The sequence below is a fragment of the Pseudarthrobacter cremeus genome (genome assembly GCF_051857465.1).
In the GTDB taxonomy this organism is placed as follows: Bacteria; Actinomycetota; Actinomycetes; order Actinomycetales; family Micrococcaceae; genus Arthrobacter.
Genome location: NZ_JBPZHC010000010.1, coordinates 1 through 56,095, shown reverse-complemented (window position 1 = coordinate 56,095; position 56,095 = coordinate 1). Strand labels below are relative to the sequence as shown.

52 protein-coding genes and 1 pseudogene (1 of these 53 cut by a window edge) are annotated in these 56,095 nt (G+C 66.9%); 36 read left to right on the top strand and 17 right to left on the bottom strand.

All coding sequences use genetic code 11. The features are described from left to right. The 4 genes from ACS5PJ_RS17365 to ACS5PJ_RS17350 form a co-directional block, all read left to right on the top strand. Positions 1-1,169: the 3' portion of a sensor histidine kinase gene (locus ACS5PJ_RS17365; protein WP_500690907.1), read on the top strand. 319 nt of this gene lie to the left of the window's left edge; 1,169 of the gene's 1,488 nt are visible here — the last part of the coding sequence; its start codon lies off the left edge, out of view; its stop codon occupies positions 1,167-1,169. Next, a complete protein-coding gene (locus tag ACS5PJ_RS17360) occupies positions 1,154-1,825 on the top strand; it encodes a response regulator (protein ID WP_439436109.1) in 672 nt (223 codons plus the stop codon). The genes ACS5PJ_RS17365 and ACS5PJ_RS17360 overlap by 16 nt, the downstream gene beginning before the upstream one ends. A gap of 197 nt (positions 1,826-2,022) precedes the next feature. Next, complete coding sequence (locus tag ACS5PJ_RS17355) at positions 2,023-4,005, top strand: APC family permease (protein ID WP_439436108.1); 1,983 nt, start codon at positions 2,023-2,025, stop codon at positions 4,003-4,005. Between the two features lie 10 nt (positions 4,006-4,015). After that, positions 4,016-5,386: a TrkH family potassium uptake protein gene (locus ACS5PJ_RS17350; protein WP_439436107.1), complete on the top strand. Its 1,371-nt coding sequence runs from the start codon at positions 4,016-4,018 to the stop codon at positions 5,384-5,386. Here ACS5PJ_RS17350 and ACS5PJ_RS17345 read toward each other — a convergent pair. Then, on the bottom strand, positions 5,376-5,711 hold the full coding sequence (locus tag ACS5PJ_RS17345; RefSeq protein ID WP_439436106.1) for a thioredoxin domain-containing protein: 336 nt from the start codon (positions 5,709-5,711) through the stop codon (positions 5,376-5,378). The genes ACS5PJ_RS17350 and ACS5PJ_RS17345 overlap by 11 nt on opposite strands. A 125-nt stretch (positions 5,712-5,836) precedes the next feature. On the opposite strand from ACS5PJ_RS17345, the gene ACS5PJ_RS17340 reads away from it, so the two are divergent. Further along, on the top strand, positions 5,837-7,054 hold the full coding sequence (locus ACS5PJ_RS17340; protein ID WP_439436105.1) for an MFS transporter: 1,218 nt from the start codon (positions 5,837-5,839) through the stop codon (positions 7,052-7,054). Between the two features lie 94 nt (positions 7,055-7,148). Continuing rightward, positions 7,149-7,382: a zinc-ribbon domain-containing protein gene (locus ACS5PJ_RS17335; RefSeq protein ID WP_439436104.1), complete on the top strand. Its 234-nt coding sequence runs from the start codon at positions 7,149-7,151 to the stop codon at positions 7,380-7,382. 13 nt (positions 7,383-7,395) lie between these two features. Here the strand turns inward: ACS5PJ_RS17335 and ACS5PJ_RS17330 are convergent, their stop codons facing one another. Further along, positions 7,396-8,583: a flavin-containing monooxygenase gene (locus ACS5PJ_RS17330; RefSeq protein WP_439436103.1), complete on the bottom strand. Its 1,188-nt coding sequence runs from the start codon at positions 8,581-8,583 to the stop codon at positions 7,396-7,398. Positions 8,584-8,680: 97 nt separating this feature from the next. Between ACS5PJ_RS17330 and ACS5PJ_RS17325 the strand changes: the two genes are divergently transcribed. After that, a complete protein-coding gene (locus ACS5PJ_RS17325) occupies positions 8,681-9,334 on the top strand; it encodes a TetR/AcrR family transcriptional regulator (RefSeq protein ID WP_439436102.1) in 654 nt (217 codons plus the stop codon). 59 nt (positions 9,335-9,393) lie between these two features. Here ACS5PJ_RS17325 and ACS5PJ_RS17320 read toward each other — a convergent pair whose 3' ends face one another. Further along, positions 9,394-11,256, bottom strand: coding sequence for a metallophosphoesterase family protein (locus ACS5PJ_RS17320; protein ID WP_439436101.1), 1,863 nt, complete (start codon positions 11,254-11,256; stop codon positions 9,394-9,396). Beyond that, complete coding sequence (locus ACS5PJ_RS17315; RefSeq protein WP_439436100.1) at positions 11,253-12,284, bottom strand: hypothetical protein; 1,032 nt, start codon at positions 12,282-12,284, stop codon at positions 11,253-11,255. Before ACS5PJ_RS17315 ends, ACS5PJ_RS17320 begins: the two co-directional genes overlap by 4 nt. A gap of 340 nt (positions 12,285-12,624) precedes the next feature. On the opposite strand from ACS5PJ_RS17315, the gene ACS5PJ_RS17310 reads away from it, so the two are divergent. From ACS5PJ_RS17310 to ACS5PJ_RS17295, 4 genes are all read left to right on the top strand, one after another. Continuing rightward, on the top strand, positions 12,625-12,822 hold the full coding sequence (locus ACS5PJ_RS17310; protein ID WP_439436099.1) for a hypothetical protein: 198 nt from the start codon (positions 12,625-12,627) through the stop codon (positions 12,820-12,822). A 170-nt stretch (positions 12,823-12,992) separates the two neighbouring features. Then, the gene (locus ACS5PJ_RS17305; protein WP_439436098.1) at positions 12,993-14,297 is read left to right on the top strand and encodes a PLL family lectin; all 1,305 of its coding nucleotides are present in this window, start codon (positions 12,993-12,995) and stop codon (positions 14,295-14,297) included. A gap of 9 nt (positions 14,298-14,306) precedes the next feature. Next, a complete protein-coding gene (locus ACS5PJ_RS17300) occupies positions 14,307-14,906 on the top strand; it encodes a hypothetical protein (protein WP_439436097.1) in 600 nt (199 codons plus the stop codon). Positions 14,907-14,966: 60 nt separating this feature from the next. Next, entirely contained in the window at positions 14,967-17,138 is a 2,172-nt protein-coding gene (locus tag ACS5PJ_RS17295; RefSeq protein ID WP_439436096.1) for a KAP family P-loop NTPase fold protein, read from the top strand. A 66-nt stretch (positions 17,139-17,204) separates the two neighbouring features. On the opposite strand, the gene ACS5PJ_RS17290 is transcribed toward ACS5PJ_RS17295, so the two are convergent. Genes ACS5PJ_RS17290 through ACS5PJ_RS17280 form a run of 3 tightly spaced genes read right to left on the bottom strand, consistent with a single transcriptional unit; the run spans position 17,205 to position 19,032 of the window. After that, positions 17,205-18,113 (bottom strand): phosphatase PAP2 family protein, encoded by a 909-nt coding sequence (locus ACS5PJ_RS17290; RefSeq protein ID WP_439436095.1) that lies wholly within the window; start codon positions 18,111-18,113, stop codon positions 17,205-17,207. A gap of 35 nt (positions 18,114-18,148) precedes the next feature. Beyond that, positions 18,149-18,655, bottom strand: coding sequence for an SRPBCC family protein (locus tag ACS5PJ_RS17285; RefSeq protein WP_439436094.1), 507 nt, complete (start codon positions 18,653-18,655; stop codon positions 18,149-18,151). 11 nt (positions 18,656-18,666) lie between these two features. Next, positions 18,667-19,032 carry an ArsR/SmtB family transcription factor gene (locus tag ACS5PJ_RS17280; protein WP_439436093.1) on the bottom strand — a complete coding sequence of 122 codons (366 nt, stop codon included), beginning with the start codon at positions 19,030-19,032 and terminating at the stop codon, positions 18,667-18,669. A 93-nt stretch (positions 19,033-19,125) separates the two neighbouring features. On the opposite strand from ACS5PJ_RS17280, the gene ACS5PJ_RS17275 reads away from it, so the two are divergent. From ACS5PJ_RS17275 to menD, 7 genes and pseudogenes are all read left to right on the top strand, one after another. Continuing rightward, on the top strand, positions 19,126-20,142 hold the full coding sequence (locus tag ACS5PJ_RS17275; protein ID WP_439436092.1) for an ABC transporter ATP-binding protein: 1,017 nt from the start codon (positions 19,126-19,128) through the stop codon (positions 20,140-20,142). A 1-nt stretch (position 20,143) separates the two neighbouring features. Beyond that, entirely contained in the window at positions 20,144-21,766 is a 1,623-nt protein-coding gene (locus ACS5PJ_RS17270) for an ABC transporter permease (protein ID WP_439436091.1), read from the top strand. Next, positions 21,763-22,203: pseudogene (locus ACS5PJ_RS22600) on the top strand (GbsR/MarR family transcriptional regulator); the annotation flags it as partial. The gene ACS5PJ_RS17270 and the pseudogene ACS5PJ_RS22600, both read left to right, overlap by 4 nt. Positions 22,204-22,307: 104 nt before the next feature. Then, positions 22,308-23,324 (top strand): magnesium and cobalt transport protein CorA, encoded by a 1,017-nt coding sequence (locus ACS5PJ_RS17260; protein ID WP_439436090.1) that lies wholly within the window; start codon positions 22,308-22,310, stop codon positions 23,322-23,324. A 61-nt stretch (positions 23,325-23,385) separates the two neighbouring features. After that, positions 23,386-24,396 (top strand): o-succinylbenzoate synthase, encoded by a 1,011-nt coding sequence (locus ACS5PJ_RS17255; protein ID WP_439436089.1) that lies wholly within the window; start codon positions 23,386-23,388, stop codon positions 24,394-24,396. A 163-nt stretch (positions 24,397-24,559) separates the two neighbouring features. Then, positions 24,560-26,632: a PhoX family protein gene (locus ACS5PJ_RS17250; protein ID WP_439436088.1), complete on the top strand. Its 2,073-nt coding sequence runs from the start codon at positions 24,560-24,562 to the stop codon at positions 26,630-26,632. A 115-nt stretch (positions 26,633-26,747) separates the two neighbouring features. Continuing rightward, on the top strand, positions 26,748-28,445 hold the full coding sequence (menD, locus tag ACS5PJ_RS17245; protein ID WP_439436087.1) for a 2-succinyl-5-enolpyruvyl-6-hydroxy-3-cyclohexene-1-carboxylic-acid synthase: 1,698 nt from the start codon (positions 26,748-26,750) through the stop codon (positions 28,443-28,445). 132 nt (positions 28,446-28,577) lie between these two features. Here the strand turns inward: menD and ACS5PJ_RS17240 are convergent, their stop codons facing one another. The 4 genes from ACS5PJ_RS17240 to ACS5PJ_RS17225 all read right to left on the bottom strand — a co-directional run bounded on the left by ACS5PJ_RS17240 (position 28,578) and on the right by ACS5PJ_RS17225 (position 32,671). Further along, on the bottom strand, positions 28,578-29,381 hold the full coding sequence (locus ACS5PJ_RS17240) for an amino acid ABC transporter ATP-binding protein (RefSeq protein ID WP_439436086.1): 804 nt from the start codon (positions 29,379-29,381) through the stop codon (positions 28,578-28,580). Positions 29,382-29,392: 11 nt separating this feature from the next. Next, complete coding sequence (locus ACS5PJ_RS17235) at positions 29,393-30,184, bottom strand: amino acid ABC transporter permease (RefSeq protein WP_439436085.1); 792 nt, start codon at positions 30,182-30,184, stop codon at positions 29,393-29,395. A gap of 125 nt (positions 30,185-30,309) precedes the next feature. Beyond that, positions 30,310-31,110: an ABC transporter substrate-binding protein gene (locus ACS5PJ_RS17230; protein WP_439436084.1), complete on the bottom strand. Its 801-nt coding sequence runs from the start codon at positions 31,108-31,110 to the stop codon at positions 30,310-30,312. 139 nt (positions 31,111-31,249) lie between these two features. Continuing rightward, positions 31,250-32,671 (bottom strand): isochorismate synthase, encoded by a 1,422-nt coding sequence (locus ACS5PJ_RS17225; RefSeq protein WP_439436083.1) that lies wholly within the window; start codon positions 32,669-32,671, stop codon positions 31,250-31,252. Between the two features lie 104 nt (positions 32,672-32,775). Between ACS5PJ_RS17225 and ACS5PJ_RS17220 the strand changes: the two genes are divergently transcribed. The 4 genes from ACS5PJ_RS17220 to ACS5PJ_RS17205 all read left to right on the top strand — a co-directional run bounded on the left by ACS5PJ_RS17220 (position 32,776) and on the right by ACS5PJ_RS17205 (position 37,182). Then, positions 32,776-33,552 carry a demethylmenaquinone methyltransferase gene (locus tag ACS5PJ_RS17220; protein ID WP_439436249.1) on the top strand — a complete coding sequence of 259 codons (777 nt, stop codon included), beginning with the start codon at positions 32,776-32,778 and terminating at the stop codon, positions 33,550-33,552. Between the two features lie 4 nt (positions 33,553-33,556). After that, the gene (locus ACS5PJ_RS17215; protein WP_439436082.1) at positions 33,557-34,873 is read left to right on the top strand and encodes a geranylgeranyl reductase family protein; all 1,317 of its coding nucleotides are present in this window, start codon (positions 33,557-33,559) and stop codon (positions 34,871-34,873) included. Continuing rightward, positions 34,870-35,970: a polyprenyl synthetase family protein gene (locus ACS5PJ_RS17210; protein WP_439436081.1), complete on the top strand. Its 1,101-nt coding sequence runs from the start codon at positions 34,870-34,872 to the stop codon at positions 35,968-35,970. Before ACS5PJ_RS17215 ends, ACS5PJ_RS17210 begins: the two co-directional genes overlap by 4 nt. 372 nt (positions 35,971-36,342) lie before the next feature. Continuing rightward, positions 36,343-37,182: a type IV toxin-antitoxin system AbiEi family antitoxin domain-containing protein gene (locus ACS5PJ_RS17205; protein WP_439436080.1), complete on the top strand. Its 840-nt coding sequence runs from the start codon at positions 36,343-36,345 to the stop codon at positions 37,180-37,182. A gap of 140 nt (positions 37,183-37,322) precedes the next feature. On the opposite strand, the gene ACS5PJ_RS17200 is transcribed toward ACS5PJ_RS17205, so the two are convergent. Then, entirely contained in the window at positions 37,323-37,748 is a 426-nt protein-coding gene (locus ACS5PJ_RS17200) for a hypothetical protein (RefSeq protein ID WP_354146335.1), read from the bottom strand. A gap of 14 nt (positions 37,749-37,762) precedes the next feature. Then, positions 37,763-38,470: a trimeric intracellular cation channel family protein gene (locus tag ACS5PJ_RS17195; protein WP_439436079.1), complete on the bottom strand. Its 708-nt coding sequence runs from the start codon at positions 38,468-38,470 to the stop codon at positions 37,763-37,765. Between the two features lie 60 nt (positions 38,471-38,530). Between ACS5PJ_RS17195 and ACS5PJ_RS17190 the strand changes: the two genes are divergently transcribed. The 9 genes from ACS5PJ_RS17190 to ACS5PJ_RS17150 all read left to right on the top strand — a co-directional run bounded on the left by ACS5PJ_RS17190 (position 38,531) and on the right by ACS5PJ_RS17150 (position 48,625). Further along, the gene (locus ACS5PJ_RS17190; protein WP_439436078.1) at positions 38,531-39,265 is read left to right on the top strand and encodes a sirohydrochlorin chelatase; all 735 of its coding nucleotides are present in this window, start codon (positions 38,531-38,533) and stop codon (positions 39,263-39,265) included. A gap of 133 nt (positions 39,266-39,398) precedes the next feature. Continuing rightward, entirely contained in the window at positions 39,399-41,144 is a 1,746-nt protein-coding gene (locus ACS5PJ_RS17185) for a nitrite/sulfite reductase (RefSeq protein ID WP_439436077.1), read from the top strand. Beyond that, positions 41,141-41,983, top strand: coding sequence for a phosphoadenylyl-sulfate reductase (locus tag ACS5PJ_RS17180; protein WP_439436076.1), 843 nt, complete (start codon positions 41,141-41,143; stop codon positions 41,981-41,983). Before ACS5PJ_RS17185 ends, ACS5PJ_RS17180 begins: the two co-directional genes overlap by 4 nt. Beyond that, the gene (cysD, locus tag ACS5PJ_RS17175) at positions 41,980-42,927 is read left to right on the top strand and encodes a sulfate adenylyltransferase subunit CysD (RefSeq protein WP_439436075.1); all 948 of its coding nucleotides are present in this window, start codon (positions 41,980-41,982) and stop codon (positions 42,925-42,927) included. Before ACS5PJ_RS17180 ends, cysD begins: the two co-directional genes overlap by 4 nt. Then, positions 42,928-44,349: a sulfate adenylyltransferase subunit 1 gene (locus tag ACS5PJ_RS17170; protein WP_439436074.1), complete on the top strand. Its 1,422-nt coding sequence runs from the start codon at positions 42,928-42,930 to the stop codon at positions 44,347-44,349. Positions 44,350-44,457: 108 nt separating this feature from the next. After that, positions 44,458-45,624, top strand: coding sequence for an RtcB family protein (locus ACS5PJ_RS17165; protein ID WP_439436073.1), 1,167 nt, complete (start codon positions 44,458-44,460; stop codon positions 45,622-45,624). A gap of 130 nt (positions 45,625-45,754) precedes the next feature. Next, the gene (locus ACS5PJ_RS17160) at positions 45,755-46,900 is read left to right on the top strand and encodes an ABC transporter substrate-binding protein (RefSeq protein ID WP_439436248.1); all 1,146 of its coding nucleotides are present in this window, start codon (positions 45,755-45,757) and stop codon (positions 46,898-46,900) included. 56 nt (positions 46,901-46,956) lie between these two features. Next, positions 46,957-47,682, top strand: a complete 726-nt coding sequence (locus ACS5PJ_RS17155) for an ABC transporter ATP-binding protein (protein WP_108598526.1) — start codon at positions 46,957-46,959, stop codon at positions 47,680-47,682. Further along, complete coding sequence (locus tag ACS5PJ_RS17150) at positions 47,672-48,625, top strand: ABC transporter permease (protein ID WP_439436072.1); 954 nt, start codon at positions 47,672-47,674, stop codon at positions 48,623-48,625. The genes ACS5PJ_RS17155 and ACS5PJ_RS17150 overlap by 11 nt, the downstream gene beginning before the upstream one ends. Before the next feature lie 270 nt (positions 48,626-48,895). Here the strand turns inward: ACS5PJ_RS17150 and ACS5PJ_RS17145 are convergent, their stop codons facing one another. Then, positions 48,896-49,390 (bottom strand): cupin domain-containing protein, encoded by a 495-nt coding sequence (locus ACS5PJ_RS17145; protein ID WP_439436071.1) that lies wholly within the window; start codon positions 49,388-49,390, stop codon positions 48,896-48,898. A gap of 62 nt (positions 49,391-49,452) precedes the next feature. Here ACS5PJ_RS17145 and ACS5PJ_RS17140 point away from each other — a divergent pair, with 62 nt between their 5' ends. The 4 genes from ACS5PJ_RS17140 (at position 49,453) to ACS5PJ_RS17125 (ending at position 53,636) form a co-directional block, all read left to right on the top strand. Beyond that, positions 49,453-50,079 carry a TetR/AcrR family transcriptional regulator gene (locus ACS5PJ_RS17140; protein WP_439436070.1) on the top strand — a complete coding sequence of 209 codons (627 nt, stop codon included), beginning with the start codon at positions 49,453-49,455 and terminating at the stop codon, positions 50,077-50,079. 202 nt (positions 50,080-50,281) lie between these two features. Further along, positions 50,282-51,544 carry a uroporphyrinogen-III C-methyltransferase gene (gene cobA, locus ACS5PJ_RS17135; RefSeq protein ID WP_439436069.1) on the top strand — a complete coding sequence of 421 codons (1,263 nt, stop codon included), beginning with the start codon at positions 50,282-50,284 and terminating at the stop codon, positions 51,542-51,544. A 23-nt stretch (positions 51,545-51,567) separates the two neighbouring features. Next, positions 51,568-53,034: an FAD-dependent oxidoreductase gene (locus ACS5PJ_RS17130; protein WP_439436068.1), complete on the top strand. Its 1,467-nt coding sequence runs from the start codon at positions 51,568-51,570 to the stop codon at positions 53,032-53,034. Between the two features lie 215 nt (positions 53,035-53,249). Continuing rightward, entirely contained in the window at positions 53,250-53,636 is a 387-nt protein-coding gene (locus ACS5PJ_RS17125) for a hypothetical protein (protein WP_439436067.1), read from the top strand. Positions 53,637-53,729: 93 nt separating this feature from the next. Here the strand turns inward: ACS5PJ_RS17125 and ACS5PJ_RS17120 are convergent, their stop codons facing one another. Genes ACS5PJ_RS17120 through ACS5PJ_RS17110 form a run of 3 tightly spaced genes read right to left on the bottom strand, consistent with a single transcriptional unit; the run spans position 53,730 to position 55,333 of the window. Next, complete coding sequence (locus tag ACS5PJ_RS17120; RefSeq protein WP_439436066.1) at positions 53,730-54,170, bottom strand: SRPBCC family protein; 441 nt, start codon at positions 54,168-54,170, stop codon at positions 53,730-53,732. A gap of 42 nt (positions 54,171-54,212) precedes the next feature. Then, positions 54,213-55,040, bottom strand: coding sequence for a DUF1206 domain-containing protein (locus ACS5PJ_RS17115; RefSeq protein ID WP_439436065.1), 828 nt, complete (start codon positions 55,038-55,040; stop codon positions 54,213-54,215). A 2-nt stretch (positions 55,041-55,042) separates the two neighbouring features. Next, positions 55,043-55,333, bottom strand: a complete 291-nt coding sequence (locus ACS5PJ_RS17110; protein ID WP_439436064.1) for a hypothetical protein — start codon at positions 55,331-55,333, stop codon at positions 55,043-55,045. Positions 55,334-55,486: 153 nt separating this feature from the next. On the opposite strand from ACS5PJ_RS17110, the gene ACS5PJ_RS17105 reads away from it, so the two are divergent. Continuing rightward, positions 55,487-56,023: a hypothetical protein gene (locus ACS5PJ_RS17105; protein WP_439436063.1), complete on the top strand. Its 537-nt coding sequence runs from the start codon at positions 55,487-55,489 to the stop codon at positions 56,021-56,023. Positions 56,024-56,095 lie beyond the last annotated feature (72 nt).

The following is a 56,095-nucleotide window of genomic DNA, read 5'->3' as shown; positions in this document are numbered from 1 at the left end:
CCGTCCTGGGTGAACTGAGCCGCCGGGCCGTCGCCGAAGGCAACAGCATCCCGGCCTTCCTGGACCAGGTCCGCGAACATTTCCAGGTGTCCGGAGCAGGGCTGTGGGTAAGGCAGCAGGCAGGGGAGCGCGCCGGGGGCCCGGCCAGGCGCCCGGAGGCCTGGACGCTCCGGGAATACTCGGGTGCTCCGCGGCCGCAGGTGCCTGACCAGACAGACACTGCCGAGCAGCTGGACGGGGACAGGATGCTGACCCTCACGGGCCGGGAACTGTCCCAGGACGAACGGCGGCTGCTGGCAGCATTCGGCGCGCACCTGCTGGCCATGATCCAGCGCGAGGAACTCTCCGCGAGCCAGCGCGAAAACCTCCGCCTGGCCGAAGGAAACAAGATGCGGACCTCCATCCTGCGGGCAGTCTCCCACGACCTCCGCACCCCGCTCGCCGGCATCAAACTCGCCGCCAGCAGCCTGCGGGACCGGACCATCCGCTTCAGCCCGGCCGAGGAAGAGGAACTGCTCGCCACCATTGAATCCGGGGCCGACCGGCTGGACCGGCTGGTCAGCAACCTCCTGGACATGTCCCGGATCACCGCAGACGCCGTATCGCCCCTGATCCGCCCGGTCCACTGGGCCGACGCCGTGGGCGAGGCCCTGCGCGGCCTGGACTCCGACCGGCTGCGGCTGCTCCTGCCGGACAACATGCCGCCGGTGGACGCCGACCCCGGGATGCTCGAACGGGTGATCGCCAACCTCGTGGAAAACGCCCTGAAGTATGCGCCCGACTCGGACGTGGTGATCTCCGGCTCGGTGGGCGGCGCCGGCAGTGCAACAATTGGGGACACCCCTGCCAGCGAACTCACCGTGGTGGATCACGGCAGGGGCATCCCCGCCGAAGATGTCCTGGCAATGTTCAGGCCCTTCCAACGGGCTGACGACACCAACCCGGGCACCGGAATCGGGCTGGGCCTGGCCGTGGCCAAAGGCTTCACCGAGGCGATGGGCGGGGTCCTGCTGGCCGAGCCCACCCCGGGCGGGGGACTGACCATGGTGGTGCGCCTGCCGCTCTCGACCGGCGCGGCCCCGGCACGCAGGCTTGAACCGGGCAGTCGCACTGAACCAGGCAGTCGCATTGAACCAGGCAAGGGAGGGACGGCATGGCGGCAGTACTGATCGTTGATGACGAGGTCCCCCTCCTCCGCGCCCTGCAGATCAACCTGCAGGCCCGCGGTTACTCAACGCTGACCGCCTTCACCGGCCACGGGGCGCTGGAGCAGGCAGCCGCGCACCAGGCCGACGTCGTCATCCTGGACCTCGGGCTTCCGGACCTCGACGGGGTGGAAGTCATCCGCCGGCTGCGGCGCTGGAGCGACGTGCCCATCGTGGTCCTGTCCGCCCGGCACGGATCGGACGACAAGATCCAGGCCCTGGACGCCGGCGCGGACGATTACGTGACCAAACCGTTCGGCATGGATGAGCTCCTGGCGAGGCTGCGCGCGGCGCTGCGGCGGGGGACCTCAGCCGACGTCCCCATCGTGGAAACCGAGCACTTCACCGTTGACCTCGCGGCGAAGCGGGTCACCCGCGACGGCGAGCCTGTCCGGCTGACCCCCACTGAATGGAAGATCCTGGAGTTGCTGGCCAGGAACCGCGGCGCCCTGGTCACCCACGACGAACTGCTCAACCAGGTCTGGGGGCCGGCGTACGCGGGCGAGACCAACTACCTGCGGGTCTACCTGGCCCAGCTGCGGCGGAAACTGGAAACCGACCCCGCCAACCCGCGCCACCTGCTCACCGAACAGGGCCTCGGCTACCGCTTCCAGGAGTGAGGCCGCCGGCCCTGGTGAGGCGCCGCCGTCGGGGGTTAAACGGGGTGTTAGACGAGGCGTTAAGAAAGCATTAAGATCCCCGGAATCCCGGGGTTTTGCGCCCTGGTCCGGTGCTAGGCTCCGTTGGTTATAGGCGGAACACTGCTCCCAGCGCGGGCTGCACGTGCCCGCTCCCGGCAGCAAAGAAGGACACGTCCTTGACGGCTTCAGCCCAGTTCTCCATCCCCGCCACCGTGCCCAACCCGGAACAGGAACCCAAGCCCGGTAACGCACTGGTCAGGTGGCTGCTGGAGCACAAGGTCCACCACCCGGCCGGTCCCGAGACGTCCGAAGACCACGTCCACCAGCAGAGCTGGTGGAAGGTCATGTGCCTGACCGGCGTGGACTACTTCTCCACCCTGTCCTACCTGCCCGGAATCGCCGCGCTCGCCGCCGGAGCGCTCTCGCCGCTGGCCACCCTGCTGATCGTGGCCCTGACGCTGGTGGGCATGCTGCCGATGTACCGGCGCGTGGCCGTGGAAAGCCCGCATGGCCAGGGCTCGGTGGCGATGCTCGAGCGCCTCCTGCCGTTCTGGCGGGGCAAGATTTTCGTCCTGATCCTGCTCGGCTTTGTGGCCACGTCCTGGATTGTCACCATCACGCTGTCCGCCGCGGATGCCACCGTGCACCTGCTCGAAAACCCCTACCTGCCGCCCTTCCTGGAGGGCCAGGCGGTGCCCATCACCGTGGTGCTGCTCCTGATCCTGTGCGGTGTGTTCCTCCTGGGCTTCTCCGAAGCCGTGGCCGTCGCCATCCCCCTGGTGGCGGTGTTCCTCCTGCTCAACGCGGTGATCATCGGCGTCGGAATGTACGACGCCGTCACCCGGCCCGGTGCCCTGACTGACTGGACTGCGGCGCTCACCTCCGCCGGAGGCGGAATCGGAGGCGTTGTAGGCCCCGCGCTGGTGGCCTTCCCCCTGCTGGTCCTGGGGCTGTCCGGCTTCGAAACCGGCGTCAGCATGATGCCGCTCGTGGCGTCCAAGGGCGCCACGCCGGAGGAGAAGCTGGCCAGCAGGGTGAAGAACACCCGCAAGCTCCTGACCGTGGCCGCCCTCATCATGAGCGTTTACCTGATCGGCAGCAGCTTCGTCACCACCGTCCTCATCCCCGCCGAGGCCTTCCAGTCGGGCGGGGAAGCCAACGGCCGCGCCCTGGCGTACCTGGCCCACGAACTCCTTGGCAACGGCTTCGGCTCGGCGTACGACGTCAGCAGCATCCTGATCCTCTGGTTCGCCGGGGCCTCGGCAATGGCCGGCCTGATCAACATTGTGCCGCGCTACCTGCCCTCCTACGGCATGGCCCCCGACTGGTCCCGCGCGGTCCGTCCCGTGGTCCTGGTGTACACGGCCATCAGCATCCTCATCACCCTCGGCTTCAAGGCCGACGTCAATGCCCAGGCCGGCGCCTACGCCACCGGGATCCTCGCCATGATGGTCTCCGGCGCGGTGGCCGTCACCATCTCGGCGATCCGCCGGAAACAGCGGCCGGCCGCCGTCGGGTTCACCGTCCTGACCCTGGTGATGCTCTACGCCCTGGCGGCGAATGTGATTGCCAAGCCGGACGGCATCACCATCTCCGGATTCTTCATCCTGGGCATCGTGGCCGTGTCCCTCGTCTCGCGGATCAGCCGCACCACCGAACTGCGCGTGGACACTATCAAGTTCGACGACAACGCCCGCCGCTTCATCAGCGACACCCTGGAATTCGATGGCCGGATCAACCTCATCGCCAACAGGCCGCAGAAGAGGGACGCCGCGGAATACGCCAACAAGGAAGCCACCCAGCGGGAGAACAATCCCGTTCCCGGCACCGCGGACGTCATCTTCCTCGAAATCGACATCACCGACCCCTCAGGCTTCAGCGAAATCCTCGAGGTGCGCGGGATCGAGGTGGACGGCCACCGGGTCCTGCGGGCGGACAGCCCGGCAGCACCCAACGCGATCGCCGCCATCCTGCTGGCCCTCCGGGACGCCACCGGGGTCCGGCCGCACGCCTACTTCGAGTGGGCTGAGGGAAATCCGCTCGCGCACCTGATGCGCTACCTGCTGCTGGGACGCGGCGACACAGCACCCGTGGTCCGTGAAATCATCCGCGAGAACGAGCCTGACCCTGACCTCAGGCCGGGGGTCCACGTCGGATGAGCGCCGTCGGATGAGCACCAAGGTGGACCGGGTCGCGAAGGAGGAAAACTTCATCCGGCGGGCCCTGTCCCATCCGGTCCGTTCCCTCCCGCTCGCTTTCCTGGCAGTGATCATCCTGGGTGCATTGCTGCTGATGCTCCCCGTAGCGCGGACGGATCCCGGCGCCGAGGTGCTGATGCCGGCCCTCTTCACGTCGGTCTCGGCCGTCTGCGTCACGGGCCTGGTGGTGGTGGACACGGCAACGTTCTGGACCCCGTTCGGCCAGGCCGTGATCCTGGGACTCATCCAGGCGGGCGGGTTCGGCATCATGACGCTGGCCACACTGCTGGCGCTGCTGGTGCGCAAGAGCATCGGGCTGCGGGGCCAGCTGGTGGCCCAGTCCGAAACGCACACGCTCAACCTCGGCGACGTCCGGGCCGTGCTGGTGCGGGTGGCCAGGATCATGCTCGCCTTCGAGGCGGCCACCGCGGTTCTCCTGACCGGCCGGTTCTGGCTCGCCTACGACTCCAACCCGGCCACGGCCCTGTGGCATGGCATCTTCCATTCCGTCTCGGCGTTCAACAACGCCGGATTCTCCCTCTTCAGCGACAACCTCATCGGTGTGGCGTCCGACCCGTGGATCATCACGCCCATCTGCCTGGCCATCATCGCCGGCGGCCTGGGCTTTCCGGTGATCATCCAGCTGCTGCGCGGCGAGAAGCCCAGGAACTGGAGCATCCACCTGCGGCTGACCATCTACGGAACGCTGCTGCTCCTGGCTGTGGGAATTGCCCTGTTCGCCGCCTTTGAGTGGAACCGGGATGAAACACTCGGGCACCTGTCACTGACCGGCAAGATCATGGCTTCGGTGGCCGGCGGCGTCTTTCCCCGCACGGCAGGCTTCAACAGCATCGACTACGGCCTCGCCTCGCCCGAGACCCTGATGGCCACCAACATCCTGATGTTCATCGGCGGCGGCAGCGCCGGAACAGCCGGCGGCATCAAGATCACCACGTTCCTGGTGCTGGCCTTCTCCATCTGGAACGAGGTACGCGGACGCGACGAGGTGGTCATCGCACACCGCTCGGTCAGCCCGTCGTCCCAGCGGCAGGCTCTGTCCGTGGCGCTCCTGGGCGTGGCCGCCGTCGTGGTCGGAACCATGCTGCTGCTGATGCTGACCGACTACAGCCTCGAGAAAGTCCTCTTTGAATCGATTTCGGCGTTCGCCACGGTGGGCGTGAGCACAGGGATCACCTACCACTTGCCGACGTCGGCCGAGTGGGTGCTGATGGTACTGATGTTCACGGGGCGCATCGGGACGGTGACGGTGGCTTCCGCCCTTGCCCTGTCCGCCCACCCGCGTCTGTTCCGGCTGCCTGAAGAGCGGCCTATTATCGGCTGAGCCCGCCGGTCAGCTCTGCCGCCGCGGCGAAAGCCCAGCGGTCGGTCTCCGGTTCAAAGGCGACCACCACCGACGCTTCGGACGCTCTTGCCTCATCGATGGCCAGCAGCAGGGCATCCTCAAGATGCCGCGCATACTCCAGGCGCTCGGCAAGCGAGCCCGGCAGGCCGGCGTCGTCAATCACGACGTGGGCTTTGCCGTCCACAATGACTTTCAGCGAGTACCCCTGGTCCTCATGGAGCGAGCCGCGGGTTGATGCAATTTCCGTGACTTTGTCCGCCCGGACCAGACTGTTGTGGATGGTGCGGATCCACACCTCACCCATGAGACCTCCCTCTGGTTGATGAGGGCGCAGCTACAGTGCCCCTCAAAGCAAACGGTAGTCCTCCTGAGGCCTCTTGTGACCCCCTGAACGCCGGGGAATTTTGGCCGGGCCCTAAGATAAATCTGATGACTTCGCCAGGATCCCCGCAGCCCTTCAACTTCCGAAGCATCGCCCTACCCGCGTTCGGGCCTGCACTGCTCTTCTGCATCGGCGAAGGCGCAGTATTGCCGGTGGTTGTCCTGTCCGCCCGCGACCTCGGCGCCTCGGTGGCGGTCTCCGCGTTGATCGTCACCCTGATCGGGCTCGGCTCGTGGTTCTTCAACCTGCCGGCGTCCCTGATCACCCTGAAGTTCGGCGAACGCTGGTCCATTGTGGGCGCCGCCGCGACCGGCGCCCTCGCGCTCGCCGCCGCTGCGATGTCCTCCCTGATCCCCAACGGACTGTGGCTGCTCGCGGTGGCGATGATCGTCGTCGGGATGGCCGCGAGCGTCTTCAGCCTCGCCCGGCAGAAGTACCTCACCGAGGCCGTGCCCATCCAGTTCCGGGCCAGGGCGCTGTCCACGTTGGGCGGTGTGAGCAGGATCGGCGTTTTCATTGGCCCGTTCGTCGGCGCCGGAGTCATGCAGTTCGCCGGAATTTCCGGGGCGTACTGGGTGGGCGTCGTGGGAATGGCAGCGGCCGCAGTGCTGGCAATCACCATCCCGGATCTGGTGGCCCCGCCAGTGCCCGACGGCGGCCACAAGGGTCCGGAGCCGACGCTGCGGAACGTGGCGGTCTCGCACGCCCGCGTCTTCCTGACGCTGGGCGTGGGGATCCTGCTGCTCAGTGCCCTGCGCGCGTCCCGGCAGGTGGTCATCCCGCTGTGGGCGGAGCACCTGGGGATGGACGCGGCCCAGGCGTCGGTGATCTACGGGCTGTCCGGGGCGATCGACATGCTGGTGTTCTACCCGGCCGGGAAAGTGATGGACCGGCGCGGCAGGCTGTTCGTGGCCATCCCGTCCACCGTCATCATGGGGACCGCAATGTTCCTGATCCCCGTCACTGCCTCCTTTACCGGTCTGCTGCTGGCCTCGCTGCTGATCGGTTTCGGCAACGGCATCAGCTCCGGGCTGATCATGACGCTCGGCGCCGACTTCTCGCCCGACCGCGGCCGGGGCCAGTTCCTGGGGCTGTGGCGGTTCATCGCGGACGCAGGCTCCACCGGCGGGCCCGTCCTGCTCTCCGGGGTGACGGCCCTGGCGACGCTGGGTGCGGGCGTTTCAGCCACGGGCGTCCTGGGCTTCGCGGCGGCCGGTGTGTTCGCTGTCGTGCTACCGCGGCTGAGGCATCGGCGGAACTACTAGCGGAACTACTGAGGGGACTGTGGATGAGCGGTACCCTCGAAGTGCGCCTCCTGCACGCCGGAACCCGCACGCCGGACCCCTGGAAGGGAACTTCATGCTTTTCATTGTCGGCCTCAAGACCGTGGTGCGCGCCCTGCCCGGGCGGGCCGCCACCTGCCAGAACTGCGGACAGTTCGTTCAGCATTACCTGGACGAGCACGCCCGCAAGTTCACGCTCTTCTTTATCCCTGTCCTGACCACCTCACGGTCGTACCGGATCACCTGTTCGAACTGCGGCCGGGTCTCGTCCATCAGCGCGCGGGAGCGGAAGGCGCTGGCAGGGCTGTAGCCCGGTAAGTCCGTCAGGCAATTGTGCTGGTCAGGGCATGGTCGGCCACCAGATGCTCCACCACGTACTCCGCGTCCCGGCCCACCCCGCCCACGATCGCGGAGGTCAGGGCGTACTGGAACGGCATGCCCACGAAGTACAGGCCAGGGAGTTCCGCCACCACACCCCGGGCTGTCACGGGCCACCCGAGATCATCCACGGGCAGGCCTTCGATCCAGCCGAAATCCGGCCGGAAGCCCGTTGCCCAGATGACGGTCCGGAGGTTGCCGGGCAGCGCACCTGCGGCGGTATCCGGCGCGGCACCCGGGGCGGGAGTTCCGCCGTCGGACGTTCCGCCGTCGGACGTCCCGCCGTCGGACGTCCCGACGGCGGGGGTCCCGACGGCGAACACCGGCTTGCCGGCTGAGGCGCCGGTGAGTCGGGGGAGGCGGATGACGCCCGCACGCTCGACGTCCTTCATGGAGACCCGGATGAGCGGGGCGCCGCGGCGGTGGAAGCCCTGGGCCACCTTGCGTCCGGGCCTGGTGTCCAATGTGAGCAGGGAGTTGACCAGGCGCCAGTAGAGCGGGCCGGCGTAGCGGAAAACAGCGTCCGGGATGTGCGGAGTGGGCCGTCCCGCAAGGTAGACCTTTCCGGAACGGTGCTTGTGGGCGAGTTCGAGTGCGATCTCCGCGCCGGAGGTGCCGGCGCCCACCACCAGGACGTCGCCCGCGGGAAGGCCCGCCGGGTTGCTGTATCCGGAGGAGTGAAGCTGCTGGATTTGCTCGTCCAGGTCCAGCGCCACGTCCGGGACATTGGGAGCCGAGTTGGGGCCAGCAGCAACCACCACGGCGCGGGCCTGCACTGGCCCGTCGCTGGTCTGCACCTCGAAGAGGCTCCCAGCCTTGTGGATGGAGAGGACCTGGATGCCCGTCCGGACCGGGAGCTGGAAGTGCTGCGCATAGCTCGCCAGGTAATCCGCGAACGCGTCCTTGCCGGGGAAGGATCCGGCCGGCGCGGGGAACGCCAGTCCCGGAAGGGCGCTGTATTTGGCCGGGGTGAAGAGGCGCAGTGAATCCCAGCGGTCCCGCCACACGTCACCCACGCGGGCGTTGCCCTCCAGGATGATGAAGTCCAGGCCGGCCCGCTTCAGGAAGTAGCCGGCGGCGAGGCCGGCCTGCCCTGCACCGATCACCACAACGTCAACTGTTTGTGAATCCATCGATGGCTCCTTAGCCAGACCCGGGGCGCTCCTGGCCGGAGGTCCTGCGGATTTCATTAGAATAGCATTCCAGTCAGTGGAGGACTAGTCTATTTTCATGACGGATTCCCTGAGCCCGGTTGCGGAGCCCGCCGCGGCGCCGAGGCCCACACGCCGGGCGGTGCAGGCTGCTGAAACGCGGGCACTGATAGTGGACGTGGCCGGGCGGCTCTTCGCCAAGCAGGGCTACGTGCCCACCACCATCGAGGCGATCGCGGCCGAAAGCGGCGTTGCGCTGCAGACCGTCTACAACTCCGTGGGGAACAAAGCCGCGCTGCTGTCCGCGGTCCTGGATGCGGCGGCGTCCGGCCCGCACTCGCCGTCGAACGTCCTGGAACTGATGCGGCGGCGGACTGCGGAAGCGCCGGACTTTGACGCCCTCATTGCCGTCCTCGCCGACTGGTTCGTCGAGGTCCATCAGCGCACCGGGCCGGTCGTGGGGCTCATCGCCCAGGCCGCCGCCGTCGACCCCGCCGTGGACAAGCTGCAGACGGCACGGGCCCTTCAGCGCCTCGAGAGGTACCGGGAGGCCGCCGCCGCGCTGCGGTCCCACGGCGGGCTGGGCTCCGGGATGTCCGACGCCGATGCTGCCGCCGCCATCTGGTCGCTGGGCCACCCGCAGACGTACCGGACGCTGGTGGGGGAGGCCGGGTGGACTAAAGCGGCCTACCGGGACTGGCTGGGCCGTTCTCTGGCTGCCGCGCTGGCGTAGGCGGCACCGGTCAGGCTGGCCCGCGCCGGCCAGGGTTGCCCCGCCCCGCCCCGCCCCGGTCAGGGCAAGGCTGGGCGCACAACGATTGACGAGCCGCACTGGTTGATGAGCGTGCCCAGGCTCGAGGCTGCGGCCGCGGTCTTTGTGCCAGTGGCGGACGTATCGGTCAGCGAGGCGAAGTTGACCTCGATGGCCGCGTTCGACTTAGCCGCAACGCTTGACGTTGCATCGCCGGCCTCGGCCGTCCCCGGTGGTGGCGTGAAGGTCGTCGTCGCCGAGTTGGTGCCGTTCCTCACGCCGTGTGCGGTCAACAACAACGCCCCCGAGGTCACCGGCGTGATGGAGGGGGCCCGGACATCAGGGTAGGGCACCCCGGTGTTGGTGTCAGTGGCGGGCGTGACGTCCAGCGGCGTGGTGGCGTCTGCGCCCTGCACCGCAACCGAAGCCCAGGCATACCGGGAGGCGGGTTCAGGCACGCTCGGCGCTGCATCGCCGGACTGCATCACCCGGTACCAGACCGCCTGGTGCGCCGAGGCGGATCCGGCGCTGGTGAAGTCGGCGATTGCCCTCGTCCATCCAGCGGGAGCAGTGGTGTTCGCCGCCCCGGACACCGTCACCTGCGAGAACAGGAAGACGACGTCGCCGGGCTGCCAGCCGGCCGGCAGCGTGGGCGTGTACGAGCCCGCGGAGGTCAGCTCGCCGGACCCTGCTGCCGACGCCCGGACAGAGGCCGGTGTCGGTGTGGGGGTTGGGGTCCGTGTTGGGGTGGGGGTTGGTGTTGGTGTGGGTGTTGGGGTGGGTGTGGGCGTTGGTGTAGGCGTTGGTGTAGGCGTTGGTGTGGGGGTGGGTGTTGGGCTCGGCGAGGGTGCCGTCCGGGTGAGGGTGAAACTGTCGCTGAAGGTCCCACCCGAGGCACCGACGAACTGACCGGTCAGCGTTGTGTCGGTCACCGACACCTTCAGGAAGCCGTAGGTCGGGTTGTTGTTGCTGCCCATGAAGGTCTGGAAGTAGGGCGCCGTCGTCGTGTTGCTCTCGCTGTTGATGGACCTGCCGCCCGAACCTACGGTCGCAAGGATCGTCCCGGTCCCGGCGGCGAACTGGCCTGTGGGGTTGGTGTCGGCGACACAGTCTGGGTTAAAGCTGCTGACAGGGATCGCCGTACACGTGCCCTGGAGCGCGAGCGGGTAGCTGCGCGCATATGCATGGTCGTGCGCCTGCAGGTAGAGGTCCACCTTCTTCGCCACCAGCAGGTTCATCAGGTCAGGGCTGGCGGCGCAGGGGTAGTTGACCATCGACATGCAGTACATGTGCATCCCGACGACGACGAACGGGATCCCGGCGGCCCGTGCTGCATCGATCGCGGACGAGACGAAGTTGTAGCCCTGCGTGCCGGCTTTGTAGGACCAGTCCAGGGTGGTGTCGCTGAAGGTCAGTTTCGGGGACACCATGATGGTCCGGACCAGGGGGCTGGTGGCGGGGTAGTCCGTGTAGAACTGTTGGCCATAGGTGCCTGTCGCGCCGAGCCGGTCCGGGAGGCACGCGGCGAAGTTCGACCACACGCCGTCGGGTCCGTTGTCCTCGTGGTTCCCGGACACGAGTTCATAGGGCATCGTCCCGGCGTGCTGCGTGACGAACGAGCACCAGGACGACTCCGGGGTGATCTCGGAGTAGGACATGTCGCCTAGGTTATACATCGCCGCGAGCCCCGCACTGCTTGCTGCGTCGATCACCTTGCCGGTCCTCGTGTTGCCGCCGGTGTCGCCGGCGAACCCCAGGCTCACGGAGGCTGCGGCGGTGGCTGGGGTCTCCTGCGATGTGGCGAGAGCGAAGCCGCTGGCGAGCACGAGTGACCCACCGAGCAGGACGGCCAGGGCCCGGCGCAGGGGGCGGTTCTCGGGCGGCGCACCGACGCGGCGGTTCATCGACAGCTCCATTCGGTCGCGCGGCGCAGCCCGTTGGCTGCCGCGGAGTACCCGACCACAACGGTGGCCGCGCCCTGCCGTGACACCGAGTTCGCTGCCCCGGACACGCCGGCGAACTGACCGTCCGAACCCGGTGGCAGGATCCGGGCGCTCTTGCCGACCCACATCACGGCCTGCGGACGCGACGCGCGGAAGGACGGCGTGCTTCCCGTTCCGACGGCGATCCCCGGAATGCCTGCCATCGCGGTCGAGGTGGGTCCGGCGGCCGCTGCACCCAGGTCGGTGAGGCGGCCGGATGCATCCCAGTTGACCGCATGGGTTCCCGCGGGCACGGCACTCTGGCCGAGGGCCTGCCCGGTGGAGTCGATCCCGAGAACCACACCGCCCCGCCCCGCGAGGGTGGGCAGGGCCTTCGGGGTGCCGTTCGGCGCCCACAGGACCGGCGTTCCGCCGTCGCCGAGGGCAACCCCGCCAATGGTGCCGTTCGTGCCAATCGCGAATGCATGACCGCTCGTCGCGCCTGAGGGAAGCCTGAGCTCGCGGGGGGCCGCGGTCACGGCGGACCAGACAGCCGGGCGCTCGTCGTCGTCGGCACCCGGTCCGTCTGCGTGCTCCTCGTCATTGATCAGCGCCCCGACCACCACGCCGCTGTCCGACACCATCGACGGGAGCGCGATGTCACCGGGGCCTACGGGCAGCGGGTGGAACTGCCCGTTCTGCCACCACCAGCCCACCAGCACCTCACCGGCGGTGTCATACCCCGTGCCGACGACGACTCCGTCCGCGTTAACCGAGGTGGGGACAGGGGTCTGGAGTGGGATCGTCAGCGGGGCCACCCGGCCGTCCCGCCAAAGAACCGGAGCGGACTCGCCCGTGGCGGTGTCGGCGAGGCCGACCACCAGGCCGCTGCTGCTTGTTGCGATCGCGTTGCTGCCCCGGCCGCCCAGGCTGTCCAGCAGCCGCACCGCACAGTTCGTGGCAGGGCGCATGTCACCTTCGGCAGCCGACGCCGCAACCGGCATCATCACCAGGGCACCTTCCGCCGCAAGCAACAGTGCAGTCAGGCGTGCCTGAATCCGTGAACGCCCGGCTGGGTGAAAAAATCCAAAGTCATGCAATGTTGCCCCCCGGAGTTGGACTCCCTGTTTCCAGCAGCATCGCAGCACGCTTCTTGCCAGAGCCGCCTCTGCCTACGAGCCTAGGATTCGGAACAGGCCGGTGTCACGAGTAACAGGTACCTGCTTCGGTGCGCTCCGGTACTTGGGAGGTATTTGTCCGGCCCGGTTATCCACATGGACGGGCGGAACGTGTTGCCATCGGGACACCGTAGATCAGGCGGCTGGCCATCAGCATGTTGATCAGGGCCGCATGTTCTGCCTCCCTGATGTTCTACTTCAGGGTGGTCCTCGGGGCCTGATCTGGTACGTCACCAGAGATCCCCAGGGCAACGTGGTGGCCAACCTTTCCGGCACCACGGCATTCCTGCTGCTGGGCGTCCTCACCGTTGTGAACGTCACCTGCGTCGGCAAGGACGGCAGGCCCCCGCCGCCTCCGCACGGGCAGTGAAGGCCCCGGGGTCCTTGGATGCGGAGTCCTTGGACGATTCCACCAGACGGGGATGGAGCTCCTTCACGCCGGGAAAGCCGATAACGCGGCAGTAACGCTTCTGCGGCTTTACTTTCCTGTGGAAGCGGAATCGGCCGCCCGTGGGCAGCCTGCTGGTGAGGAGACCTTCAATGACTTGGTTAGGTTGGGAGAGCCTGGGCGGCGTGCTGACATCGGGGCCCAGCGTATCGTCGTGGTCCTCGGGACGGCTGGACACTTTCGTCCGTGGGACCGACTCGGCGCTGTGGCATAAGTGGTTCCAGAACGGGTGGTCCGGGTGGGAGTCCCTGGGCGGCGTGCTGACCAGTTCTCCCGGCGCCGTCTCGTGGAGCAACGGGCGGATCGATGTGTTTGTGCGCGGCACGGATTCGGCGCTGTGGCATAAGTGGTTCCAGAACGGGTGGTCCGGGTGGGAGTCCCTGGGCGGAGTGCTCACGTCAGCCCCGTCAGCGTCCAGCTGGGCCGCCGGACGCCTCGACGTCTTCGTCCGCGGAACGGACTCGGCCCTATGGCATAAGTGGTTCCAGAACGGGTGGTCCGGGTGGGAGTCCCTGGGCGGAGTGCTCACGTCCGCCCCGGCTGCGGTCTCCTGGGGTAACGGACGGATCGATGTCTTCGCCGTCGGCACGGATTCGGCGCTGTGGCATAAGTGGTTCCAGAACGGGTGGTCCGGGTGGGAGTCCCTGGGCGGTGTCCTCACGTCCGCCCCGTCGGTTTCCAGCTGGGCCTCCGGGCGGTTGGACGTGTTCGCCGTTGGCACGGATTCGGCGCTGTGGCATAAGTGGTTCCAGAACGGGTGGTCCGGGTGGGAGTCCCTGGGTGGTGTACTCACCAGTGAACCCGGGGCGGTGTCCTGGGGGCCAAACCGGATCGACATCTTCGGAGCCGGAACCGACAGCGCCATGTGGCACAGGTGGTGGTCCGTCGGCCCCACCGTCCGCTTGCACGCAAAAGTCCTCACCGTTCCGAACGTCGCCGTGAACACTGCTGTCCAGCGGATGCGGGACGTGTACGCAACAGCGGGAATCGGCGTCGAACTGGTGTCCACCGAAAACCTGGACCTTCCCGCCCTCAACGACATCGACGTCGGGAGCTGCGTTATGGGGGCGACGACCGCGGAGCAGAACCAGCTCTTTGCCAACCGCAACAACGCAGGCAACGACGACGTCGTCGTGTACTTCGTCCGCTCGACGGTACCCCCGTTCAACGGCTGTGCCGCCCATCCGGCGGGCCGTCCGGGCGCCGTGGTGGCTCAGGGCGCCACGCAATGGACGCTCGGGCACGAAGTGGGGCATGTCCTGGATCTGCGGCATGTCAATGACAACGACAGGCTGATGACAGGAAACGGCACCGGCAACATCACCAATCCGCCACCGGATCTGGTCAACACCGAGGTGACTACCATGATCAACAGCGCCTTCACCCAGGATCTATAGGAGCTAATCATGAGCGTAACGATGGAGGCCGTGCTCGAGGTCCTTGAACCCGACGAGCCGAAATACGACAAAGCCGCGTCCCTTGGGCCCGACGCACTCCCGCACCTGAGGACCCTGGTTGAGGGGGATGACCCGATGCTGGCCGCCAAGGCCGCCTACGCCGCCAGCCTGCTTGAAGGCGACCAGGGCAAGGACGTTGTGGCCGCCGCAGCACACAGTGAAACGGCGAGTGTTCGCGTAGCGGCCGCAGCTGCTGCCAACAACCTTCCCTCTGATTCAGCGGCTGAGGTACTGATGGACCTGGTTGACGACAGCGACCAGGGTGTCCGCAAGGTAGCACTGTCCGCGGTTCCGGCCGATGCGCCGCCACAGCTGACTGCCAAGCTTGAATCCGGTTCCGGCCGCGCGGCCGGCGCTGGCCGGGAAGGACGTGAGGGAGCCCCCGAGGAGTCGCCGGCGGGGGGAGGGACCGCGGCCAGGATGCCGGGGGAGGGGCCGTCCATGATGCCCCAGGAGAAGCCAGCAGAAGGGTTGATGCCGGGCGAAAAACCGCACGCATCCGGGGGTGATGCCCAGGGCACGGGCCTGATGCCCGGCGAGAAGCCCTGAGTGGCGGCTGACTGGGAACCTGCCGGGAGCACATTGGAGGGATGAGTAATCGCCGAAAAAATGCCGGAGACGCAAGGCCCCCTCTCACTCACCGAACTCATCATCGAAGCAGGCCTCCGGCCCTTGCCCGGAATAGCAGATGCCACGCGGCTTGCGGCGGCTGCCCAACGGGAGCGGCAGCTTGCAGGGGCGAGCTCTCGAACAGGGGTGACAAGGTCCACCCTTCTCTGGGCGCTGATGAAGGTCGATCCAGACGTTCATGATGCTCTCGCCCAAGCCGGCGTAAACCGAGCCGACCTCGCCGGCATCCTCAAAGTAGACGACGCCGGGACGCTCACGGCACACGATGATGCTGCGCCCGAGCCTGAACTCGCCCGCTCCATGGCTGAGTATTTGAATCAACTCCCCGCTGGCTCCGAAGTTGGCATCCCTGACCTCGCCTGGGCCATCCTTTCTTCCGCACAAAACGAAGGCGAGGGCGCCCTCCCGCGGCGCCTCAAAAAGCTGGGGATCGACCACCAGGCCGCACTTGCCGCCTTGGAGCGGCTGGGGGCCACCAACCCGCTTAGTCAAGAGGCCGCGGACTCTGGCTCGGAGAAGACCGCGGGCTCTAGTCCAGGGGCGGCCGCCGGCCCCAGCCCGGAGCCGGAAGTCTCCGACAAGACCGGCTGGGTTCACGACGGTCTTGCTGAAAAGGACATGCTGGGACGCGATTATCTGGCCACAACGCTGGCGATGAAGCTCAGGGAGCTCAGGGAAATGCGCACCGGGACATCACCGAAGGGCGAGTCTTTCATGGTCCACATCGATGGTCCGTGGGGGTCGGGCAAGAGCACTCTGTTCAGGTTCCTCAGGAAACAGCTCGAGGCCACCGACGATTTCCTGATCATTGAAATCAACGCCTGGCGCGAGCAGAAGGTAGGGCTCCAGTGGTGGACCCTGCACAACGCCCTCCGTGAAGCAGTGGAGAAAGACGCGGTCCGCCTTTCCCACTGGACAGCCCTTGCTTGGATCCGCGCGAAGGCAACGAGCCGCGCGCATGTCATCCAAACCCGCTTGGTTCCTTTCCTTTCCGCCGTTGCTGTGCTGACCGTGGGACTCTTCGGACTCACGCTGCTGGCGAATCTCGACCTCAAAGCGGGGGCGGAGATGGCTGATTCGATAGGGAAGATCGCTTCGCTCCTGGTGCTGGGAGTGGCGGGCCTGTCGGCGACTTACCGGTTCCTGCTCCCGGACTCGCACCGCCCGGCCAAGGACTTTGTTTCGGCTGCGACCAACCCCATGGTGGAGGTGAGGCGGCTCTTCGGCAGGACTTTGGGGCGCACGAAAAAATCGGCGGTGTTTCTCATCGACGACCTTGACCGCTGCGAGCCCGAGTACATTGTGGACTTCCTCAGCGTCATCCAGACCCTGGTCCGCGATGCGCGCCAGACAGTGGCCGGCCCGGCTTCCAAGGCTCCACCTCCGGGACCTTATGCGTTCGTCGCGGCTGACGGCCATTGGATTCGAACCAGTTATGAGGCCCACTACAACTCCGCCAGACCCGCGGAAGTGCTTGGCCGGCCGCTCGGCTACCAGTTCCTGGAGAAGATCTTCCAGCTTCAGGTGCGCCTCCCCTCGATATCCGAGGCAACCAAACAGGCCTTCTATGAGTCGTTGCTGAAACTCCAGCCCGGCGGCGATGCAACCGCTGAGGGTCAGGAAAACCTGAAGGAAGAGGTCCTGTCCCGGGTTCGCGACGCAGCGACGGGAGAGGACATCTCCAGGGCGGCCGCGGGCGCCAACCAGCTAACTGACGCCGCACTGCGCCTGGAAGTGCTCGGAACAGCCGCGGTCAGGTTTTCCGAGTCACTGATCCAGGAGAGCACCCGCCACGCGCTCGCACCCTACGGCAGGTTTTTGGAACCGAACCCGCGGAGCATCAAGCTGTTCGTGAACACTTACAACGTGCTGCGTTCCTTACGCATCCTTGAGGGCTTGACCAGTATTCCAATCAGGTCCCTCGCACTTTGGGCGGTCCTGGAAATCCGTTGGCCCTTGCTTGCCGACCATCTCCGGGCCCACCCCGACGACATCAGCCTCAACGGGAGCACCGCACCAAAACCACCAAAACCGATACAGGACCTTCTGGAGTCGGCTGAGGTGAAAGCGGTCATTGCAGATCCCGGGCTGGGACCGCTCACTTCGAACGACGTCCGTGACTGTACCGGGCGGGCCGCCTCACGACCCTGAGTTATGCTGCCTTCACCCCCCGGGCCGCTGCCATCAGCGTGTTGCGCCATCAGCGCCTCGGTGCCGTCAGCGCCTTGGCGCGTCCGGCCGTCGGGCGGCGTAGGCAAACAGGGACGTAGTGGCCACGGTGGCCAGGTACCCGGCGATCACAATGAGCGAAATCCCGGCCCAGAAGTAGTTGGTGGTGCTGCCTTCCTGGGCAGGACCCGGCGCGATCTTGGCCAGCGAATACACCGCCACCGCCGCGGAGGCCAGCCCGATGGCCACCGGCAGAGTCAGCCAGATCCTGGCTGATCCGAGGTGCCTGCCGAAGCCTTCCCACACGTTCCACACCCCGCCGGTTCGGATGATCAGCCAGCCCGCGGGGATCATGAAGGCGCCCACCAGCAGAAAGGCGGCCACGACGTCGGCCGGGCGGTGCCACTGGTTGATCAGTGTGGAAACCCCGGACGCGATCGCGAACGTGCCGCCCACAAACCCGGCCATGGGACGCCAGCGCGGTGAGGACATCAGGAACACCGCAGCCGCCGCCGACGCCGCCAGGGTGGTGTGCCCGGACGGCAGTGAGTTCAGCTCCAGGGTCACCACACCCTTGTCCGGGCGGGCCGGCAGCACGTCCTTCAGGACCTGCGTGGCGATATTGGCGCCGACGCAGGCCGCCACCGCGATCCCCGCCGCCGTCCAGCGGCGCCGGATCACGGTGACAAACAGGACCACGACGGCGGCCACCACCAGCGAGATGGTGGGCAGCCAGTCGAGGAACTCGGTGGCTGCCTTGCCCGCGGGCCCGTGGATGTCCACGGCTTCAACCAGCGCGGACTCGTCGATGAACTGGCCCGTGGTGGTCTGGACGAAGTAGTAATACGTGGCGATCAGTCCCACAATGCAGGCCAGCGTGGCGAACGCGAACATAAAGCCGGAGCCCGGGGCGGGGCGCAGCCGGGTCCGGGCCGGGGCCTGTCGTGAAAAGGTCATCGGTTAAGGGTGTCACAGAAACCTTGGACCAGGCTTCACGTGAGAGACGCGGCCAGCTCCTCGATGATTTCGAACTGTTCGCGCACGCCGCCTTCCATGCCGGACTGCGCAATCATGTCCCGGACTTTCCTGCTTCCCGCATCGGTGCGGATCCGCACGGTGGTGCCGCCGCCGTCGGCCTCGTCAAAGGTGACGGTGTTGACCACGGCGCCGTCCTCGCTGTCCTGCGCGGTGTCCGGCGTTTCCATGACCTCGGTGTTGACGATCCGCTCATTGGGGACAATTTCCCGGTACGTGCCGTGGAACGCGACCTCGAATTCGCCGTGCGCCACCATGACATACCGCCATGCCCCGCCCACCCGGAAGTCCATGTCCGCCACCGTCATCTCGCCGCGGCGGCCGGCCCACCATTTCCTGACGAGCTCCGGCGTGGTCCAGGCCCGGTACACCAGGTGCCGGGGCGCCTGCACGGTCCGGGTGATCAGGATTTCCTGGTCGCTGGGGAACGTGATGTCCATGGTGCCGCTGCTTGTCTGTGCCATTGCCCTGCTCCTTACTTCTGTGTGTCCTGACTTGTGTCCTGTCGGTGCTCTTCATCCTGGAGGTCCTCCAGCACGTCCTCGAGGAGCTCAAACCGTTCCTCCCAGAGGTGCTGGTAGCCGGCAACCCAGTCGTGGATGGGCTTCAGGGCCTGCGGGTTCAGCCGGTAGAGCCGCTGCCGGCCGTCGCCGCGCACGTCCACGGCGCCCACCTCGCGGAGCACCCGGAGGTGCCGCGACACGTGCGGCTGGGCCAGGCCGAGGAGCTCCACGAGATCGTTGACCGGGCGCTCGCCCTGCGCGAGGGCATCCAGAATTTCCCTGCGGCGCGGTTCCGCCACCGCGTTGAAGGCATCTGCCGTTGTCGCCGCCCTTGCCATGCCCAAATTGTATACCCATATGTATATGCATTGGAAGGATTGAGGGGACTTTTGAACCTTCACAAAACCGTGAATCTGAGTAGTGTTCGAAATATGGAAACCATCATCCAGACCGTTGATTTGCACAAGCACTTCGGCAGGGTCCGCGCCCTTGACGGACTCAACCTCGAAGTCCACCGCGGCGAGATCCACGGGTTCCTTGGACCCAACGGCGCCGGCAAGTCCACCACGCTCCGCGTCCTGCTGGGCCTGGCCAGGGCCACCTCCGGCTCCGCCACGGTCCTGGGGCTGGACCCCTGGACCCGGTCCGTGGAACTGCACCGCCGCCTGGCCTACGTCCCCGGCGATGTCCGGCTCTGGCCCAACCTTTCCGGCGGCGAAACCATCGACCTCCTCTCCCGCCTGCGCGGGGGCGCCTCCGACGATGCGGCGTACCGGCAGCGCAAGGCGTACCTCTGCGACGCCTTCGACTTCGATCCGGGCAAGAAGGGCCGCACCTATTCAAAGGGAAACCGGCAGAAAGTGGCACTGATCGCCGCCCTCGCCACCGACGCCGAGCTGTACCTCCTCGACGAGCCCACATCCGGCCTTGACCCGCTCATGGAGGCGGTCTTCCGGCGTGAGGTGCTCGCCGCCGTCGAACGCGGTGCCACGGTCCTGCTCTCCAGCCACATCCTCTCCGAGGTGGAAGTGCTCTGCCACCGCGTGAGCATCATCCGCGCCGGCAGAGTGGTGGACGGCGGGACCCTGGACTCGCTGCGCCACCTCACCCGCAGCGAGGTCTCCTTCGCCGCGGACGGAGTGGACACCCGTGCCCTGGCGGAGCTGGGTGCCGTCCATGACCTGACGGCCGACGGCGGCAGGGTCAGGTTCGGTGCCGACTCGGACCGGATCGCTGAGGTGCTTCCGGTCCTTGGCGCCCTCGGCGTCCAGGGACTGATCATCACGCCGCCGTCCCTCGAGGAGCTGTTCCTGCGCCACTACGGCGACACGTCGGTGCGGGCCGGAGGGGGCGCAGCCTCGGGGACCGCTGACGGGGAGGCCGCCGGGGAGCCTGCCGCGGAGCACACCCGGCGCCGGCACCTGCTCGGCGCGAGGGGACGCGGCTGAGATGGGTGAGCTCCGGATCCTGTGGGGCCAGCGCCTGCGGCGTGACCGCTGGCAGCTGGCCATCTGGGTGCTGGGCATCGGTGCCATGGCCCTGTTCTCCGCTACAGCCATTCACCAGACCTACGGCAATGAGGCGGACCGTGCACAGATCCTGCAGGTCGCCATCGCAACCCCTGCCATCCTGATGCTGCGCGGCCTGGCCCGAGGAGCAAGCCTGGGCGCTTTCTCGTTCTTCCAGATCTACTCCTTCCTTGCCCTGCTGGCCGGCCTGATGAGCACCTTCCTCGCCGTCCGGCACTCCCGGGCTGACGAGGAAAGCGGAAGCGCCGAGCTGGTCGCGTCAACCCCGGCTGGGCGCCTGATCCCCGCAGCCGCAACGATCCTGCATGGCACCACCGCCAATGTGCTGGTGACGCTCTCTGTGTTTGCGGGCTTTTCAGCGGCCGGTTTGGACCCCGCCGGTGCCCTGGTGGCCGGGGCCGCAACGGGCGCCGTCGGCCTGGCCTTCCTGGGCGTCGGCCTCCTGGTGGCCCAGCTGATGGGAACCTCCCGCGGCGCAAACGGCTTCTCCTCGGCGCTGGTTGTCCTGGCCTACCTCCTGCGCGGCATCGGGGACGCCACGGGTACACCGAGCGCCGACGGGACCGTGATGACCGCGGGGGCGGCCAGCTGGTTCTCCCCGATCGGGTGGGGCCAGCAGACGTTCGCTTTCACGGGCGACAGGTGGTGGCCATTGCTGCTGCCGCTGGCGCTCGCGGTTGTTTGCGGGACCGCCGCCTGGCTCATCCTGAACCGGCGGGACAGCGGCGCGAGCGTGTGGGGAGCCCTTCCGGGCCGGGCCGCCGCGCGTCGAGGCCTAAGCAGCCCCACGGCGCTGGCCCTGCGGCTGCAGACCGGTTCGATCATCGGCTGGTGCATCGGCGGCCTGGCAATGGGGCTCCTGGCAGGCTCGCTTAGCAGCGCGATCGCCGCCGCGGACAATGTCGGCGGCAACATCACCGCCGCGCTGCGTGCCATGCTCCAGTCCCAGGGCGTGTCCCTCACGCAACTCATGATTTCGGCAATGTTCTCGATCGCCGGGATACTGGCGGCCGCGTGCGGGCTGCAGGCCGTCATCCGCCTCCGCCAGGAAGAATCGGCCGGTACCGCCGAACTCCTGCTCGCGGCACCCATCAGCCGGATGCATTGGCTGGTCAGCTATCTGCTGCTGGGAACGGCCTCGGTGCTGCTGGTGATGTTCCTGACGGCATTCGGAACCTGGGCGTCCCTGGCCGGCTCGGGCGACACCTCCGTCAGCGCGCAGGCTGTGTGGGAGACCGCTGCGGCCCAGCTTCCCGCGGCCCTGATCTACCTCGCCATCCCCGCACTGGTGTTTGTGCTGTGGCCTTCGGCCACCATCGCGGTGGGCTGGGCCCTTCTGGGGGCAGGCGTGGTGACGGGCATCTTCGGCGGAATGATCGGCCTGGACCAGTCCATCCGGGACCTCTCGCCGTTCACCCACACCCCCGTTCCCAACGGTTCGACGACGGACTGGAGCGGCGCGTGGTGGATGCTCGCAATCGCGGTGGTTGCCGGTGCCGTTGCCGTCATCGGGATGCGGCGGCGGGAAACGGGGACGGCATGATGGCCGGCGGGGTCAATGCGGTCAACGAGGCCGCGGTCAGCGAGGCGGACGTCAACGAGGCGGACGTCAACGCGGCGGCGGAGAAGGCGGCGGCAGGCTTCGCGGCGGCGGGCTTCCCCAAGATGCCCGCCCGTGCCCTGATGGCACTGGTCTCGTCCGAGGACGGAAGCCTCACCGCCGCCGAGCTTGCGGACCGGCTGGGCGTGAGCGCGGCCGCGGTGTCCGGGGCCGTGCGGTATCTGCAGACCGTCGGGTTCGTGCAGCGGGTCTCGCAGCCGGGCAGCCGCCGGGATCTGTACGCCCTCCACGACGACGCCTGGTACATCGCCACCATGCGGAAAAGCCCCGTCTATCAGAGCCTGGCCGTTCTGACAGATGCCATTGCCGAAGCGCTGCCCGCGGGATCGGCCGCGGGGGCCCGGGTATCGGAAATGGGCCGTTTCTACCGATTCCTCCACGCCCGGGTTCCCGCCCTCCTCGATGACTGGGAACGCCAACGGGCCAGCGAACCTGAAGGAGCTATGGCCCGGGGAGGCAGACCATGACCATCATCGACAACGCCGTTTATGTCGACGGGCTCCGGACAGAGGACCCCGAAAGCCTGGACGAGACCTACTTCGTCCTGCGCCAGCGCGAGGGGATGGCATGGATCGGTCTGTACCGCCCGGATGCCGAGGAACTGCGGTCCGTCGCCGAGGAGTTCGATCTCAACGCGCTCGCCGTCGAGGATGCCCTGACCGGCCACCAGCGCGCCAAACTGGAGCACTACGGCGAATGCGTCTTCGTGGTGCTGCGGCCCGCCCGCTACCTGGACGACGTCGAGAAAGTGGACTTCGGCGAGATCCACGTCTTTGTGGGGCCTGACTACGTGGTGACAGTCCGGCATGCCGAATCACCGGACCTGGCCCGGGTCCGCCGCCGGATGGAAGCCATGCCCGAGTTCCTGGCCCTCGGGCCGGACGCGGTGCTTTACGCCATCCTGGACCAGGTGGTGGACGAGTACGAACCCGTGGCCGCAGGCCTGGAGAACGACGTGGACGAGATCGAGGACGACCTCTTCGGCGCCGATCCTGACGTGTCCCGCCGGATCTACGAGCTCTCCCGCCAGGTCATCACGTTCCAGCGCGCCACCGGTCCGCTCGTGCCCATCCTGCAGGGGCTGCTCACCGGGACCCCCGGGCGCCCGCCGGCCGACGAACTGCGGGACCACCTCCGTGACGTCCTGGACCACGCCATCCGGCTGAACGAACGGGTGGCCTCCTTCCGGGCACTGCTGCAGAACGCCCTGGCCGTCAACGCAGCCCTGGTGGCCCAGCGGCAGAACGACGAAATGCGCAAGCTCACCGAATCCAGCTTCTCCCAGAACGAGCAGGTCAAACGCATTTCCTCCTGGGCGGCCATCCTCTTCGCGCCCACCCTGGTGGCCTCGATCTATGGGATGAACTTCCGCGACATGCCCGAGCTCAACTGGCTGTTTGGCTACCCCTTTGCATTGGGTTTGATGCTGGCAATGGGGGTAACGCTTTACCTGACGTTCAAGCACAACAAGTGGATCTAGGTTGTCCACATAGGCCCATTGGCTTGCGTCCCGGGAACCGGGCCGCCGGTACAGTGAAGCCATGCCCGCCCTTCCTTTCGCTCTCCCTCCCGTCGAGGAACTGCTGGCCAACGCCCATGTGGTGAGCCTGCCCATGCGGGTGAAGTTCCGCGGGATCATGGAGCGCGAGTCCCTGCTGCTGCGCGGCCCGCTCGGCTGGGGCGAATTCTGCCCGTTCCCTGAATACGCCGATACCGAGGCCTCCCGCTGGCTCGCTGCCGCCATCGAGGCCGGCTGGTCCGGCTTCCCTGCTCCTGTCCGATCGGTGATTCCGGTCAATGCCACCGTGCCCGCGGTCCCTGCCGGGCGGGTGGCTGAAGTGCTGGCACGCTTCGGCCGGGTGGACGCCGTCAAGGTCAAGGTGGCCGAACAAGGCCAGACCCTCGACGACGACGCCGCCCGCCTCGCCGCCGTCCGCTCCGCCCTGCCGGACGCCGCCATCCGCGTGGACGCCAACGGTGGCTGGGACGTGCCTGCCGCCGTCGAGGCACTCACCCGGTTAGCCGCCGTCGGGCTCGAATATGCCGAGCAGCCCGTACCCACGATTGAAGGCCTGGCCGAGGTCCGCTCACGGTTGCGGGCCGCGGGCACTCCAGTGCTGATCGCAGCGGACGAGAGTGTCCGCAAGGAATCCGACCCTTTGCGTGTGGCGCGGGCCGGCGCGGCCGATCTCATTGTTGTCAAGGTGGCGCCGCTTGGGGGAGTGCGGCGCGCCCTGGACATCGTGGCGCAGGCAGGGCTCCCCGCCGTCGTGAGTTCCGCGCTGGACACCTCGGTGGGCATCCGCGCCGGGCTCGCCCTGGCGGCGGCGCTGCCGGAACTGCCGTATGCGTGCGGGCTCGGGACCGTCTCGCTGTTCACCTCGGACATCACCCTGGACCCGCTGGTGGCAGACGACGGCGCCATCCGCCTCCGCGACGTCGCCGCCGATGCCGGGCTGCTGGAGCAGTTCGCCGCCCCGGCCGGCCGCCGCGACTGGTGGCTGGACCGCCTCCGCCGCGTCCACGCCCTCCTCGGCCCCACCGCCCCCTAACCCACCCACGACCCTCTGGCACTTCCTGCACGTTTTCGGGCGACCCTCTTGCATATCCCTGCAGGTCACCGGCCATTAACCGGGATTTCACCTTGCTGACGGCTCCACGTTGGAACGGGCTGACAGGGTGGGCGGGACCCGATCGTCATACTGGAGGCAACCCTTGTCTGAAACGACACCCCGCAAATTCTCCCTGCTGCCCATGCTTGGCCACACCAAGGGCAAGCGCAGCGCCGTCACCTGTGCCCTGAAATGCGACAACGCATGCTCAGGCGACGTCTGCAACACCAGCTCAAACAGCTACTTCCGCGATATCGCGTCCGCCACGATGTCCCGCCGCGCCGCCCTGGGCTTCGGCGCCGCAGGTGCGCTCGCCGTCGTCCTCGGCTCTGCTGTCACGTCCGCGGAACCGGCCGTTGCCGGCGGCCCGGGCCTGGCACCCGCAGCGAAAGAGGGCTTCGGTGCCTCGAAGCTGAAGTTCACGCCGATCGCTCCGGTGGACAAGCTGGTTGACGCCGTTACTGTCCCTGAAGGTTTCACCTGGCAGCCCGTGATTCGCTGGGGTGACCCCATTTTCAACGGCACACCGGACTTTGACGTCAACAACCAGACGGCCGCCGCGCAGGAAAAGCAGTTCGGCTACAACAACGACTACTCGGACATTATCGAGATCCCGGACACCAAGGGCCGCCGCGCCGTTCTGTTCGCCAACCACGAATACACCAACGAGGGAATCATGTTCCCCGCCACGATGCCGGCGGCGCAGATGCGCGCGGTGGGACAGGCCGCGCACGGACTGTCCGTCGTCGAGTTGGAGCGCAAGAACACCACCAAACCGTGGACCTACGTCAAGGGTGCGCCGCTGAACCGCCGCTTCCTGAACAGCACCATTTACGAACTGACCGGCCCGGTTGCGGGATCGCCGCTGGTGAAGACGGCTGATGACAAGGCAGGCCGCTTCATCAAGGGCACTTTGGGCAACTGTTCCGGCGGAACCACCCCGTGGGGCACCATCCTCTCCGGCGAAGAAAACTTCAACGGCTACTTCGTCGCCCCCGGCACCTCTGATTACGACAAGCGCTACGGCCTCACCAGCAAGGCCACCGCGCGCCAGTGGGAAATTGACGAAGATCGCTTCGACACCCGCAAGCCGGGCTACGAAAACGAAGCCAACCGCTTCGGCTACATCGTCGAAGTCGACCCGTTCGATCCCACTTCCACCCCGAAGAAGCACTCCTCGCTGGGCCGCTTCAAACACGAGGGCGCCAACGTGATCATTGCCGAGAACGGCAAGGTTGTGGCCTACTCCGGTGACGACGAGCGCTTCGATTACCTCTACAAATTTGTCTCACGGGACTTCTACAAAGAGGGCGACCGCAAGCACAACATGACGCTGCTCTCCGCCGGCGACCTGTATGTCGCGAAGTTCACGGGCAACTCTGCTGACTTCAAGGCCGGCGAGGTTCCGGCGGACGGCGCGTTCGATGGCACCGGTCAGTGGCTGCCCCTGGTGGTCAACGGCGAGTCCAAGGTGGACAAAATGAGCGTTGAGGAGGTCCTGGTCTACACCCGCCTCGCAGCAGACAAAGTCGGCCCCACCAAGATGGACCGATGCGAGGACGTACAGCCGAGCCTGCACACCGGCAAGGTCTACGTCGCATGCACCAACAACAGCAAGCGCGGCATCGACGGCAACGTCTTCGCCGACGAGGCGAACCCCCGCAACAAGAACAAAGACGGCCACATCGTCGAAATCACCGAGGTCGGGGGCCAGGACTCCACGACGTTCGCCTGGAACCTGCTCATCGTCTGTGGAGATCCTGCCGTGGACAAGTCGACCTACTTCTCCGGTTTCCCGGCGGACAAGGTCTCGCCCATCTCCTGCCCTGACAACCTCGCGTTCGACTCCGTCGGAAACCTGTGGATCTCCACCGATGGTGCGCCCTCCGGCATCGGCAAGGCTGACGGCCTGTTCAAGGTCACCCTTGACGGCGCTGAGCGCGGCAACGTGGAGCAGTTCCTGGCTGTGCCTCGTGAAAGCGAAACCTGCGGCCCCATCGTGCACGACGAAGAACGGACCGTGTTCGTCTCCGTCCAGCACCCGGGCGAGGAAGGAACGTTCGCGGCCCAGCGCTCCTTCTTCCCGGACTACGTCAAGGAAGGTGCGACGCCGGCAGCCGGCCAGGCCCGCGCGCCCCGTCCGTCCGTCATCCAGGTGTTCCGCACGGACGCTTAGTTGTTCCTGACCAACGCTCTCTCACCTTTTGTCCCCTTCGGGGCCGTCGGTGGGAGAGCGTTTGGTTTTAAGCGGCAGGGAGTGCCAGAGCGTCGAGGGGTGGCAGACTGGACCGGTGACTTCCCTGAACTCCCTCGCGGCGGCGAGGCTCGCCGTCGACGCCCTGACCGACGGCGGTATCCAGTACGTGGTGGTCTCGCCCGGCTCCCGCTCCGCCCCCATGGCCTACGCCCTGGCAGAGGCTGAAGCCGCCGGCCGGATGGAACTCCTGGTCCGCATCGACGAGCGCAGCGCAGGCTTCACCGCCCTCGGCCTTGCCCTCTCCACCGGCTCCCCGGCGGCCGTCCTCACCACATCTGGCACCGCCGTCGGGAATCTGATGCCCGCGGTCATGGAGGCAAACCACGCCGCCGTCCCGCTGGTGATCCTGTCAGCTGACCGGCCCGAGGAACTGCTGGGGACCGGGGCGAACCAGACCACCGTCCAGCTGGACCTTTTCGGCGAGCATGTCCGTTTCGCAACCGACGTCCCTGCCGGCAGCGACCCTGTACGCGCCGTGGAAACCGCGCTGTCCGCAGCCACCGGCGCCTTTTCCGACCTCGCTCCCGGACCTGTCCAGCTCAACCTCGCGTTCCGAGACCCGCTGGTCCCGGCACCGGGGGAAGGGCTCCCGACGGCGGCCGGCCGCCCGAAGTTCCGCATCGGCACCGACCCCCTCACCATGGACCTCCCGCCCGCTGCCGCCGCCTTGGACGAACGGCGCACCGTGGTGCTGGCAGGGCACGACGCCGGGCCGGTCGCCGAGGCGTTCGCGCGCGCCCACGGCCTGCCGCTGCTGGCCGAACCGTCGTCCAACGCGCGTTTCGGGCCCAACGCGGTGGGGCCATACCGCCTCCTGCTCCAGCACTTCGGGCCGGATTCAGCAACGCCGATCGAGCGGGTGGTGATGTTCGGCCGGCCCACATTGTCGCGGCCGGTTTCTGCCCTCCTGGAGCGCGCCGACGTCCCGTCCGCCCTGTACCAGCCGGTCCCGGTGGCCTGGTACGAGCCTGGCCGGCGGACCGAGCTGCCGCTGGAGAACCTGGCCGATCTCGCCGAATTCGCTGGCCGCGGACCGTCCGCGTGGCTGGACAAATGGCTGCTGGCCGGTTCTGCCGCGCAGCATGCACTCGATGGTGTCCTGGCCGCGGAAGTCGATGCGACCGGCCCGGCCGTGGGCTCGCTGGTCTGGAAGCACGCCGGTGGCCAGCTGATGCTCGGATCCTCCAACGGCATCCGCGACGTTGACCTGGCCGGCCTTCCCGCAGCCGCGCCGGCCGCCACTGTCTACGCCAACCGCGGCCTCGCCGGGATCGACGGCACCATCTCCACCGCCACCGGCATCGCGCTGGGCGGCCGGCAGGAAACCACCCTGCTGCTGGGCGACGTCACCTTCCTGCACGACGCCGGCGGCCTGCTCCTGGGTTCCGGCGAGGACCAGCCGCAGCTCCGGATCGTGGTCCTCAACGACTCCGGTGGCGCCATCTTCAGCCTCCTGGAGCACGGTGCCGTAGAGGAATCCGGACGTTACGCGGACACGGTGGAACGGCTCTTCAGCACCCCCCACGCAGTGGACATCGCGGCACTGGCCGCGGCATACGGCGTCGGGCACTGCTCAGTAAGCACGACGGCGGGACTCGCCGAGGCGCTCACCGCACCCGTGGCGGGGCGCAGCATCATTGAAGTCCGCACGGACCGTACCGACCTCCGCGCGCTCCACGCCCGGATCAACAAAGCCGTGGCCGCCGCCGTCGCAGGAGTCCTCGCGGGCTGACCCCCGGACGCGGTTTCGGCCCCGGGACGCGCTAATGCCCTGCCGCTACGGGGATTCCGGTAGCGACAGGGCACAAGTGTGTCGAAAATGAAGCCGCGCGTCGGCAGGCAAGCCGCGTCCTGGAAGGGGCGCCTACTCCTCGATCTCGATATGCGTCGGGTCCAGGACTCGGCGCAGGAATTCCTTGGTGCGGGCCTGGGTGGGCGCGGAGATGACCTGTTCGGCCACGCCCTCTTCAACGACCACGCCGCCGTCCATGAAGACCACGCGATCGGCCACTTCGCGCGCGAAGCCCATCTCGTGGGTGACCACCAGCATGGTCATGCCCTCCTTGGCCAGGTTCCGCATGACCGAGAGGACATCGCCCACGGTCTCGGGGTCCAGGGCGGAGGTTGGCTCGTCAAAGAGCATCAGCTCGGGGTCCATGCTCAGGGCACGGGCAATGGCCACGCGCTGCTGCTGGCCGCCGGAAAGCTCGTCCGGGAAACGGTCGGCGAGGTGGCCCAGGCCAACGCGCTCCAGGTTGTGCAAGGATACTTTGTCTGCCTCTTCCTGGGACCGCTTCAGGACCTTGGTCTGGGCGATCGAGCAGTTGCGCTTGGCGTTCAGGTGCGGGAACAGGTTGAACTGCTGGAACACCATGCCCACCTTGCGGCGCATCTTGTCGATGTCCACATCGGGATCGGTGGCCTCGAAGCCGCCCACGTGGATGGCTCCTTCGTTGGGCTGCTCGAGCAGGTTGACGCAGCGCAGCAGGGTGGACTTGCCGGAACCCGACGGTCCGATCAGGCACACCACCTCGCCGGGCGCAACGTTCAGGCTGATGCCTTTGAGGACCTCGTTGCTGCCGTAGGACTTGCGGAGGTCCTTGATGGACACGCCCGCCGCGTGGAGGGTGCCGGTGTTGCCGGCGGAGGAATTTACGACGTCGTTCATGGCTTCCCTGCCTATCGCTTGGTCCGCGCGGAGCGGCTTTCGAACTTCCGGGCCAGGAGGCTCAGCGGGATGGTAATGACCAGGTAGAAGGCACCGGCCACCAGGAGCGGGGTCAGTCCGGCGCCCAGGCTGGAGATGCCGTCGCGGCCGAACTTGGTGAGCTCGTACTGCGAGGCGGTCAGGCCCAGCACGTAGATCAGCGAGGAGTCCTTGGTCAGGAGGATGACCTCGTTGGTCAGCGGTGGCAGCACGATTTTGAACGCCTGCGGGATCACGATGGACACCATGGCGCGCCACAAAGGCATGCCCAGCGAACGGGCGGCCTCGAGCTGCCCCTTGGGCACAGCCTGCAGGCCGGCGCGGAGGGTCTCGGCGATATATGCCGCAGCCACCATACCCAGGGAGATCATCACAATAACGGTGACGTTCCACTGGACGCCGAACGCCAGGGGAACACCGTAACCGAAGGCGATGAAGACCAGCAGTGCCGGGATCCCGCGGAAGAACTCGATGTAGCCGGTGGCGATCCAGCGGTAGAGCGGGAAACTGGAGAGTTTCATCAGAGCGAGCAGCAGGCCGCCGGTGAGGCCCACCGCGAAGCCGAGGAACGTGTAGATCAGGGTGTTTTTGAGGCCCACAAGGAAGATGTCCGGGAACATCGGGCCGATCTTGCCGAAGTTGAAGACGCTGTTGCCGATGGTTTTCCAGTCGGTGGCCAGGATCAGCGCGACCACGGCCACAATGAAGATGCCGATCTGGACATACAGGCTCACTCTGGCCCGTTGACGTGCGGTCATTGCCATGGGATGCTCACATTCGTTTGCGTGGCTGAGGCCCCGGACGGGCTGCGGTGAGTCTCGTCAGGGGCCCCAGCGGCGTAATTCTCAGGGCTGCAAGGCCTCAAGCGTGCATGAGGCCGGGGTGGTTGCTACTTGGCCGTCTGGCCGAACCAGGTGGTTTCGAACTTCTTCAGGCTGCCGTCATCCGTGAGCCGCTTGAGGGTCGCATTGACCTTTTCGGCCATGGCCGTGTTGCCCTTCTTGATGGCAATACCCAGCTTCTCGCCGGTGGCGTAGTTCTCGACGCGCTTCCACTCGGGCTTGTCCTTGATGGCGTAGGCCAGAACGGACTGGTTTCCCAGGGCCGCGTCGATGGTGCCGGCCTGGACTGCCTGCACCAGAAGGCCGGAGTCCTCAAACTGCTGCGCGTCGATGCCCTTGTCAGCGGCGTACTTGGCGCCGGTGGTGGCCTGCTGGACGCCCACCTTCTTGCCCTTGGCGCTGTCGATGCCGGTGATGCCCGAAGCGGTGGAGGCCAGGAGGGTCAGGTCGTCATCCATGTACGGGGTGGAGAAGTCCATGGCCGCTTTACGGACGTCCGTGATGGAGATGGACGAGACGCTGAGGTCGCACTGGGTCAGCGCGGTGCCGGTCTCGATGGCTTCGAAGGAGCTGTCCACAACGTTCAGTTCGGCCTTGAGGTCTTTGGCGACCTCGGCAGCGATGTCCATGTCGAAGCCGACGATCTTGCCGTCCTTCTGGAATTCGAAGGGCTCGTACGGAACGTCGGAGCAGATGGTGAGCTTGCCGGCGTTGATGAGGGCGATTCCGCCTTCGGAGGCTGCCGGGGTGGAGCTGCCGCCGCAGGCCGTGAGGGTGAGGGCGCCGGCGGCAAGGAGGGCTGCTGCCTTGGCGGCGATTTTGGCGTGTGCCAGGGACTTGAGCTGCATGTTTCTTACCTTTTGTTGCAGGAGTGTGCGGTACTAAATCGGTTCATAGTGTATCGCCGAATGTGAGATGTGCATCACACGAAACACATTTTTACTATTGGATAACTAAACCACGCCGAGATCAAGTCCTGCGGGAGAACTAACTGCGGATTCCTAAGGACTCCAGCATCGGGCGGAACTTCGCCCAGGTCTCCGCCAGCTCGGCCTCGGGCTGCGATCCGTCCACTATGCCGCAGCCGGCATATAGCCGGACGGTGTGCAGGTCCTCGATGACGGCGCCGCGGAGGGCGATGCCCCACTCGCCGTTGCCGGCGGCGTCCAGCCACCCGACAGGGCCGGCGTACGGTCCGCGGTCCAGGTGCTCCAGCTTGCGGATCAGGGCGCCCGCCACCAAAGTTGGCGTCCCGCAGACTGCGGCGGTGGGATGCAGCGCGTTGATCAGCGCAAGGCAGGTGGGCACGTGGCCTTCGACTTCCGCGAGTTCCGCCTTGACGTCCGAGGCCAGATGCCACACGTTCGGCAGCTCCAGGATGAAGGGCTCGTCGTGCGCGTTCATGGCCTCGGAAAACGGCGCCAGCTGCGAGGTGAGCGACTGGATGGCGATCTCGTGTTCGTGCCGCTGCTTCTCGGATCCGGCCAGAACCCGCTCCGCATAATCCATCGGAATCCCGTCCTCGCCGTGCGCGTCGCGGCGGTCCAGGGTTCCGGCCAGGACGCGCGCCTGGGCGGTGCGGCCCTCCACCTGGATCAGCATCTCGGGCGTGGCACCCACCAGCCCGTCCACGCCGTAAGTCCAGCATTCGCGGTACCGGAGGGCGAGCTCGCGCAAAACCTTCGCCGCGCTGACGCCGGCCGGAAGCGTGGCCACGATGTCCCGCGCCAGCACCAGTTTCTCCAGCGCCCCGGTCCGGATTTCCGCCACGCCGGCCGCGACGGCCGCCATCCAGTCTTCCTCGCTGAGCGAACCGGTGTGCAGGGTTGCGCCCGCTGCCAACGGCGAAGGGCGTACGACGGCGCCGCCTCCCTTCCTGGAACCGGCGGCGGAGGTGCCGTCCCCGCCGGAGGGAACCGCCGACGCCGGGCCGTCACCAAAGGTGAGGGTGTCACCGGGATTGCCGCCGCTGAGCCAGCCGGCCAGCGCGGTGAGGGCGCCCTCCCTGCTGAGTTCGCCGTCGTCGAACGTTAATTGGGTGAGCCAGTACTGGCCGTCACGGACGCCCACCACGATCTCGGGCACGATCAGCCGTGATTCAAACGGGGACTTCTTGGAGAAGGCGAAGGAGCCGAACGCGACCGGGCCGGTGCCGGGAAGTTCCACGGAATCGGTGATGTTGGCTTCGAGGACGAGGTGGCGCCACCAGATGTCGGCCTCGAGGAAGCGTTCCGGGCCCGTTGCGGTGAAGCGTGCGATTTCGCCGAAGCCCACCAGCCCGGCTTCGCGGCGTGTCCAGCAGAGGATGTCGTCCCGGACCAGAAACTGAGGCAGCCCCTCGGGAGATGCTTTTCCATCCAGGGGGACGGTCAGGGTCTGTAGGAGGCTGGTGCGGAACGTGCTCGTCATGATGAGACAACACTACTCGTTACAATCTTCACCGGGCTTTCAGCCCACAGCCCAAGATTCGCTGGTGGTTCGTGGCCGCGCGGAACATTTGCGACAATGGCATGGTGAACCGAGCATCCTTGGATAAGCGTCCGGACGAAGTAGCCACGATGTTTGACGACGTCGCACCTAAATACGACGTCGTCAACGATGTCCTTTCCATGGGACAGACCCGCCGCTGGCGCAAGGTTGTGGTGGAAGCCGTGGCCGCGAGGCCGGGCCAGCGTGTGCTTGACCTGGCTGCGGGCACGGGTACGTCCAGCGAGCCATATGCCGATGCAGGCATAGACGTGGTGGCCTGCGATTTCTCCCTCGGAATGCTCAAAGTGGGCAAGCGCCGCCGCCCTGACATCAACTTCGTCGCCGGTGATGCCACCAACCTGCCGTTCGCTGACAACTCCTTTGACGCCAGCACCATCTCCTTTGGCCTGCGCAACGTCAACGAGCCCAAGAAAGCCCTGGCGGAGATGCTTCGCGTCACCAAGCCCGGCGGCAAGCTGGTCATTGCCGAGTTCTCCCAGCCCGTGGTCCCGCTCTGGCGCACCATGTATACGGAATACCTCATGCGTGCCCTGCCGGCCATCGCCGTCAAGGTGGCGTCCAACCCGGACGCGTATGTCTACCTCGCCGAGTCCATCCGCGCCTGGCCGGACCAGGACAACCTGGCCGCGTGGCTGCAGGAATCCGGCTGGGAAGGCGTCACCTACCGCAACCTGACCGGCGGGATCGTGGCCATCCACCGGGCCACCAAGCCGCTGGACTCAACCCCGGATGGGGCTGCATCCGCCATCGCCGCGCACAAGGGCCCTGTGGCCAAGCTTCGCCGCAACATCACCCGCTGACGGCGTGAAGGTACTGATTGTCGGCGCCGGGCCGGCCGGGTCCACCGCCGCGTATTACCTCGCCAAGGCCGGTATCGACGTCACGGTCCTGGAAAAGACGAGCTTTCCGCGCGAGAAGGTCTGCGGCGACGGCCTGACCCCGCGGGCAGTCCGCGAAATCCAGAAGCTCGGACTGCCGCACGCTGAGGCGGACGGCTGGCGCCGGAACAAGGGCCTGCGCCTCCTCGCCGGCGGCCGGACCATCGAACTGCCGTGGCCCGAGGTCTCGGACTTTCCGCAGTACGGCCTGATCCGTACCCGCCTCGGTTTTGACGAGGAACTGGCCCGGCACGCCCAGGCCGCCGGCGCGGTGGTTCTTGAGCGGCACAGCGTCACCGAAGCCCTGCGCTCCGAGGACGGCCGCGTGACCGGTGTCCGCGCAGCGCTCCTGGATGAGTCCGGGCGCAAGACGGGGGAGACGCGCGGGTTCAGCGCCGACGTCGTACTCGCCGCGGACGGAAACTCCACCCGCACCGCCGTGTCCCTCGGCATCCAAAAGCGCGACGACCGCCCGCTCGGCGTCGCGGTGCGCACCTACTTCACCTCGCCGCGCCACGACGACGACTGGATGGAAGGCTGGCTGGAACTCCCCGGCCGCGACGGCAAACTTCTCCCGGGCTACGGCTGGGTGTTTGGCGTCGGCGACGGCACCTCCAACGTGGGCCTGGGGATCCTGAACTCCTCGAAGGAATTCGGCAAGCTGGACTACAAGCAGGTCCTGCGCGAATGGACCGCCGGAATGCCCGCCGAATGGGGCTTCACGCCTGAAAACCAGGTGGGCGAAATCCGCGGTGCCGCGCTGCCCATGGGCTTCAACCGCACACCGCACTACTCATCGGGCCTCCTGCTCCTGGGCGACGCCGGCGGCATGGTGTCCCCGTTCAACGGCGAGGGCATCTCCTACGCGATGGAGTCGGCACGGTTCGCGGCCGAGTTCATCATCGATGCTTCCTCCTCTGCAACGCACGACGCCGACACCCACCTTGCGGGCTACGCGGACTACGTGCGGAACCAGTGGGGCTCGCACTTCACGCTCGGCAGGGCGTTTGCCGCGCTGATCGGAAAGCCTGCTGTCATGAAGCTCGCATTGCGCACCGGCATGCCGATTCCGGTCCTGATGCGCTTTGTGGTGCGGCTCCTGGCGAACCTCACCGACCCGGCCGCGAAGGGCTTCGAGGACCGCGCCATCCGGGTCCTCGAGTCCCTGGTTCCGGCCACATCCAATACCTCCCCGGCTACGAACCAGCGGTATCCGCAACAAAAAGTTAGGGTTAACCCGTGACTAACTCCGCAGACCACAGCTGGACGCACGCCGGGCACGGCCTGCCGGACTCCGAACCCAGCCTTAACACCACCGCCATTGCCACGGGCCTCCAGCTGCCCGCCGGCTTTGCGGCGATCGCGGAGGACGCCGAGCTGGGCCCCGCCATCACCAACAACCTGGCCCGGGTGGAGAAGAAGCTCCGCGAAGCCATCGCCAACTCCGATCCGCTGGCTGACGCGACGTCGCGCCACCTGGTGGAAGCCGGCGGAAAGCGCATCCGGCCCCTTTTGACGCTGCTGTGCGCGCACCTTGGTGACGCTTCGCTGCCGGCCGTTGTGCAGGCTGCCGTGGTGGTTGAACTGACCCACCTGGCGACGCTGTACCACGACGACGTGATGGACTCGGCCCCGTTCCGCCGCGGCGCCCCCACGGCCCACGAGGTCTGGGGAAACTCCGTGGCTGTCCTCACCGGCGACCTCATCTTTGCCCGCGCCTCCATCCTCGTGTCCGAGCTGGGCTCGCGCGCCCTGGGCATCCAGGCCCGCACCTTCGAACGCCTGTGCCTGGGCCAGCTGCACGAGACCGTGGGCCCGCGCCCGGACGAGGACCCTGTGGAGCACTACCTCTCCGTCATCGCCGACAAGACCGGATCCCTGGTGGCTGCTTCCGGCCAGCTTGGCGCCATCTTTGCCGGCGCCGATCCGGCGTATGAGAATGTGCTCGTGGAATACGGCGAGAAGGTGGGCGTGGCCTTCCAGCTCGCCGACGACGTCATCGATGTCACGGGCGTGAAGGTCAAGTCCGGCAAGTCCCCGGGCACGGACCTCCGTGAAGGTGTCCCCACGCTGCCTGTGCTGTTCCTGCGCCGGGATGCCGCCGCCGGCGACCAGTCCGCCGTCGAACTCCTGAAGCTTATTGATGGGGACCTGACCTCGGATGAGGCGTTGGCCTCCGCTGTGGCCGGGCTGCGCGAGCACCCCGTAACCGCCGAGTCCTGGGTGGTTGCCCGCGGCTGGGCCGATGAAGCCATTGCGGCCCTTGCCCCGTTGCCCGAGGGTGTGGTGAAGTCTTCGCTGTCCAACTTCGCGCTGGCCGTGGTGGACCGCGCCAGCTAGCCTCTGGTCTTCTGGGTCCTGGCTACCTTGGTCCTGGTTTCCTGTTAAACGGAATAGCCCCGGTTCTCTGCAACGATACGAGTCATACGTTGCGTCGAACCGGGGCTATTTCTCCGTTCGCATCAGATCCGCCGGAGGCGTTTAGCGGATCCGTGAATAGTCTATGACAGGTTTGTCACAAAGTGCAAGCCAGCTGTTACTGCGTGTGTCACAGGCTTTCTGGCACCTTCGTGGGGCACTTTGCGGTCTGTTGGACTTTGTCCTCGGTCGAAAGGCGGCGGGTCCGTGTCAAAGTGCCCCCCGACGGCAGGCTTTTCCACATGGCACAACCTGCGTGTGACCTTTGCTGCGGTGCGGGGGCACGGTGGAGCCATGGAGATTGAGACATTTCTCGGCGAGCGGGCCGGCGTAGCCCGGGCCTCCACCCTCCGTGGGGCAGGATTCCCGCGGACTTACCTCGACAAAGCCCTGGCCGCGGGTCGCATTGTCCGGATCCGGCGAGGCATCTACAGCACTCCGCGTGAGGCGGGTGCATTCGGCATGGCGCTGCAGCACAACGCACTGCTCACATGCCTGTCGGCTGCCCCGACCTATCGGCTGTGGACTCTCCACGAAGCGTCTTCGGTGCATCTCAGCCCAGGGCATAAGGCGGCGCCGCCGGGTACGCGGGTCCATGGCCGGTGCCCTCATCCCGCCCACCCCTGGCTACCCGTAGCGGGACTGGCCGACGTCCTCATCCATTCGTTGCGATGCTTGCCCACGGTGGAGTCGCTGGTCATGCTCCAGTGCGCAGCCCAGCGCGGCGACATCACCCTGGAGTTCCTGCGGAGGAAGCTCCCCGGAAACAGGAACGCCCGAGCCCGGTCTGTCCTGGACAGCGTCATTCCTCGGGCTGATTCCATCCTTGAGGTGCTGGCCAACTACCACTTCCGCCGTGCGGGTCTTCATGTGCGGCGGCATGCGGAGATTCCAGGAGTGGGAGAGGTGGACTTCCTGATAGAGGATTGCCTCGTTGTGGAGACCGACGGCGACACCCATTTGGAGCCACGCCAAGTAAAAAAGGACCGGAAACGCAACAATGCCACCTTGGTTGGCGGGCACCTTGGCCTCAGGTTCGGCTACGCCGACGTCGTCCATCACCCTGAGCAGATGGTGGCCAAGGTGTTGGAGGTCCTTGAGCTTTCCCGTCAGGGAGCTTTCAGCGCGAGGTAAGTCCCGCCGTCGTAGGGCACTTTGGGCGACTTAATCGCGGAAACAGGCCCACGGAGCGGCGTGTCCGTGTCAATGTGCCCCGTTCAGGCCGCAGGGGCATGCATCAGGAGGCGTCCGCGGGGCAGGTGCAGGGGAGGGGTTCAGTCCTCTTCGTCGTTGAAGGCCCACTCGAACATGTCGAAGACGAATTCGGAGAAGGTGCCTTCCTCGGATTTCCACTGGCCGCGGGCGTTGTTGCGGCGGTACACGATGGGGTCCGGGACGCTGAGGTCGCCGACGCGGATGCCCCAGGTGAACTGTTCCTCTTCGTCCTCGAGGAACATCAGGAAGCCTTCGTCATCAACTTCCAGTTCTTCGGGATCCCAGAAGTAGTGGTAGGCCTCCATGAGGTCCTCGCAGCCGCCCACAGCCTGGTAGAACTCCTTCAGAACCAGCGGAACCTGGAACTGGTGTTCGGCGAGGGCAGCTTCCAGCTCCTCCGTGGAAATGCCGTCCTCTTCCTGCCATTCGTCTTCGAGATACTTCGGAACAAGCGCGCGGAATTTCTCGAGGAACATGTCAGTCATGGCTCTAATCCTAGCTAATCGCCGGGGCCCGAAAAGCCGCCCGGAGACCCACCCGGAGACCCACCCGGAGACCCGCCGGTGTCACCCCGCCGGAGCCAGCCGTGAACGGCCAGCGGTGCCTGCCAGTGGCGGCGCCAGGCCAGGACCCGGAAAGTGAAGACCACGGCGGCGACGCCGGCTGCCGAGAGAACGTTGAAGCCGCCCGCAACCCACAGCACAGCCGTCAGCGCGGCCCCGAGAAACGCGGGCAGCGCGTAGATGTCCCGGGGATTGAAAAGTTCCGGCACCTCGTTGGCAGTGACGTCCCGCAGCAGGCCGCCACCCACCGCCGTCATGACGCCCAGCAGCACTGCCGCCACCGGATTCATGCCCACAGCCAGGGCCTTCACCGTGCCGGTCATGCAGAACAGGGCCAGCCCGCCGGCGTCGAACAGGGTCAGCAGCGACGTGAACCGCTTGACGCTGGTGTAGAGGAAGTAGACCAGGACCGTGGCCAGCAGCGGCGGGAACAGGTACGCGGGGTTGGTGAACGCGGCGGGCGGGCCGCTGGCGAGGATGAGGTCGCGGATCACTCCGCCGCCCAGGCCTACAAGGGAGGCCAGAAGCAGCGAACCCACAATGTCGATGTTCTTCCGCGCTGCCAGGAGCGAGCCGGACACCGCGAAGAAGAACACGCCCAGCAGGTCCAGCCACACGGGAGCGTTGTCAAAGGCGAATGTCATGGTGTCCCGGCTAGGTGAAAGTTGGGCGGACAGGGCGGCTCCAACGTTACGCTAGCCCCTATGAATAACCCGATCATGATCGCCTGTGCCCACGGGACGTCCAGCGCCCAGGGTGCGGCCGAGGTCAACGCCCTCAGGGACAGCATCGCCGCCCTGCGCCCCGGCCTTGACGTGCGGGAAGCATATGTGGACGTCCAGCAGCCTGACCTGGTGGACGTGGTGGCGGGCCTGCCCGAAGGTACGGAAGCCGTCGTCGTGCCTTTGCTTCTGAGCGTGGGGTACCACGTGAAAGTGGACATCGCGCGGGCCGTGAAGAGCAGGCCTGGGAGCCTGGCTGCCGCGCCGCTGGGCCCCGATCCGAGGCTTGCCGCGCTCCTGGACCAGCGGCTACGCGAAGCCGGCGTTACCGACCGCGACCTGATCGTCCTTGCCGCCGCCGGCTCATCGAACCCCAACGCCGCCCTCAGCGTGGAGGAACTTCTGGGCCAACTCCGGGAGCTGCGGAGCAACCGGATCGTGGCCGCCTATGGCGCCTCTGCCAAGCCTGCAGTGCCCGACGCCGTCGCCATGCTCCGCGAAGAGGCCTCCGGGGGTGCCGGAGCCGGGGAGTCCGCCGGAGCCGTGGACCTGGGCGGCAGGGTGGTGATTGCGTCCTACCTGCTGGCGCCGGGCTTCTTCCACGACCAGCTGGGCAAGGCGGGTGCCGACCTCGTGACCGAGCCGCTGCTGCCGTCGCCCGTGCTCGCCGAAATCGCGCTGGACAGGTACGACGCCGCCGTCGCAAGCGGGCAGTAGCAAAGGGCCCCGGGAAGCACAGTGGAGGGGCATCTTCAAGGCTCTTCGGCGTTTCGTGACGAAATGTTTCCCTAGGTGACTCAACGTTTCCGGACCTTTGTTACGCCCTTCGGCGGCACCCTACAGTCGATGCATGACTGATACAGCTCTAGCCGGAGCGTCCGCGGACTCCGCAGCCGCCAAGCGCCCCGCGCGCACCAACCGCCCCGCCGCAAAACCGCACGGGCAGTGGAAAGTGGACGGCAAAACTCCGCTGAACGCCAACGAAACCTGGAAACAGGAAGACGACGGCCTGAACGTGCGCGAGCGTATTGAGTCCATCTACTCCAAAGAGGGCTTCGACTCCATCCCCGGCCAGGACCTCCACGGCCGCTTCCGCTGGTGGGGCCTGTACACCCAGCGCAAGCCCGGGATCGACGGCGGCAAGACCGCAACGCTTGAGCCGCACGAGCTCGAGGACAAGTACTTCATGCTCCGGGTAAGGATCGACGGCGGCGCGCTCACCACCGAGCAGCTGCGCGTCATCGGCCAGATCTCCGTCGATTTCGCCCGCGATTCCGCCGACCTCACCGACCGCCAGAACATCCAGCTGCACTGGATCCGCGTGGAGGACATCCCCGAGATCTGGACCCGCCTGGAAGGTGTTGGCCTGTCCACCACCGAGGCCTGCGGCGACGTCCCCCGCGTCATCCTGGGCTCGCCGGTTGCCGGCATCGCCAAGGACGAGATCATCGATCCCACGCCGCTGATTGCGGAGCTGGGCGAACGCTTCATCGGCAACCCGCTGCTCTCGAACCTGCCGCGCAAATACAAGACCGCCATCACCGGCCACCCCAGCCAGGACGTGGTCCACGAGATCAACGACTTCGCACTGGTCGGCGTCAGGCACCCCGAGCTGGGTATCGGCTACGACCTCTGGGCCGGCGGCGCGCTCTCCACCAACCCGATGCTGGGCAAGCGTCTGGGCGCCTTTGTCCGCCCCGAGGAAGCCGCCGAAGTATGGCTCGGCGTTACCAGCATCTTCCGCGACTACGGTTACCGCCGCATGCGCACCAAGGCCCGCCTGAAGTTCCTGATGGCCGACTGGGGTCCGGAGAAGTTCCGCCAGATCCTTGAGGACGAATACCTCGGCTACAAGCTGGCTGACGGTCCCGCGGCGCCCAAGCCCACCTCCCCTGGCGACCACATCGGTGTGCACGAGCAGAAGGACGGCAAGTTCTTCATCGGCGCCACCCCGCTTGCCGGCCGCCTCTCCGGCGCGCAGCTGGTCAAGCTCGCGGACACCCTCGAAGCCCGCGGCTCCTACCGCCTGCGCACCACTCCGCACCAGAAGCTGGTGGTGCTGGACGTTCCCAAGGAGCAGGTGGAGCCCCTGGTGGCCGAGCTGGATACCCTGGGCCTCTCCGCCCGCCCGTCCGTGTTCCGGCGCGGCACCATCGCCTGCACCGGCATCGAGTACTGCAAGCTGGCCATCGTGGAAACGAAGGTCACCGCAGCCACCGCCGTCGCCGAACTGGAACGCCGCCTGGCCGACCTCACCGAATCCGGCGAACTGCCGCACGCACTATCCCTGCACATCAACGGCTGCCCCAACTCCTGCGCCCGCATCCAGACGGCGGACATCGGCCTCAAGGGCATGATGCTGCCAACGCCCGACGGCGACCCCACCCCGGGTTTCCAGGTCCACCTGGGCGGCGGGCTGGCTTCCAGCGACCGCGAGGAAGCAGGCCTGGGACGCACCGTCCGCGGCCTCAAGGTCTACGTTGAGGACCTGCCGGACTACGTGGAGCGCGTCGTCCGCACCTTTGTTGCCCAGCGCGCCGAAGGCCAGACCTTCGCCGAATGGGCCCACGCAGCAGACGAGGAGGCCCTCCAGTGAGCAAGCACGCAGCGGGTGTTGACCCAGTGGCAGGCGATGCCGCCCAGGGAGTGGCATCGGGCCTGTCGGAGCCGCGCGCTGAGCTGATCGAAGATCAGCTGCGCGGCGAAGGGGCGGGGGCGGCATCGCCTGCCGCTGTCCTCCGCACGCATGACGAACTGAAGGCCCTCGCCGAGTCCGGTGCCGCCGAGCTCGGCTGGGACGCCCCGGCCCGCGACGTGATCGCCTGGGTGGAGCGCAACTTCGAGCTGCCCGCCGTCGCCGTCGCCTGCTCCATGGCCGACGCCGTACTGCCCGCGCTGGTGGCGGACCAGATGCCCGGCGTCGACGTCCTGTTCCTGGAGACCGGCTACCACTTCCCGGAGACCTACGCCACGCGTGACGAGGTGGCCGCTAACCTCCGCGTCAACGTGGTGGACGTGCTCCCGGAGAACACCGTGGAGCAGCAGGACCGGCTCCTGGGCAAGGACCTCTTCGCCCGCGACGCCGCCCAGTGCTGCGCGCTCCGCAAGGTGGCCCCGCTGCGCCGCACCCTGGCCGGCTACGAACTCTGGTTCACAGGCGTCCGCCGCGACGAAGCCCCCACCCGGACCAACACCCCGCTGGTGACCTGGGACGAGGTCAATGGCCTGGTCAAGGTCAACCCGGTGGCCGCGTGGAGCTTCGACCAGCTGGTCCAGTACTCCGATGACAACCTCCTGCCCGTCAACCCTCTGCTTTCCCAGGGTTACCCTTCGATCGGCTGCCAGCCCTGCACACGGAAGGTGGCACCGGGCGATGACCCCCGCGCCGGCCGCTGGGCAGGCACCGACAAGACAGAATGCGGACTACACGTATGAGCACTTTCCTAACTGAGGAGTCCAGCCAGGTGACTGAAGCTGCCGTTTCCACGCGCCTTTCCAGCCTGGACGCCCTCGAGTCCGAAGCGATCCACATCATCCGCGAGGTTGTTGCCGAGTTCGAGAAGCCCGCGCTGCTGTTCTCCGGCGGGAAGGACTCCGTGGTGATGCTGCACCTGGCCACTAAGGCCTTCTGGCCGGGCAAGGTCCCGTTCCCCGTCCTGCACGTGGATACAGGCCACAACTTCCCCGAGGTCATCGACTTCCGCGACCGCACGGTCGAGCGGCTGGGACTGAAGCTCGTGGTCGGCTCCGTCCAGGAGTTCATTGACCGCGGCGAGCTCGCCGAGCGTGCCGACGGCACCCGCAACCCGCTGCAGACCGTCCCGCTGCTGGACGCGATTCAGAAGAACAAGTTCGACGCCGTGTTCGGCGGCGGCCGCCGTGACGAGGACAAGGCCCGCGCCAAGGAGCGCATCCTGAGCCTCCGTGATGAGTTCGGCCAGTGGGACCCGCGCAACCAGCGCCCCGAACTGTGGAACCTCTACAACGGCCGCCACACCGTGGGCCAGCACGTCCGCGCGTTCCCCATCAGCAACTGGACCGAGCTGGACATCTGGCGCTACATCGAACGCGAGAACATCGAGCTTCCGGGCCTGTACTACGCCCACGACCGCGAAGTGTTTGCCCGCGACGGCATGTGGCGCGCAGTGGGCGAAGTTTCCCAGCCGCTGCCGCACGAGGAAGTCATCACCAAGACGGTCCGCTACCGCACCGTGGGTGACATGTCCTGCACAGGCGCCGTCGAATCGGCCGCCGCCACCGTGGGCGACGTCGTGATTGAAGTTGCCGCCTCCACCATCACCGAACGTGGTGCCACCCGCGCAGATGACCGCATCTCCGAGGCAGCCATGGAAGACCGCAAGAAGGATGGTTACTTCTAAATGAGCACCGAAACTTTGGCCGCCGAGCTGGAAACAGCCCTGCCCACCACGCTTTTCCGCTTTGCCACCGCAGGATCGGTCGACGACGGGAAGTCCACTCTGGTGGGCCGCCTCCTGCACGATTCCAAGGCAATCCTTGCTGACACGCTCGACGCCGTTGCCCGCACCTCCTCCGACCGCGGCTTTGGCGGCGAGAAGGGCGGGATCGACCTCGCCCTCCTGACCGACGGCCTGCGCGCCGAGCGTGAGCAGGGCATCACCATCGACGTCGCCTACCGCTACTTCGCCACGGACCAGCGCAGCTTCATCCTGGCCGACTGCCCCGGACACGTCCAGTACACCAAGAACACGGTTACCGGCGCGTCCACGGCGGATGCCGTCGTCGTACTCATTGACGCCCGCAAGGGTGTCCTGGAGCAGACCCGCCGGCACCTGTCCGTGCTGCAGCTGCTGCGCGTGGCGCATGTGATTGTGGCCGTGAACAAGATCGACCTCGTGGACTTCAGCGAGTCCGTGTTCCGCGAAATCCAGGCCGACGTGCAGCAGGTGGCCCGCGAGCTGGGCATCGGCTCCGGCGAGTTGGGCACCGCCGACCACATCGACGACCTGCTGGTCATCCCGGTGTCCGCCCTCGACGGCGACAACGTGGTGGACCGGTCCGAGCGCACCCCCTGGTACAACGGCCCGGCCCTGCTGGAGGTCCTTGAGACCCTGCCCGCCGCCGACGAGATCGACACGCAGCTGGAGAGCTTCCGCTTCCCCGTGCAGCTGGTCATCCGGCCGCAGGGTGCGCTGGCTCCCGACGCCGTTGCCGCAGGGCTGGATGTTGAGGCTTACCGCGACTACCGCGCCTACGCCGGCCAGATCACCGAAGGTTCCGTGAAGGTGGGGGACAAGGTTTCCGTGCTCACGCCGGGCCAGGCCGCCCGCACCACCACGGTGGTGGGCATCGACTTCGCCGGTGAGTCCCTGCAGGAAGCGTTCGCCCCGCAGTCGGTGGCAATCCGCCTGGCTGAAGAATTCGACGTCGCCCGCGGTGACACCATCGCCGCCGCCGGCACCGTCCGCGAATCCTCGGCCGACCTGTACGCCGCCCTCTGCTGGTTGTCGCCCAAGCCGCTGCGGGAGGGTGCCAAGGTGCTGGTGAAGCACGGCACCCGCACCGTCCAGGCGCTGGTCCGCAACGTCAGCGGCAAGCTGGATCTGGCCTCGTTCAAGCTCGAAGCCACGTCAAGCCTGGAGCTCAACGACATCGGCCACGCGCAGCTCCGGCTCGCCGCCCCGCTGCCGCTGGAGAACTACACGCACCACCGCCGCACCGGCGCGTTCCTGGTCATCGACCCGCTGGACGGCAACACGCTGGCCGCCGGGCTGGTCAAGGACCACCCGGGCGACCACGAGGACGAGCGCTACTCGATCTGAGTTCACCCGAAGCCGCGGCTTGTTCGCAGATCCGGACCTTCACGGTCCGGTTCCGCGAGCAGGCCGCGGTTTTGTCGTTTCGTATCCTTAAGGGAGGGAGGCGGCGCGGTGGAAACCATCAACAGCAAGCTCATCAACTGGGCCTCGATCCTGGACGACAAGACCCGCGAACAGGCCCTCGCCACGGCCACGCTGCCCATCATCTACCCGCACCTGGCCCTGATGCCGGACGCTCACCTGGGCAAGGGCGCCACCGTGGGCTCGGTCATTCCCACCCTGCACGCGATTATTCCTGCTGCCGTGGGGGTGGACATTGGCTGCGGCATGATCGCCGTGCGGACGCAGTTCCTCGTGAAGGATCTGCCCCGGAACCGCAAACCCCTGCGTGAGGCCATCGAACGGGCCATCCCGCTGTCCGCCGGCCACAACAACCGGACGGTCCAGGCCACCGCTGTACCCCGCATCGCCGAGCTTCGAAAGCTGGCGGCCGAGGCAGGGTTCAACCCGGCCCAGTACGTTGAAAAATGGGACCTTCAGCTGGGCTCGCTGGGATCGGGGAACCACTTCATCGAGGTCTCAGCCGACGAGAACGACGCCGTCTGGCTGTTCCTGCACTCCGGCTCGCGCGGCGTCGGCAACAAGATCGCCCAGCACCACATCGGCGTCGCCCGTCAGGTCACTGACAAGCGCGGGACCCGCGTGCCCGATCCGGACCTCGCGTACCTGGAGGAGGGCACGCCCGAGTTCAGGCGGTACATCGAGGAGCTCCGCTGGGCCCAGCACTTTGCCCTGCTGAACCGCGAGGAAATGATGGACCGGGTGGTGACGCAGTTCCGCAACTGGGTGGGCGCACCGGTCAAAGAGCGGGAGCGGATCAACTGCCACCACAACTTCACCCAGCTCGAGACGCACTACGGCAAGTCGGTGTGGGTGTCGCGGAAGGGCGCGATCAAAGCCGAGCGGGGCGATCCGGGACTTATTCCGGGGTCCATGGGGACGGCGTCGTACGTTGTGGAAGGACTGGGGAACCCTGTCTCCCTTAACTCGTCCCCGCACGGCGCCGGCCGCGAATACTCCCGGAACGCCGCCCGCAAGGCCTTCTCGCTGGCGGAACTGAAGCAGGCGATGCACGGGATCGAGTTCCGGGCCAGCGAGGCATTCATCGACGAAATCCCGGCCGCGTACAAGCCCATCGACGTGGTGATGCGGGACGCCGCGGACCTCGTGAAGGTACGGCACAAGCTGCGGCAGCTCGTCAACGTTAAGGGCGACTGAAACCGCCGGCACGCGTCCTGAAGCCATTCAATGTGACGCTAGATGAACCCGCGTGACCCCCCGTTTCCGCGTCATTGAACGGGTTTATGACACTCCCTATGGTGAAACAATGACTAGTTCCAAGCCCGGGATGATCCGCATCGTGGCAGGCGAAAGCGCAGCACCCCGGCGCAAGCGTGCCGTCGAGGCTTTCCTGGCCATTGGACTGGTCCTCCTGATCGCTGTCGGCGCCGTGGTGGCATCAAGCATTTCCCGCAACACGGACGCGCAGGCCGCCGCGCCCGCGCCCACACCGGCCGCCGAGCTGAAGCTGGGCTACTTCGGAAACCTGACCCACGCCCCCGCGCTGGTGGGACTGAAACAGGGAATCCTGGCCCGCAACCTCGGCACCACTCGCCTCAGCACCGAGACCTTCAACGCCGGACCCGCCGCCATTGAGGCGCTGAACGCCGGTGCCATCGACGCCACCTACATCGGCCCCAACCCGGCCATCAATTCCTTTGTCAAGAGCGGCGGGGAGTCGGTGAACGTTATTGCCGGTGCTGCCGCGGGCGGGGCCCAGCTGGTGGTGAAGCCGGAGATCAACTCCGCCGCCGATCTCCGCGGCAAGACCCTCGCATCGCCCCAACTGGGCGGCACGCAGGATGTCGCGCTGCGCGCCTGGCTTGGCTCCCAGGGCTACAAAACCAACGTGGACGGCAGCGGCGATGTCGCCATCAACCCCACCGAGAACGCCCAGACGCTGAAGCTGTTCCAGGATGGAAAGCTCGACGGCGCGTGGTTGCCCGAGCCGTGGGCCTCCCGTCTGGTGCTCCAGGCCGGCGCCAAGGTGCTGGTGGACGAGAAGGACCTGTGGGACGGTTCCGCGTCCGGCAAGCCCGGCGAGTTTCCCACCACCATCCTGATCGTGAACAAGAACTTCGCCGCCGCCCACCCGGAGACCGTGAAGGCGCTGCTCAAGGGCCACGCCGAATCCGTCGCCTGGCTCAATGACACTCCCGCCGCGGAGAAGCAGGCCGTCATCAATGCCGCCCTGCAGGACGCCGCCGGCGCAGCACTGGCCGCCGACGTCCTGGACAGGTCCCTGCAGAACATTGTGTTCACCGTGGACCCGCTCGCCGGAACCTATCCCAAACTGCTCAAGGACGGAGTGGAAGCCGGCACCACCAAGCAGGCCGACATCACCGGCCTGTTCGACCTCCGCGCGCTGAACGAAGTCATCGCCGCAGGAAAGACCGGACAGCCCGTCTCAGCCGCCGGCCTCGGCCAGGACTGACCCGCGTAACAAGCACCACCGCGCAACAAGCAATCCACCAACCTAAGGACGGGACCATGCCAGTCGTACTGGAAAACCTGGGCAAGCGCTTCGGCGACGGCGCCCCGGTGCTGGACGACGTCAACGCCACCATCGGCGCGGGCGAGTTCGTCGCCCTCCTCGGTGCCTCCGGCTGCGGCAAATCCACCCTGCTGAACATCATGGCGGGACTGGAAGTCCCGACGTCGGGCGCTCTCGAAGTGCCCAGCGACGGTGCCGCATTTATGTTCCAGGACGCCGCACTTTTCCCGTGGCTGACGGCGCGGGAGAACATCGAGCTGGCACTGAAGCTGCGCGGCGTCGGCAAGTCGCAGCGCCGGGTCAAAGCCGATGAGCTGCTGGACCTGGTGCACCTTGGCGAGGCCGGGGACAAGCGGCCGCACGAGCTCTCCGGCGGCATGCGCCAGCGCGTGGCACTGGCCCGCTCGCTCGCGCAGGACCGGCAGCTGCTGCTGATGGACGAGCCGTTCGCGGCGCTCGACGCCATCACCCGCGACCTTCTCCACGATGAGCTGGAGCGCATCTGGAAGGAAACGGGCCGCACCATCGTTTTTGTCACGCACAACGTCCGCGAAGCCGTCCGGCTGGGCCAGCGCGTGCTGCTGCTCTCATCCCGCCCCGGCCGGGTGGTCCAGGAATGGGCCGTCTCCGAGGAACACCGAACCGACGCCGGCCTGGCCGGCCAGCTGACCGGGGTCATCACCGCCCGGCTGCGCGAGGAGATCCGCCGCCATGCCAAATAACCCCACCCCTCTGGCTGAAGAAAAGCCGGTGGCGGAGCACGCTTCCGCTGAAAAGGTCCACGCAGCCCTCACTCGGTCCTCCACCGGAAACGAGGACCTGCGCGAGCTTGAGGCCGGCCTGGATTCCCTTCAGTCCGACGCCGCGCGAAAGCACCGGGTCGACTGGAGCCGCATCCTCTTGCCGGTTGCCGCCCTGGTGGTCCTGGTCCTGGTCTGGCAGTTCTACGTCTCCCTCGGTGTCAAGCGCCGCGACCTGGTTCCCGGCCCGCTCGATGTGCTGGGCCAGATCGGCGTGCTGTGGGGCGAGGGCAAGCTGCAGGAGGCTGTATGGACCTCGCTCCAGCGCGGCATCGTGGGGTTCCTGATTTCTGTGGCGATTGCTACTCCGGTGGGGCTGCTGCTGGCCCAGGTAGCGCCGCTGCGCCGGGCGTTCGGCCCGCTGATTTCCGGGCTTCAGGTCCTGCCCTCCGTGGCCTGGGTTCCGGCCGCGATCATCTGGTTCGGCCTCACCGACGCCACCGTGTACTTCGTGGTGTTTATGGGCGCCATCCCGTCCATCATCAACGGGCTGATCTCCGGCGTGGACCAGATCCCGCCGCAGTACCGCCGGGTGGGGACCGTCCTGGGTGCGAACCGGCTTCAGATGGCCTTGCAGATCGTCCTTCCGGCGGCGCTCCCCGGCTACCTCGGTGGCCTGAAGCAGGGCTGGGCGTTCTCGTGGCGCTCCCTGATGGCCGCTGAAATCATCGCAGTGGGCGGCACCATCGGCTTCGGCCTCGGCTCGCTGCTGGACCAGGGCCGCGTCCTGTCCGACATGACCGTGGTGATGGCCGCGATCCTGCTGATCCTGGCCGTGGGCATCCTGATCGAACTTCTGGTGTTCGCGCCGATCGAGAAGCGCCTCCTCCGCAGCCGCGGCCTCCTCGCCGGCAGCACCCGCTAACCCCTTTTTCACACCCCAACGCGGGGTCAGATCCTGCCCAATAACCACCGGTTATCGGGCTGGATCTGACCCCGCGTTGGTTCGTGTGGCGACGGAAACGCTCGACGGAACGCACGACGGCGAGTCCCGCCGTCGGGCCCTGCCATACCTGCCGACCTCATTGCGTCCGATAGCCCGCAGAACCGGGGCACATCGACACGGACACGCCGCAGATTGGGCGGGCCCCCGCCCGGGATCAAGCCAATGTGCCCCGCGACGGCCCAGACCCCGCTAAGGCTCAGGGAACGGCGGCGGCCCCAGGATCTCAATGCCGCCGTTCAAACGCCCGGATTCGCGGATGCGGTCAAAGTCCACCACACCGGTGGCCGCACCGTCGTCGAGCGGTTCGCTGGCGCCGAAATAGAAAGCCTGGGCACCGCCGGGTGTGTGCAGGCACAGCACGCGGGTTCCCTCCTGCGTGACTTTGAACGCGTGCGGAACGCCTCTCGGTGCAATGGTCACCCCGCCGGCCGCGACCCGGTGCTCCACGCCGTCCATATTCATCAGGATCTCGCCGGAGAGGATGTACATCGTTTCGTCGGATTCCGGGTGGGTGTGGAGGGGAGTCACCTTGTTCAGGGCCATCTCATCCTCGAAGAGCAGGAACGCCCCGGCGGTGTCTTCCTCGGTGGCCTTCCAGGTCTGCACCCCGCCGCCGAAGAACCAGCGCCGGTGCCCTTCGCCGGGCTGGCGGACTATTGCTGATGCTGCATTCTGCGTCTTCATGATGCCCGCCTCGATGTCGGAAGCCTTATGGGACTTATGTCCCATAACAAGACTGGTGTACCATGAGTGGCGTGTCAAGACCTTACGTGGACGTCGGAAGAACAGGGCAGAAGCGCCGCACGCTGGATGCGCTGGTAGCGGCGGCGCGGAACATCGTGGCGTCCGGTGCCACCCCCACCGTGGACGAGGCCGCCGTCGCCGCAGGGGTGGCGCGGAGTACGGCGTACCGGTACTTTCCCAGCCAGCGCGAGCTCCTGGCTGCGGCCCATCCGGAAACCGGGCGGACGTCGATGCTGCCCAAGGACCCGCCCCAGGGGGCAGCCGAGCGCCTTGATGCCGTGGTGGCCGAGTTCACCAGGATGATCATCGAAACCGAGGCACAGCAGCGGACCATGCTGCGGCTATCCCTCGAAACGTCAGAGGGGCCGGAACACAGCCTGCCGCTGCGTCAGGGCCGCGCGATCGCCTGGATCACCGAGGCGCTTGCCCCGCTCCAGGGCCAACTCACGGATGCGGAAATCCATCAGCTGGTGCTGGCCATCCGCAGCGCCACGGGAATTGAGGCGCTTGTCTGGCTGACCGACATTGGCGGCCTGGGCCGGGATGTTGCGGTGGCGTCGATGCGGTGGACGGCGAACGCCCTGCTCAACCAGGCCCTCTCGCGAGGGCTTCCGGCTGCCGCCGAGTGATGTGCCGCCCCTCCTCCAACGCGGGGTCACTCCCCGCTCAATATCCGTCATTTATCGGGTCGGGAGTGACCCCGCGTTGGTGGTCCTGGGCTGTGCTTACGCGGACGACGGCGGCGCGGCCTATGTGACGCAGCGTTACCTTACGTGAACTGGTGTTTCCGCGCCGTTGTTGGCGAATGTGACGGCAACCTACCGTTGATCCATGGCAATTCAGGATATTTACCCCACAGCGCTGCGGCTGCTCGGCCGCCCCGTGCTGGTGGTGGGCGGCGGCCCCGTGGCTGCACGCCGCGCCAAGGGCCTGCTCGACGCCGGTGCCCGGGTCACCGTGGTCGCTCCCGTTGCCTCCGCCGCGGTCCGCGAACTGGCCGACGCCGGCCTCCTCACCTGGGAGCCGCGCCAGTACCGCCCGGAAGACGTCGACGGCGTCTGGTTCGTCCAGACCGCAACCGGGGATCCCGCTGTGGACACCCGGGTCTCAGCCGACGCCGAAGCGCAGCGCATCTGGTGCGTCAACGCCTCCGACCACGAAGCCTCAGCCGCCTGGACCCCCGCCGTTGCGGTTGTCGATGATGTGCACATCGCCGTGAACGCCGGGGGAGACCCGCGCCGCGCCATGGCCCTGCGCGACGCCGTCGCCACCGCGCTGGAAACCGGCGACCTCCCGCTCCGCCGACGGCGGCACGCCAGCGGGGCCGGATCAGTGGGCCTGGTAGGCGGCGGGCCCGGCGACACCGGCCTCATCACCGTCCGCGGCCGCCGGCTCCTGGGCCAGGCCGACGTCGTCGTTGCAGACCGCCTCGGCCCCCGCGAACTGCTCAACGAACTCGCCCCGGACGTCCGCGTCATCGAAGTAGGCAAGACCCCAGGCCACCATCCCGTACCGCAGGCCGAAATCAACAGGATCCTGGTGGAGGAGGCCCTCAAAGGTCACCGTGTGGTCCGGCTCAAGGGCGGGGACCCCTACGTCCTGGGCCGCGGCGGCGAGGAAGCCGAATACTGCCGGCAGCACGGCGTCGAGGTTGAAGTCGTTTCCGGCGTCACCTCTGCCATCTCCGTACCCGCCGCCGCCGGCATCCCCGTGACACACCGCGGCCTGGCCAAGGGCTTCAGCGTGGTCACCGGCCACGAGGAGCTGTCCGAGGTTCCGGCCCGCGCTGACCACACCATCGTCCTGCTGATGGGCGTTGCCGCGCTCCGTGATTCGGCTTCGGCGCTGGGCAGAGCCGGTTTGCCTCAGGACACTCCGGTTGGCATCGTTGAGAACGGCTATCTGCCGAATCAGCGCGTGACGATCGGCACGCTTGGTTCCATCGCCGACCAGGCGGAAGCTGCCGGCGTCGCGAATCCCGCCGTGATTGTCATCGGTGACGTGGTGCGCGTGAGCCCCTTCGCGCCGTCGCACTTCAAGACCGCCGATTACGGCACCACCAGCCCGAACAAGCCCCGAGTCCTCACCTCCTAGCTTCGAAGAAAAGGAACACAGCCGTGTCAACCAGCACCTCCGTAGGATCTGCCGAACGTCCGCTGCGCGTCGCCGTGGTGGGCTCCGGCCCGGCCGGCGTCTACGCCGCGGACATCCTCACCAAGAGCGAAGCCGTCAAGAGCGGCGAGCTGACCGTCAGCATCGACCTCTTTGACCGCTACCCGGCACCCTACGGCCTGATCCGCTACGGCGTGGCCCCGGACCACCCGCGCATCAAGGGCATCGTCAACGCCCTGCACAAGGTCCTGGACCGCGGCGACATCCGCTTCTTCGGCAACGTGGATTACGGCACGGACATCTCCATCGAGGACCTCCGCACCCACTACGACGCCGTCATCTTCGCCACCGGCGCCATCAAGGACGCGGACCTGAACATCCCGGGCATCGAGCTGGACGGCTCCTTCGGCGGCGCGGACTTCGTCTCCTGGTACGACGGCCACCCCGACGTTTCCCGCGAATGGCCGCTGGACGCCAAGGAAATCGCCGTGATCGGCAACGGCAACGTGGCGCTGGACGTGGCCCGTGTCCTGTCCAAGCACGCCGACGACCTGCTGGTCTCTGAAATCCCGGACAACGTCTACGCCGCCCTGAAGGACTCCCCGGTCACGGACGTGCACGTCTTCGGCCGCCGCGGCCCCGCCCAGGTGAAGTTCACCCCGCTGGAGCTCCGCGAACTGTCCCACTCCAAGGACGTTGACATCATCCTCTACGCCGAGGACTTCGAGTTCGACGAGGAATCGGACCGCCAGATCCAGAGCAACAACCAGACCAAGACGATGGTGGGCACGCTCACCAACTGGATCGCCGAGCAGCCCGAGGACCTCTCCGAGCTCACGGCTTCCCGCCGCCTGCACCTGCACTTCCTGCACAGCCCGGTGGAAATCTACGATTCCCCGGAAACCCCGGGCCAGGTCGCCGGCATGAAGTTCGAGCGCACCGAGCTGGACGGCACCGGCAACGCCCGCGGCACCGGCGAGTTCGTGGACTACCCGGTCCAGGCCGTGTACCGCGCCATCGGCTACTTCGGCTCGGCCCTGCCGGAGATCGAATTCGACCACAAGAAGGGCGTTGTACCGAACGACGGCGGCCGCGTCCTGGATGCCGCCGGCACCCACGTGCCGGGCATCTACGCCACCGGCTGGATCAAGCGCGGACCCGTTGGCCTGATCGGCCACACCAAGGGCGACGCCCTGGAGACCGTGACCTACCTGCTGGAAGACCGCGAAAACCTGCCGGTTGCCGCCGTTCCCGAGGCGGACGCCGTCGTCGACCTCCTCGACGCCCGCGGCGTGAAGTTCACCAGCTGGGAAGGCTGGCTGGCCCTGGACGCGCACGAACTGGCCCTGGGCGCCGCGGCCACCGAGGCCGGCGGATCCCACGGTGTAGAGGTCAAGCGTGAGCGCATCAAGGTGGTGCCGCGCGAGGACATGGTTGCCATCTCCCGCGACGGCGTGGCCGCCCAGGTCTAACCCCCTCCAAGCAACCCCCTCCAACCAACCACCTCCAAGCAACGCGGGGTCACTCCACGCCCGATAATCTCGAATTATCGGGCGCGGAGTGACCCCGCGTTGCTTTAAGCTCCCCCGCGACGGGCCGCGGCCTTGCGATGCCGGCGCTGTCCTGCCCCGGGAAGCTGCCATGGCTAAGATGTGCACAGGAGTTTTTGACTGGGTTGGGGGACCGGATGACGCACGCACTGGAGCTGGATCAGAAAGAACAGGCCGCGGCTTGGGACAAGCGGTGCCAGAAACTGCTGGCGGGCTATGGATTACTGGTGTTTATGACAGGGATGCCCTTGATGGGTGCGTTTTTCTACTTCGTGACCTGGTTCATCGAGCTGCTGACGCCCTTAATGAACGGGGAGCTGTCCTACGGCATGCCCGGATATTACGAGTATCACGAGGCCAAAGACTCCGTCCTGGTAATCACTGCTGTCCTGCTGGTCCTCGTCATTGCATGGATTGTTTGGACGTATCGCTGGTACAAGAAGCGGATGCGCAATCTCGGCCCCCGGCCAGGCGGCTACCCCGGTAGGTGGAAGACTTGGCTCGGCGCCCCGGACGCGGCGTAGGCAGCCTCCGGAACCAACCCCCTCCAAGCAACGCGGGGTCACTCCACGCCCGATAATCGCGAATTATTCGGCGTGGAGTGACCCCGCGTTGCGTTAGTTTCCCGCCCCACCTGCGGCCATGAGTTCGAGCCGGTTCAGTGTTTCCCGGTTCCGCACATCGATCACGGGGCTGCGCAGCGCCTTGGGAACCAGTTTGCCCGGTCCGCGGATGGCGTCCTCCGAAATGGTCACAAGGCACTGCGTTCCCCGGTCCTCCAGCGTGATGACAACCTTGGCTTCGCCCAGCGGCCAGCCCCGTGCCACCAGTTCCAGGGATCGGCCGGGCTCGACGGCGGACACCCGCGAGCTGTCGTTGATCACCAGCGGCCAGATGCCCACGGAGTGGTGGAGCCGTGAGCCGGCCTCCGGCCAGTGTGCGTCCACGGCACGGATCCGGGAGGCGCCCACCACCCAGCCGGAGTACAGCCAGCCGTCGGCGATCACCTTCCAGACGTCCTCCGCCGGGGAGCTGAACAGTTGGCTCACGGTTGACATGGGTTTCCTTCCGTTGGTGGATCTGGTGGCTGCGCGTGCGGGTTACATCCGGCCGAACCGGGCACGGACCAGTGCAAAGATGCCGTAGCAGATGAACCCGGCCCCGATCGCGACCAGCAGGTACGGACCGAACGGATGTTCCCGAAGCGCCTTCAGGCTCCCGTCCAGCCCTGTGGACTCCTCGGGCCTCTGCTTTGCGGCGGCGATGACGAACAACAGCCCGGCCAGGTTGAGCGCGACACCTTTTGCCACGTGCCCTGTGACGCCCAGCGAGTCGATGAGCTTTCCGCGCCGCCTGCCCTCGAACCGGAACAGCTCCTCTTTGAACCCGCGACGCACCCCCTTCACCACAAAGTAGATGCCCACGCCCATGACGGTCAGGCCCACGGCCACGAGTAGAGGGAGACCCAGAGGCGCACGAAGGATGGCGGTACTGAAATCCCGCGTCGTATCCCCGGAGTCCCCGCGCATCCCGACGGCGAAACTCGCGAAGCTGAGTCCCACGCTGCCGTAGGCGAGAAACAGAAAGCCGGACGAGACCAGCTTCCCCAGCCGTTCCTTCCGGGGCAGGTGCCGGGCGCGGAGCGTGGCCTCACTCAGCTGCCACAGCGCCAGGCCGGTGCACGCAACCACGCAGGACCACAGCACAGCAGGTCCCCACGGGTTCGCGGCGAGTTGCTCGATGGCGCCGGTGGCCTCAGCCTGGCCCGGCTGGCCGAAGGCCAAACCAATGGCGATCGCGCCCACAATCATGTGGAGCAGCGCCATCACGGCAAAGCCCGAGCGCGCCACAACATCCAGCGCCTTGGTGTCCGACGCTTCCTCGACGGCGTCAGCCGCCTCGCTGATGGTGGAGTCTGCATCGGACATGGTCAGCCGTTCATGGGTCCTTCAGCGTGCAGCTTGGCGGCGCCGGGGCCCTCAACGTGCACCGTGCAGCGGACCACCAGCCTGCCGGGTGCGTGGTCCAGCTCCACCAGGCTGTCAGTTGCGCTGAGGGCAGTGAAGACTTCGGAGCCCGTGACAACCGATACGCCCTTGGCCCGTGCAGTCTCAGTGGCGTTTTCCAGAGCTTCCTTCTCGAGGCCGGAGATGTACGCGTCGTCATCCTGACGGGCGGGATCGCCGAAAGCCCAGCCGAACAAAGTTCCAGTGTTTTCCATGGCGACGATATTACGCGCAACCGTACTGGAAGTCGGGGTTTCGTAACATTAGTAAGTGTGCTTACCATGGGCTGACCATGACTTTGATGGGACACAGCGGTGAAGACCGCTCCAGCGGCACCTCAGAACCGAACCGACGTAAGGAAACACATCATGGCAGGAAATCTTCTGGCCCGGTCAATTCATGATCTGACGGCCGGCGCGTGGTTTGGCGGATCGCTGATGGGGGCCATCGGACTGAACGGGGCCGCGGCGGAAGCCAAGGACCCGGCCGAGCGCACCAAGCTTTCCAGCTCCGGCTGGATGAAGTGGGCGCCCATTCAGACGGCGGCATTCGTCTCGCACCTCGCGGCGGACCTCGCCATCGCCTGGGAGAACAAGGAGCGGATCGCCAAGCAGGACGGCGTAGCCCGCGACACGGTGATCAAAACTGCAGTGACCGTGGCCGGTGCGGCGGTGACGCTGTACGCCGGCATCCTCGGCAAGAAGGTGGAAAAGCTCGCCGGCCAGGGTGCGGTGGGCGCCACCGAGCCCAGGCCCGAAGCCTCGGATGAGCTGAAGTCGGCACAGCAGCAGCTCAAGGTCCTCCAGTGGGCCATCCCCGCCTTCGCTGGAGCGGTCATCATCCTTGGCGCCAAGCACGGCGAAATGCAGCGCCCGAAGAACGTCTTCGCCGGCCTCCGTTCCTAACGAGCAAGCAAGACCTGCATCGCGGGGTCACTCCGCGCCCGATTATCTCGGATTATTGGGCGCGGAGTGACC

Coding starts and splice junctions, on each gene's coding strand:
- ACS5PJ_RS17360 (WP_439436109.1), top strand. CDS start 1,154: ATGGCGGCAGTACTGATCGTTGATGACGAGGTCCCCCTCCTCCGCGCC.
- ACS5PJ_RS17350 (WP_439436107.1), top strand. CDS start 4,016: ATGAGCACCAAGGTGGACCGGGTCGCGAAGGAGGAAAACTTCATCCGG.
- ACS5PJ_RS17345 (WP_439436106.1), bottom strand. CDS start 5,711: ATGGGTGAGGTGTGGATCCGCACCATCCACAACAGTCTGGTCCGGGCG.
- ACS5PJ_RS17340 (WP_439436105.1), top strand. CDS start 5,837: ATGACTTCGCCAGGATCCCCGCAGCCCTTCAACTTCCGAAGCATCGCC.
- ACS5PJ_RS17335 (WP_439436104.1), top strand. CDS start 7,149: ATGCTTTTCATTGTCGGCCTCAAGACCGTGGTGCGCGCCCTGCCCGGG.
- ACS5PJ_RS17330 (WP_439436103.1), bottom strand. CDS start 8,583: ATGGATTCACAAACAGTTGACGTTGTGGTGATCGGTGCAGGGCAGGCC.
- ACS5PJ_RS17325 (WP_439436102.1), top strand. CDS start 8,681: ATGACGGATTCCCTGAGCCCGGTTGCGGAGCCCGCCGCGGCGCCGAGG.
- ACS5PJ_RS17320 (WP_439436101.1), bottom strand. CDS start 11,256: ATGAACCGCCGCGTCGGTGCGCCGCCCGAGAACCGCCCCCTGCGCCGG.
- ACS5PJ_RS17310 (WP_439436099.1), top strand. CDS start 12,625: ATGTTCTGCCTCCCTGATGTTCTACTTCAGGGTGGTCCTCGGGGCCTG.
- ACS5PJ_RS17305 (WP_439436098.1), top strand. CDS start 12,993: ATGACTTGGTTAGGTTGGGAGAGCCTGGGCGGCGTGCTGACATCGGGG.
- ACS5PJ_RS17300 (WP_439436097.1), top strand. CDS start 14,307: ATGAGCGTAACGATGGAGGCCGTGCTCGAGGTCCTTGAACCCGACGAG.
- ACS5PJ_RS17295 (WP_439436096.1), top strand. CDS start 14,967: ATGCCGGAGACGCAAGGCCCCCTCTCACTCACCGAACTCATCATCGAA.
- ACS5PJ_RS17290 (WP_439436095.1), bottom strand. CDS start 18,113: ATGACCTTTTCACGACAGGCCCCGGCCCGGACCCGGCTGCGCCCCGCC.
- ACS5PJ_RS17285 (WP_439436094.1), bottom strand. CDS start 18,655: ATGGCACAGACAAGCAGCGGCACCATGGACATCACGTTCCCCAGCGAC.
- ACS5PJ_RS17280 (WP_439436093.1), bottom strand. CDS start 19,032: ATGGCAAGGGCGGCGACAACGGCAGATGCCTTCAACGCGGTGGCGGAA.
- ACS5PJ_RS17275 (WP_439436092.1), top strand. CDS start 19,126: ATGGAAACCATCATCCAGACCGTTGATTTGCACAAGCACTTCGGCAGG.
- ACS5PJ_RS17270 (WP_439436091.1), top strand. CDS start 20,144: ATGGGTGAGCTCCGGATCCTGTGGGGCCAGCGCCTGCGGCGTGACCGC.
- ACS5PJ_RS17260 (WP_439436090.1), top strand. CDS start 22,308: ATGACCATCATCGACAACGCCGTTTATGTCGACGGGCTCCGGACAGAG.
- ACS5PJ_RS17255 (WP_439436089.1), top strand. CDS start 23,386: ATGCCCGCCCTTCCTTTCGCTCTCCCTCCCGTCGAGGAACTGCTGGCC.
- ACS5PJ_RS17240 (WP_439436086.1), bottom strand. CDS start 29,381: ATGAACGACGTCGTAAATTCCTCCGCCGGCAACACCGGCACCCTCCAC.
- ACS5PJ_RS17235 (WP_439436085.1), bottom strand. CDS start 30,184: ATGGCAATGACCGCACGTCAACGGGCCAGAGTGAGCCTGTATGTCCAG.
- ACS5PJ_RS17230 (WP_439436084.1), bottom strand. CDS start 31,110: ATGCAGCTCAAGTCCCTGGCACACGCCAAAATCGCCGCCAAGGCAGCA.
- ACS5PJ_RS17225 (WP_439436083.1), bottom strand. CDS start 32,671: ATGACGAGCACGTTCCGCACCAGCCTCCTACAGACCCTGACCGTCCCC.
- ACS5PJ_RS17205 (WP_439436080.1), top strand. CDS start 36,343: ATGGAGATTGAGACATTTCTCGGCGAGCGGGCCGGCGTAGCCCGGGCC.
- ACS5PJ_RS17200 (WP_354146335.1), bottom strand. CDS start 37,748: ATGACTGACATGTTCCTCGAGAAATTCCGCGCGCTTGTTCCGAAGTAT.
- ACS5PJ_RS17195 (WP_439436079.1), bottom strand. CDS start 38,470: ATGACATTCGCCTTTGACAACGCTCCCGTGTGGCTGGACCTGCTGGGC.
- ACS5PJ_RS17190 (WP_439436078.1), top strand. CDS start 38,531: ATGAATAACCCGATCATGATCGCCTGTGCCCACGGGACGTCCAGCGCC.
- ACS5PJ_RS17185 (WP_439436077.1), top strand. CDS start 39,399: ATGACTGATACAGCTCTAGCCGGAGCGTCCGCGGACTCCGCAGCCGCC.
- cysD (WP_439436075.1), top strand. CDS start 41,980: ATGAGCACTTTCCTAACTGAGGAGTCCAGCCAGGTGACTGAAGCTGCC.
- ACS5PJ_RS17170 (WP_439436074.1), top strand. CDS start 42,928: ATGAGCACCGAAACTTTGGCCGCCGAGCTGGAAACAGCCCTGCCCACC.
- ACS5PJ_RS17160 (WP_439436248.1), top strand. CDS start 45,755: ATGATCCGCATCGTGGCAGGCGAAAGCGCAGCACCCCGGCGCAAGCGT.
- ACS5PJ_RS17155 (WP_108598526.1), top strand. CDS start 46,957: ATGCCAGTCGTACTGGAAAACCTGGGCAAGCGCTTCGGCGACGGCGCC.
- ACS5PJ_RS17150 (WP_439436072.1), top strand. CDS start 47,672: ATGCCAAATAACCCCACCCCTCTGGCTGAAGAAAAGCCGGTGGCGGAG.
- ACS5PJ_RS17145 (WP_439436071.1), bottom strand. CDS start 49,390: ATGAAGACGCAGAATGCAGCATCAGCAATAGTCCGCCAGCCCGGCGAA.
- ACS5PJ_RS17140 (WP_439436070.1), top strand. CDS start 49,453: ATGAGTGGCGTGTCAAGACCTTACGTGGACGTCGGAAGAACAGGGCAG.
- cobA (WP_439436069.1), top strand. CDS start 50,282: ATGGCAATTCAGGATATTTACCCCACAGCGCTGCGGCTGCTCGGCCGC.
- ACS5PJ_RS17125 (WP_439436067.1), top strand. CDS start 53,250: ATGACGCACGCACTGGAGCTGGATCAGAAAGAACAGGCCGCGGCTTGG.
- ACS5PJ_RS17120 (WP_439436066.1), bottom strand. CDS start 54,170: ATGTCAACCGTGAGCCAACTGTTCAGCTCCCCGGCGGAGGACGTCTGG.
- ACS5PJ_RS17115 (WP_439436065.1), bottom strand. CDS start 55,040: ATGTCCGATGCAGACTCCACCATCAGCGAGGCGGCTGACGCCGTCGAG.
- ACS5PJ_RS17110 (WP_439436064.1), bottom strand. CDS start 55,333: ATGGAAAACACTGGAACTTTGTTCGGCTGGGCTTTCGGCGATCCCGCC.
- ACS5PJ_RS17105 (WP_439436063.1), top strand. CDS start 55,487: ATGGCAGGAAATCTTCTGGCCCGGTCAATTCATGATCTGACGGCCGGC.